We start from the raw sequence: 57,241 nt of genomic DNA on the forward strand, positions 1-57,241 counted from the left end.
AGCCGGTCCTGGCCGGGCGGTGCCATGTCTCGTCACGACGCACTGGCTTGATCACGAGCGAGTGGATATCACGTCCTGGTGGTCGATCAGCAGCCGTGCGCGCGCCTTCGGATCGCACCGCGCGAGGTAGAGGCGCTGACCCTCGACGTAACGGCGGTTGGCGGGGTGGTCCGGATCGGGCGGGCAGCCGTCGCGCACGGCCATGCGCGCGAAGGACACCGCGAACTCGACGTGCAGGAACACCGAGAAGTCCCAGCGCCCCACGAGTTCGTCGCGGTGCAGGAAAACGCCGTCCACCAGCAGCAACGCGGACGGCGGCGCGACCTCGACCGGCGCGTCCACGTACTCGTCGGTCGCCAGGTCGTGGCTCGCGCGCCGGAACGGCTTTCCGGCGGCGAACGGCTCCAGCAGGTACGAGACGAACCGCTCGTGGTCGAAGCTGTCCAGGAAGAAGCCTTCTGGCGAAGTCTTCCCGCGTGCCCAGCGGACCGCACGGGGGTGGTGGAAGTCGTCCACCGACGCCCGCACCACCTCACGGCCCCGCGACCGCAGCACTCGGGCCAGGTCGTCGCAGAACGTCGTCTTGCCCGCGCCGTCCACACCGTCGACCGCGACCAGGCCGCGGGCGGGGAGCAGATCGGCCACCTCGTCGAGCGTCATGACCCCGACGATGGCACAGGACCGGTTGACGTGGAGCCGTGAGAGCGCTTCCATGGAAGTCCGCTGCCGCACGATCGTGACAGAGAGGTCATCGTCGTGGCTCGAAAACTCACGCGCGCCCTGCTGGGACTGGCCCTGGTCCTCCCACTCGCCGGAGTCGCGCAGGCAGCGGTCCCACCCACCCCGACGGGCTGGTCCCTGGCCTGGTCGGACGACTTCAACGGCGCGAACAACAGCGCCCCGAACGGCAACAACTGGATCGTCGACACCGGCCACGGCTACCCAGGTGGCCCCGGCAACTGGGGCACCGGCGAGATCCAGCGCTACACCAACGACCGCGCCAACCTCGCCCTCGACGGCTCCGGCAACCTGCGGATCACGCCGTTGCGGTCCAGCTCGGGCGAGTGGACGTCGGGACGCATCGAGACCCGGCGCTCCAACTTCAAGGCACCGGCGGGCGGCGTCCTGCGCATCGAGGGCCGCATCCAGATGCCGAACATCACCGGCACGCCCGCGCTGGGCTACTGGCCCGCGTTCTGGGCGCTGGGCTCGCCGTACCGCGGCAACTACTGGAACTGGCCGAGCATCGGTGAGTTCGACGTGATGGAGAACGTCAACGGCGTCAACAGCGTCTGGGGCGTGCTGCACTGCGGCGTGAACCCCGGCGGCCCCTGCAACGAGACGAACGGCCTCGGCGCGTCGCGTGCCTGCCCCGGCAGCACGTGCCAGTCGGCGTTCCACACCTACCGCTTCGAGTGGGACCGCTCGGTCAGCCCGAACCAGCTGCGGTGGTACGTCGACGGCCAGCAGTTCCACACCGTGCGGCAGAACCAGATGGACGCCACCTCGTGGAACAACATGACGTCGCACCAGGGCTACTTCATCCTGCTGAACGTGGCGATGGGCGGCGCGTTCCCGAACGGCGTGGCGGGCCGGGCGACACCGACCGCGCAGACCACGCCGGGCCGGCCGATGCTCGTCGACTACGTGGCGGTGTGGACGAAACCGTAGATCCTGGGGCCAGCCCCACTGCTCCACCTCCCCGACGTCGCTACGGTGGAAGCACGGGGAGGTGGAGCCATGGGGGACGTGGCACGCCGGGACGTGTTGTCCTGGCTGGGGAAGGGCGCTCTCGGCGCGGTGGCGCTGGGAGCCGTGGGGCAGCCTGCGGAGGCGGCGGGCGGGGTGACCGTGCTGCGCGGGGCCACCCTGATCGACGGCACCGGCCGGGCACCGACGAGGGACTCGACCGTCGTGCTGGCCGGTGACCGGATCCTGGCCGCCGGTCACCACCGCGAGATCCCACGCGGCGTGCGGGTGATCGACCTCGCCGGGAAGTACGTGATCCCCGGCCTGTGGGACCTGCACACCCACGCGACGTTCTTCGAGAACACGGTCGCGCCGCTGCACGTCGTCCAGGGCGTCACGGGCATCCGCGAGATGTGGGGCCAGCCGGAGACGCACGAGACGCGTCGCCGCATCGAGTCCGGCGAGACGCTGGGCCCGCGGATGGTCGTCGCGAGCACGATCGTCGACGGTCCTGGCGCCATCTGGCCCGGTGCGGACGTCGTCAGCACCCCCGCCGAGGCGCGTGCCGCCGTGCGCAGGGCGAAGGACGCGCGAGCGGACTTCGTCAAGGTGTACTCGTTCCTGTCCCCGGAGTGCCACGCGGTCATCGCGGAGGAGGCGCGTCGGCTCAGGATCCCGTTCGCCGGCCACGTTCCGGCGCGGGTGCCCGTGCAGGACGCGTTGGCCCAGCACACCCACGAGCACCTCTACAACCTGTTCACGTCCACTTCGGACGACGCCGACTCGCTGTACGCCCGGCTCCGCGCCCTGCCCGGCGACCCGGCGGACCCGAACTGGTGGGGCCGTCACGCGGGCCGGATCGAACGGGAGGCCGTCGCGACGCACTCACCGGCACGGGCACGCGAGTTGTTCGCGGCCATGGTCCGCAACGGCACCTGGCAGTCGCCGACGCTGTTCGTCGAACGCAACATGTCCCGCTCGCCGGAGGACATCACGAACGACCCCACAGCGTTGGAACGCATGCGCTACATCCCCGTCGACCTGCGCGCGCAGTGGCAGGCGATCATGTCCGGCCGGCCGACCCGCACGCCCGAGGAGGTCGCGGAACTGCGGAAGTTCGGCGACGCCCGCATGCGCCTGCTCCAGCAGATGCACGCGGCGGGAGTCGGTGTCGTCGCGGGCACGGACGCGGGGTTCGCCTACGTGTTCCCCGGTTTCTCGCTCCACGACGAGCTGGCGTTGCTGGTGCGGGCGGGCCTCACACCGGACCAGGCACTGCGGTCGGCCACCAGCGAGGCCGCGCGCTGCCTCGGCCGGGAGCACGAGTCGGGCACGGTCACGCCGGGCAAGCAGGCAGATCTGGTCGTGCTGGACGCGGACCCGTTGCGGGACATCACGAACGTCAGCCGGATCCACGCCGTCGTCAGCCGGGGCCGCTACCTGGGCCCGGCCGAGAGGACCCGGATCCTGCACGAGATCGAGGCGGCGGCACAGGAGCCGGTCGACGCGCCGGTGACACCGCTGGGCTGCTGCGTGCACTGAGCTGTGGCCCCCGCCACGCCGTCCATCAGGATCGCGTCAAGGTCACCACCGCGAGTGTCAGGGACTCGTCCGGGACCTGGGCAGGAACGCCCGGCAGGCGTGTGCTGAACGCATGACACTCGCGGAGTTGTTGCCCAGCATCGGATGCTCCACCGAACCGGTGCTGGAACGGGGTCTCTGGCCGGACGGCACCCGGATCGCCGGCCAGGACCTGATCATCGGTGGAGTCCCCGCCACGGAGCTGGCCGCTCGCTTCGGCACCCCGTGCCAGGTCCTGGACGAGCAGACGGTCCGCACCAGGGCCAGGGCCTTCCGCGCCGCGCTGCCGGACGCGGAGGTGGTGTTCGCGGGCAAGTCGTTGCCCTGCCCCGAGGTCTACCGGTGGATGGCGCAGGAAGGGCTTTCACTGGACGTGTCGTCCGCAGGAGAGCTCGCACTCGCCAGGGCCGCGGGCTTCCCGGCACAGCGGATCGTCATGCACGGCAACGTGAAGACCGCCGAGGACCTGAAGGCCGCGCTGGAGCACGGGGTCTCCCGGATCGTCGTCGACTCGTTCGACGAGATCGCCCAGCTCGGCGCACTGGCCACGCGCGGCCAGGAGGTCATGATCCGCGTGACGCCCGGTGTCGACGCCCGCACGCACGCCAAGATCGCGACCGGCGTCGAGGACCAGAAGTTCGGCTTCTCGCTGGCGTCCGGTGCCGCGCTCGAAGCGGTTCTGCGCGTCGTCGAGCAGCCGTCGCTCAGGCTCGTCGGCCTGCACTGCCACATCGGCTCCCAGGTCAGGCACGTCGCGAGCTACGAGGAGGCCGTGCGGCGCATGGTCGGCCTGATCGCCTCGTGCGGCACCAGGATCTCCCAGCTCGACCTCGGCGGCGGCTTCCGCGCGCCCTACCTGGCGGGAGAGCAGGCCTTCGACCTCGCCGGGTTCGCGCACCGCGTCCTCGGCACCCTCAACTACGAGTGCGGCGTCCACCGCGTGCCGCCACCGCGTGTGCTGATCGAGCCCGGACGGTCGATCGTCGCGAACGCCGGCGTGACGCTGTACCGGGTGTGCGCGGTCAAGCACGGCCTGACGCGCACGTTCGTCGCCGTCGACGGCGGCATGAGCGACAACCCGCGCCCCGCCCTGTACGGCGCCCAGTACTCCGTCCGGTTGGTCGGGCGAGGCGGGAAACCGAAGCCGGTGACGGTCGTCGGCAGGCACTGCGAGGCAGGAGACGTGCTCGCCGAGGACGTGCTGCTGCCGCACGACGTGCACGCGGGAGACCTGCTCGCCGTGCCCGTGACGGGCGCCTACCACCACGCCCTGGCCTCGAACTACAACCAGGTGTGCCGCCCGCCGGTCGTCGCCGTGAACGACGGGGTGGCGCGGCCGATCGTGCGGCGCGAGACCGAGGAGGACCTGCTGCGCCGGTACGTTTGATCAAACACCTGCCGAGTCGAACGTATGTTCCTTAAAGTGGCGCGATGCACTCGTACGCCTACGTTGCCGACTCGCGGCTCGACGAGACGCGGCGCGCCCTGGGACTGCAGACCTCCGGCGGCAGGGCGCCGAACCCGCGCTTCTTCACCGGGTTCCTCGGCGACTCGCAGCAGGCCGCCACGGCGTTGCTCGCCATCGCCAAGATCGCGGGCACCCGCTACTTCCAGCCCACGAACGAACGCCTCCGCGACCCGGTCGTCACGTGCAACGGTGACCGGTTGCGCTTCGAGTCGTTCTCCGGCTGCTGCGGCGTCTACGCGCGCCTGGACGTGCTGGGTGACGCGCTCGACGGCGAGGTGCACGACCGCGGCACCACGAACGTCGACGTCAACGAACCGCTGCGCCGCGCGCTCGCCCGCGTCACGAAGGGCGACCCGCTGCACCTCACGGTCGGGCCCGACCAGGTCGAGGTCGGCACGCTCGACGGCGCGGTCGTGGAGAAGAAGGTGCCGCTGCCGCCGCGCTGGCTGCGCGGCTTCGCCGAGACCCAGGTCCTCACGTCGAGGTTCGGCCTGAAGGCCGAACTGTCTCCGATGGACGCGCAGCGGTTCCTCAAGACGCTGCCCAAGGGTCGCGCGGCCGTCTGGGCGGTGCCGTCCGGGAAGTCGTTGAGGCTCAGCGGAACGGCCTCCGCGAACGCCGTGTGCCTCGCCGGCCCGAACCGCCTCGAAACGCTCCTCCCGTTGCTGCGCTTCGCGAAGGCCGTCCGCCTGTACGGCCCGCCCGCCGACGGAAAACCGGTCGCGAGCGGCTGGGAGGTCGACCTCGGTTCGCAACGCCTGACGCTCGTCCTCTCACCCGAGGTGACGCGCGGCCTGTCCGGTGAGGGCGCCGTCCTCGACGGACTCGCGGCCGGGGACGCCGACACCGACGCCGAACTCGTCGGCGCGCTCCTCGACTTCGAACCGCGCGTGGACGTCGCGGACCTCGCCGACCGCTCCGGCCTCACCCCCGCCAGGGTCAGAGACGCCCTGGCACAGCTCGGAACCGCCGGACGGGTGGGCTACGACCTCGCCGAAGCGTCGTACTTCCACCGCGAACTGCCCTACGGCGGCATCGACGTCGAGGCCATGAACCCCCGGCTGCGCAACGCGAAGGCACTTGTCGCGCAGAACGCCGTGAGCTGGGACGGCGACACCGCTGTGGTCGGTTCCTATCGGGTCAACGGTGAGGCGTGCACCTGCCAGTGGTGGGCCGAGTACCGCGGTGGGCGCGGCAAGTGCAAGCACGTGCTGGCGGCGGACATGGTCAGGGGCAGGGCGTGAGCTTCGAGAAGATCCAGGCGCTGATCGAGGCCGACGAGTGCGGTCCGCTCGGGGAGGCGCTGAAGTCCCTCACGCCCGAGGAGCGCAAGGCGTGCGCGAAGGACCTGATCGCGTACGAGAAGGCGCACCGGGCCGGTGACGGGCGCTGGGAGAACGGGCCGATGCTCGCGATCGCGGGTGCCGGTCTGCTGCCCAGCTCGTCCGCGCTCGCGCCGTGGCTGATCCGCTACCGGGTCTCCGCGCACTACGACACCGACCGGATCGCGGTGCTGATCGACGTGCTGCGGCACCGGGACCTCCCGTGGATGCCCGACCTCGTCACGAGGCTCGCCGCCAAGATGCCGTCACGGGAGCGCTGGCGCCGCGACCTACTGCAGGTGGTGCTGGCGTTCTGCGGGGAGGACCCTCCCGACTCGGACGGGTTCCTGCTGCACTTCATGGACTTCGGCGGCCACACCAGGTGGAGGCCCGCCTTCGACGCGCTGATCCCGCGGATGCTCGGGGCTGTCGGTTCGGGGGCGATCCTCGCGAACAACCGGCACTGGAGGCTGTTCCTGCGCGACCGCGCCGAGCGGAAGGTGCTGTTCGACGCCTGCCTCTCCCGCCTCCAGCAGGGCGGTGCGGCGAAGGAGGTGGAGGGATTCCTCGCGCTGCACGAGGTCGTCCAGGTCACGGTGGACGAGGCGGTCGAGCACGCGCGGGACTACGTCGCGATGCTGCCGGACTCGCGGTCCGTGGTCGCGAATCTCGCGCAGCACCAGCTGCAGCGGTGCGACGACGCGGGAAGGCTCGACTTCGACCTGCTCTGCGACGCGAGCCGGTGGGTCTTCGGCCGCACCGAGAAGAAGCTCGTCCGCTCGCAGCTCACGTGGCTCGCCAAGCACGTCGGCGCACGGCCGGACGAGGTCGTGCTGACCGTCGCGGAGCTGTTCGGGCACGAGTCCGCCGACCTGCGCGGCCAGGCCGTCAAGCTGGTCGCCAAGCACCTCGGCGACGCGACCCGGTCCGAGATCCTGGCTTTGGCCGAGCAACTGCCGGGTGATCTCGCGGCACAGCTGGGCGGCACCACCACCGAGGAACAGGCCGTGGAACTGGCGGCGTTCGCGCCGGCTCCGTTCCCCGAGCCGATCGCCACCCTCGACGAGCTGACCGCCGAGCTGATGGGCGCGTTCGCCCGCAACTCCTACAACCTCGCACCGTCCACAACGGAACGGATCGTCGAGGCGCTCGTTCGGTTCGCCTGGGAGGAAAGAGAAGCGCTGCACAAGGCGATCCAGCCGCTCTACGACAAGCACGCGTGGTTCGGCTACCGCGAGGAACACCCCGACGACGACCACGACCCGCGGTCGGAGTTCATCAACGTGATCATCGCCGCGCGCCGCAAACCGAAGCCGCTCAAGCAGCAGGTGAGCACGGAGCTGGACTTCGCCCGCAACCGCAGGGCGGAACAGCCGCGGCCGGCCGACGACCTCGCGAAGCGGATGCACGAGATCGCGAAGGGGCTCGTGCACCTGCCGAAGCCGGCGCTGGTCTCCACACCCACCGAGATGTCCGGCCTGATCGCCCCCGCCGTCCTGCTCGAACGCCTGGCGCGCGCGGAGGCCGAGGGCTGGGAACCGTGGCAGCGCGACCTGATGCAGGCCGTCGCGCGCCTGCCCCGCGACACCGACGGCGCGTTGTTCTCGGCGCTCACGAGCAAGGCGGGCGGCAAGGTCCGCGAGTGGCTCGCGTCGAGGACCGATCCCGAGATCACCGTCACCGAGCGGACCTACACCTACGACTACAGCTGGCAGTCACCGCCGCCCACCGACACGGGCCTGTACGCCGTGGTCCTTCCCGGCTTGGAGGAGCCGGAACTGAGCATGCGCGGTCACGACGAGTGGGGTCTGATGATCGAGTGGTGGCCGTCCGCGCTGCCCGCTCACCGCGAGGTCGTCGCAGCTCACCTGATCCCGCACTTCCGCGCCCGCACGGCCTCGAAGGGCAGCGACGGGCCGCTCCTGCCGATGCTCGCCGAGGCCCACGGACCGGCGGGTCCGGCCCTGCACCTCGCCCTCGTCTACGGGCTCGGCGCCGAACTGACCGTCAACCGGGCCCACGCGGTCGACGCGATGCTGGTCCTCGCGGCCCGCTCGCAGCTCGACGGCCGGATGCTCGGCGATCTCCTGGGCCAGGTGCTCGACAGCGGTGACGTGGTGCTGAACCGGGTCCTGCCCGGTCTGCGCGACGCTGCCCGTTCCGGTGCGGCACAACAGATCTGGGACGCGCTGAGCACGGTGCTCCCGCGCCTGTGGACTCACAACAGGGCGTCCGACGTCGTGGAGCTCGCCGTGGAACTGGCCCAGTCGCTGAAACCGGGCGGTGAGGTCGGCGGACTCGCGGAAGTGGCCGCCCGCAAGGGCCCGAGCAAGACCGTGGTGCAGGCGAAGCGGCTCGCGAGCGCTCTCGGAGGCACGGCATGAGCTTCGACCGGATCCAGGCGCTGATCGAGTCCGACCAGGTGCTCGCACTCGGCGAGGTGCTGAAGAGCCTCACGCCCGAGGAGCGCAAGGAACGCGCGGCGGACCTGGTGCCGTACGAGAAGAAGCACCGGACCGGGGACGGGAGCTGGCGCCACCGCGAGACGTTGATGGTCGCGGGCGCCGGACTGCTGCCCAGCGCGTCGGCCCTCACGCCCTGGCTGGTCCGCTACGCGCTCTGGTCTCACCCGAAGAACCCGAAGAGCGGGACCGCGGTCGTGATCGACGTGCTCCGGCACCGCGAGCCCGCGTGGCTGCCCGATCTCGTCGCACGGCTGGCCGCGAGGATGCCGACCCGCGAACTCTCGCGGCACGACCTGCTGCGCGTGATCCTGGCGTTCTGCGGGGAGAACCCGCCCGACTCCGACGGGTTCGTGCTGCACTTCCTGGCGTTCGGCGACCACGAGCCGTGGCGTCCCGGCTTCGACGTGCTGTTCCCCCGGATGCTGGAGGTCCCCGGCTCGGGCTGGTACTTCGGGGACGCGCGGTCGACGCAGGCCGTCCTGTGCGCCCGGATGGACCGGCGGCAGCTCCTCGACGGCTGTCTCGCGCGCCTGCAGCAGGGCGGCTCGCCGGCGGACGTGAAGGGGTTCCTGGAACTGCACCGGGCCATCGGGGTCACGCCGGACGAGGTCGCCGAGCACGTGCGGGACTACGTGGCGATGCTGCCGGACTCGCGTTCCACGGTGGCCGCAGAGGCGCAGGACAGGCTGAAGTCGTTGGACGAGCGGGGAAAGCTCGACTTCGACCTGCTGTGCGACGCGAGCCGGTGGGTGTTCGGCCGCACCGAGAAGAAGCTCGTCCGCACCCAGCTGACGTGGCTCGGCAAGCACGCCAAGGCGCGTCCGGACGAGGTCGTGCTGACCGCGGCCGAGCTGTTCGCGCACGAGTCGGACGACCTGCGCGGCCAGGCGGTCGCATTGATCGCCAAGCACCAGGCGAAGATCAGCGACACCACCCGTGCCGACCTGCTGGCCTTGGCGGAAGGGCTGCCGTCCGACCTCGCCGCCCAACTCGGTGCCGACGCGGTCGCGGAGGACACCGCCGAGCTCGCCCCGTTCACGCCGCGCCCGTGGCCGGAACCGATCGCGACGCTCGACGAGCTGACGGGCGAGGTGCGCGGCCTGGTCGCCCGCACCACGTCCTTCGTCGACCCGGTCGGCGTGGAACGCATCGTCGAGGCCGTGGTCAGGTTCGCCTGGCAGGACCGCGAGGCGGTCGCGACCGCGTTCGAGCCGATCTACGACAAGCACTCGTGGATGAGACTCCGCTTCGACCTGGACGAGCCCGTCGACCACGCCAGGCCTGACTGCCGGGCGGAGTTCTTCGCGATCATCGCCGCCGTGGCCGTGCCCGCGGAGCCGAACGGCCAGGTGGAACGGCCGACGCGGCCGAGCACACCCGGCCAGTACCTCGCCGAGAGGCTGAGCGAGATCGCGAGGGGCCTGATCAGGTCACCCAGGCCGTTCCTGGTGTCCACGCCCACCGAGATGTCCGGCCTGCTCGACCCCGAGACGCTCCTCGAACGGCTCGCGAAGGCCGAGGCGGAGGAGTGGGAGCCGTGGCCGCAGGACCTCAGGCAGGCCTACCACCGGCTGCCCCGCGGTACCCGGCCCGAGGCCTTCGCGTCACTGCACGGCACCGCGGGAAAGTTGTTGCGGGAGTGGCTCACCGACCTCTCCGATCCGGTCGTCGAACTCGTCGAGCGCACCCGTTCCACGCGCTACGGCTACATCGCGCCTGCGAAGCTGGAGAAGCGGCTGTTCGTGACGCTCGACCCCGGCCTGCCCGAACCGGAACGGCACTGGAACGGGTACAACGAGTGGGAGGTCATGCTCCCGTCCTGGCCCGCCGTCCTGCCCGCGCAACGCGAGGTCGTCGCCGCACACCTGGTGCCGCACCTCGCGATCCGCCGCGAGTCGAAGGGCGACGACGGCGCGCTGCTCCCGGCCCTCGCGGAGGCGGACGGCCCGATCGGCACCGCCCTGCACCTAGCGCTCGCGTGCGGCCTCGGCGCCGAGGCGACGGTCGGCCGAGCCCACGCCGTCGACGCCCTGCTGATCCTCGCCTCGCGCGGCCAGCTCGACGGCACAGCACTGGGCGAGGTCGTCGGCGTGCTGCTGGAACGCGGCGAGCTGGCGCTGAACCGGGTCGTCCCGTGCCTGCGCGACGTTGCCCGGTCCGGTGCGGTGAGGCAGGTGTGGGACCTGGTGGCGACCGCGCTGCCGAAGACGTGGCCGCACAACAGGGTCGCGGACCTGGTGGAGCTGGCGGTCGAACTGGCCCAGCAGCTCTCGCCGGGCGGCACCGTCGAGGGACTGGCGGAAGTGGCCGCCCGCAAGGGAACGAGCAAGGCGGTGGTGCAGGCGAGGCGGCTCGTCAGCGCACTGGGCTGACGGACGCCGTTCCCGGCGCCCGAATCGCTGCGCTTCCGCTCAGCCGGCGAAGACCGGGTAGTGGTCGGACAGGTCGTTGTAGGTGTACTTGCGCCCCCACGACCAGATCGACCACTCCGGACTCTTCACCCGCCGCGTCTCGTTGCGCAGCAACGGACCCTGGACCGTCAGCACGTAGTCGAGCTGCTCGGACGCGTACTCCGGCCCGTACTGGTCCCGGCAGACGCTGTTGTCCGCGCAGTCCCACGAGAACGGGTGCCCGCCGATCTGAGGCGTCCGGGCGCCGAGCTCCGCCACCATCGCGGCGAACTCGGCGCTCGCCCCGATCACGTTCATGTCGCCCGCCACGTAGACGGGTTCGGAGGCGGGGATGTTCCGCGCGGCCAGGAACGCCCTGATCTCCGCGCGCTGCTTCGCCCGATAACCGCCGGGCGCGCTGGTGCACGTCGAGTCCTCGGCCTGCATGTGCGTGCCGATCACGTGCATGGGCCCGGACGGCGCCTCGATCCGCGCGTACGCGAAACCCTTGTTGGAGAACCAGTCCGCACCGCACCCGTCGCGGTAGACGTGCTGCACCCGCGTGGTGATCGGCCACCGGCTCAGCACCGCGACACCGCCGTCCTCGGGCGTAGAGTCGCTGTACCGCCCGCTCGTCACGTCCCACCCGGCCCTGCTGCGACCCAGCACCGGCGTCTGGTGCGGGTAGGTGTCGCGCAGGTTCGCGAGCAGCCGGTCGGAGGCGGTGTTGTCGAACGCCTCCTGCAGCACCACGACGTCCTGGCCGTTCAGCACACCGGTGCTGTCGATCAGGTCGGCGCGGGCGACCTGCCCCCAGTTCGGGTACAGGTTCCGCGACAGCATGAACACGTTGTAGGTGGCGATCCTCGGTGCGGCGGGGGCCGCGACCGCGACGGGCGCGGCCGAGACCGCCAGGGCTGCGACGGCGGCGAGCGTGATCAGACGCATGAGGCCCGATGCTGACGGACGTGAATGTCTTTCACAACCGTCTTACCGGTACCCGATGGTGTCGTATCGATTAAGAGTCAGCGCAGCCGGTCGAGGTCCGCGCCCGACTTGTCGACCAGCGCCCGCATCGCCTCGTACGCCGCTTCAGGATCACGCCGGCGGATCGCGTCCACCACCTCGCGGTGCGACGGCACCGGGTCGTCCTCGACGGTCCCGTGCACCAGCTTGTCCCGCTCCGCCAGCCCGATCGCGATGATCCGTTCGACCTGCGTCAGGAACGTGTTGTGCGTGGCGGCCATCAGCAGGCGGTGGAACTCCAGGTCCGCGCGGACGGTCGCGGCCAGGTCGCGCGCGGACGCCATGCGGTCCAGGGCGGCTGACAAGGCCTCGACGTCGGCGTCCGAGGCCCGTTCGGCGGCCAGGCGGGCGGCGGCGGGCTCGACGATCACGCGCATCTCGGTGAGCTCGCCGAACAGGCCCTGGTCGGAGCCCGCTTCGGTCTGCCAGCGCATCACGTCGGTGTCGAGGAGGTTCCACGACGACCGCGGCTGCACGAACGTGCCGCGCTTCTGGCGCGCGTCGATCATGCCCTTGGCCGACAACACCTTCAGGGCCTCGCGCAGGGCGGTCAGCGACACGTCGAGTTCCTCGCGCAGCGCCGGGAGGTCGAGCGTGTCGCCCTCGCCGATCTCGCCGGCCAGGATCCTGCCGGCCAGCGCCTCGACGGTCTGGCCGTGCACGCCCCGCAGCCGCTTCTCGTTCATGAGGTCAGAGCATACGGCACATCATAAATTATGAATTATTCTTGACTTGATCATGGTCAGCGCGCACTCTTCTCATCCATGGACAGGCGTCACTTCCTCCGCGTCACCGCCGCCGCGGGAGCCGGGTTGCTGGTCAGCGGCACCGCTTCCTGCGCCACCTCGGCGTCCTCCGGCCCGGTCACCCAGACCGCGGGCACGGCCACGATCCAGTCGAACCTGTCGGCGCCCGCGGCGAAGGCGGCGATCGACGCACTGGTGAAGGCGTTCAACGCCAGGTTGGGCGCGCAGGCTTCGGTCAACACCGTCGCTTCCGAGACCTTCCGGACCCAGCTGCCGAGCTACCTCACCTCGGCCAACCCTCCCGACCTCTTCACCTGGTACCCCGGCGCGTTGCTGAAGGGGTACGAGGAGAAGGGCCTGCTGCTCGACATCAGCGACGTCTGGCAGACGATGGGCGACTACCCGCAGTCGTTCAAGACGTTGAGCGGCAAGGTGTTCGTGCCGACCACGTACTACTGGTGGGGCTTCTTCTACCGCAGGTCCAACTTCGCCAAGTGGGGCGTCACCCCGCCGAAGACGTGGACCGAGTTCGTCGACCTGTGCAAGGTGTTGCAGGGCAAGGGGGTCGTCCCGCTCGGCATGGGCGCGGGATCGGACTCGCCGTGGACCGCGTCGAGCTGGTTCGACTACTTCAACATCCGCGTCAACGGCGCGCCGTTCCACCGGGAACTGCTGGCGGGCAAGCAGAAGTTCGACGACCCGAAGGTCAAGGCGATCTTCACGCCGTGGCGCGAGGTCCTGCCGTACACCGACCCGAACGGCACCGCGATCGGCTTCCAGGAGGCCACGACCGCGATGCTTCAGGGTCGCACGGGCATGCTGCTCACCGGCGCGTTCTTCGCGGACGCGGCACCGAAGGACGCGATCGACGACATCGACTTCTTCCGGTTCCCGATCATCGACCCGAACGTGCCGCTGGCGGAGGAGGGCCCGACCGACGGCTTCTTCGCGAGCGCCAAGTCACCGCACGTCAAGGAGCTCAAGGAGTTCCTGACCTACGCGGCGACGGCGGAGGGTCAGGAGGCCTACATCAAGGCCTCGTCCGGCACGGTCCTGCCGACGCACCCGAACGCCAAGGACTCCGGCACGCCACTGGTCACCAAGGGCCGCGCGCACCTCAAGGAGGCCGCGGAGATCACCCAGTTCTTCAACCGCGACTCCAGCGACGCGCTGCAACCCACGGCGGACGCCGCGCTGATCAAGTTCCTCCAGCAGCCCGACCAGCTGGACACGATCCTCGCGGACTGGCAGAAGGCCGCGCAGCAGGTGTGGTCGAGCTGACATGACCAGGAGCTCCACCAGGGTCCCTCCGATCCTGCTGCTGTTCGTGCTCGTCCCGTTGGTGGTGGAGGGGTTCTGGGTCTTCTGGCCAGCGCTGCAGGGGTTCTGGCTCGCGCTGACGAACTGGGACGGCGTCTCGCCGCCCCAGTTCGTCGGGCTCGACAACTACGCCAGGATGATCGACGACCCGGTCTTCCACACCGCCGTCACCAACACCGCGATCTGGCTCGTGCTCTTCGGCGGCCTGTCCGCGGTGGGCGGTCTCGGCCTTGCCGTGCTGCTGCAGAAGGAACGCCGCGGCGTCGGCGTCTACCGGGCCGCGTTGTTCGTGCCCGTCGTGTTCTCGCTGGTGGCCACCTCGCTGATCTGGCAGGTGCTCTACCAGCCAGGCGGGATCTTCGACAGCAGTCCGCTCGCCGACCCGGACACCGCGCTCTACGCGGTGCTGGTCCCGGCGCTGTGGCGGCAGGTCGGGTACGTCATGGTGCTGTACCTGGCCGGGCTCAAGGGAATCGACCCCGGACTGTACGAGGCGGCCACTTTGGACGGTGCCACGGCCTGGCAGAAGTTCAGGCACATCACCTGGCCGCAGCTCGGCTCGGTCAACTCGGTGGTGCTGTCGGTGATCGTGATCGACTCGCTGCGGTCGTTCGACGTCGTGTGGTCGATGACGCGCGGCGGCCCCTACCACTCGTCCGAGCTGCTCAGCACGTACATGTACTCGACCGCCTTCCAGTCCTTGAAACTCGGCTACGCGAGCGCGCTGGCCGTCGTCATCTTCGTGCTGGCGTTCGGCGTGATCGTGACCTACCTCGTCCGCGCGTTCCGGGAGAACTGATGTCCAACCGCGTCTTCCACGCCGTCGCGGGCACGATCTCCGTGCTGTGGCTGCTGCCGATCGTGGCCGTGCTGGTCACGGCGGTCCGCAGCTTCGACGACATCGCCGCCAACGGCCTCGCGTCGCTCCCGCGGTCGTTCACCCTCGCCGGGTTCGCCGACGCGTGGACGAACGGCGGCTCGGGCGCGATGTGGAACAGCGTCGTCGTCACGGTCCCGACGGTGTTCCTGTCGCTGGCCCTGAGCTCGGCGGCGGCGTACGCGTTGAGCCGGTTCGCGATCCCGGGCCGGCGCACGATCATCCTGCTGATGCTCGCGGGCAACCTGCTGCCGCCGCAGATCCTGCTGGTGCCGGTGTCGAAGCTGACCGAGCTGCTCGGCATCTACGACACGCTGTTCGCGCTGATCGTCGTGCAGGTCGGCTTCGGACTGGGCTTCTACACGTTCGTGCTGCAGGGTTTCATGCGCGCGATGCCGAACGAGGTGCAGGAGGCGGCGACCATCGACGGCGCCGGACCCGTGCAGATCTTCTGGCGGATCGTGCTGCCGATGACCAGGCCGGCGCTGGCGGCTCTCGCGGCGCTGGCGTTCACCTGGATCTTCAACGACCTGCTGTGGGCGATCACCGTGCTGCGGTCCTCCGCCGTCATGCCGGTGACCCCGGCGCTGCTGGCGTTGCAGGGCCAGTACGTCTCGAACTGGAACGTGATCGCGGCCGGCTCGGTGATCGCGGCGATCCCGACCGTGGCCGTGTTCCTGCGGTTCCAGCGGCACTTCATCTCCGGACTCGCGGTGGGAGCGGTGAAATGAACCAGTGGACGCTTCGGATGGCGACCACGTCGTACACGGTGGCCATCGAGCCGGGTGGCCGGTGGGCCGAACTCGTGGCCTGGGGCCCGCACGGCGTCGAACAAGGCCCGTCGGCATACGCGAACCTCGGCGACATCCACTTCATCACCGAGGCCGACGCGGCGCCCGTCGAGTACGCGCCCCGCGGCGAGCGCCCGTTCACCGGCGCCGACCTGGAGGTGGACGGCGACTCGTGGTTCACCTTCGAGAGCGCCTCCGAGGCCGGCGGCGTGCTCCGGCTGGCGTTCGTCGACGAGGTCGCCGGCCTGCGCACCGTCCTCTGCTACCGGCCAGAACCCGGCGTCGACGTGCTCGCGCGCTGGGTTGAGGTCACCAACCAACGAGACGAGACGGTCCGTCTCGTTAGAGTCGGATCGGCGGGTGTGTGCCTGCCCGTGCGGCAGCCACGGCTGTCGTTCCTGCACGGTGAGTGGTCCCGCGAGTTCCAACTGGACCACGTGACCCTGCCCGCGGGCGGGTTCCGCATCGGCAGCTCCTACGGCGTTCCTGGGCACAACTACGCGCCCTGGCTGTCCGTGGACGACACGTGGGGCGTGTCGCTGGCGTGGTCCGGTTCGTGGGAGATCACGGCCGAGGTCGAGCCATCGGGGCTCACGCGCGTCCGTGCCGGGATGCTCGGCCCGGTCGAGATCGCGCCGGGGGAGACGTTCACGACGCCCGAACTCGCGCTCGCGTACTCGACCGACGACCTCGCCCGCGTCTGGCACGCCTACGACCGGTCGCGCTCCCGGCCGGCCCGCAAGCCCGTGCTCTACAACTCCTGGGAGGCGACCGGGTTCGAGGTCGACCTGCCGAAACAGCTCGAACTTGCCCGCATCGTCGCAGACCTGGGCGTGGAGCTGTTCGTGGTGGACGACGGCTGGTTCACCGGCCGCCACGACGACACCGGCGGCCTCGGCGACTGGTACCCGGAGTCGCCGGACTTCGGCGCGTTCGTCGAGGACGTGCGGGGGATGGGCCTGGAGTTCGGTCTGTGGGTCGAACCGGAGTCCGTCAGCCCGAAGTCGCGGCTCTACGCCGACCACCCGGAGTGGGTGTACCGGATCGAGGGCCGCGAGCCCACGCTGATCCGCAACCAGTTGCTGCTCAACCTCGGTCTGCCCGAGGTCTACGAGTTCGTTGTCTCCACTTTGGACAGGCTGCTGACGGACTACCGAATCGGTTACCTGAAGTGGGACATGAACCGTCCGGCCACCGAACGCGCCGGCGAGCTGGACGACGCCCACGTCCGCAACTACTGGCGCGTGCTCGACCACCTGCGGGAGAAGCACCCGCACGTCCTGGTCGAGGGTTGTGCGGGTGGCGGCGGTCGCACGGACCTCGCCACGACCGCGCGCACGGACGTGGTGTGGCCCAGCGACAACACGGCTCCGCTCGACCGGCTGAAGATCCAGCACGGCTTCCTGCACATGCACGCGCCGCACCTGATGTCGTCGTGGGTCACGGACGCACCGGGCTTCTTCGACGCGCGCCCGCGTTCGCTGAAGTTCCGCTTCGTGCTGGCGATGGCCGGCGTGCTCGGCATCGGCGCGGACGTGCGGCACTGGTCGGCCGAGGAACGCTCCGAAGCGGCTGCGCTGATCGCCCGGTACAAGGAGATCCGTGACGTCGTCCACGGCGGCGACGCGCACCTGCTGAACGACGCGATCCAGTACAACGGCGAAGATTGGGTCGTCGTGCTGGCCTGGAACACCGGTTCGCTGACCGGCGTGCCGATGGTGCCCGGCCGGTCGTCCCGGGTGAGGCTGAGGGGCCTGACCGCGCAGTCCTATGTGGACGACAACGGCCGGGTCTACTCGGCGGCGCACCTGACTCACGTCGGGCTGCCGTTCTGCTGGACCGCTGCGAACGACGCCGACGTGGTCGTGCTCAGGAGCGAATGAGAGCCCTGATCTCCTCGATCGGCGTGCGGGAGAGGGCCGACCCGACCCCGCACGCCACCGCGCCGGCCTCCAGCCACGCCGGAACGTCGGCCGGAGCGACGCCACCGGTGGGCACCAGGGGTGCGTACGGCAGCACGGCGAGCACGTCCTTCACCCACTGAGGCGTGGGCGCGGGGAACACCTTCACCGCGTCCGCTCCCGCTTCCAACGCCTGCACGACCTCGGACACGCTTCCGGTGCCGGGCAGGACCGCCGCCCCGTACCGGTGCCCGGCCCGGATCACCGACTCCTGGAGGTTGGGCGCCACCAGGAACTGCGCGCCGGCCCGCACCGCGGCGACGGCGGAAGCCTCGTCCAGCACGGATCCCGCGCCGATCGTGGCGGCGGGGTAGTGCGCGCGCAGGTGCCGGATCGCTTCCAGCGCACCGGGGTTCGTCAGCGGCAGTTCGAGGGACGTGACGCCCGCGTCCAGCAGTGGAACGGCGGCCTGGACGGCGGAGTCGGCGGACGCGGTGCGCACGATCGCGATGATGCCCTGCCGCACGACTGCCTGGGTGATCTCGTAGCGGTAGCTCACGGCCGTCAGCTTACTACACATAAATTAGGAATTATTCTTGACACTGCTGATGGGCAGGAGGGAGGCTCACGGGCATGTCGGTTCGCAGAGTCGCGTTGGCCATCGCCTTGATGTCTTTGGTGGCGACACCCGCTCACGCAGGTGACGACCAGGGAGCGCCCACCTACTACGACAGCGGTGTTGCCAAGACCCCGTACATGGGCTGGAACACGTATTACGGTCTCGGCGCGCCGAGCGAGAAGGAGATCCGGGGCATCGCCGACTTCCTGGTGAGCAGCGGGATGCGCGACGCCGGGTACCGGCTCCTGTGGATCGACGGCGGCTGGACCGCGCCGACCCCGCGGGACGCGAAGGGCGACCTCCAGGAGGACCCGGAGAAGTTCCCCGGAGGCATCAGGAAGCTCGTCTCCGACCTGCACGCCAAGGGCTTCAAGGCCGGCATCTACACCGACGCCGGACCGTCCGACGGCAAGAACTGCGCGGCCGGCAGCGGCGGCGGGTTCTACGAGAAGGACACGAAGCGGTTCGCGGACTGGAAGTTCGACGCCGTGAAGGTCGACTTCCTGTGCGGCATCGCGGCGAACCTCAAGCCCGCGCAGGCGTACGCGGACTTCAGCAAGGCGTTGAAGAAGGCCGGACGGCCGATGATCCTCAACATCTGCAACCCGGTCACCAGCGAGTGGGGCGTCCCGCACACGCCCGACCAGACCGCCGACATCTCCTACACGTTCGGCCCGCTGCACGGCGACTCGTGGCGCACCACCACGGACATCGCGTTCGGCACGCCGTACGAGGGCATCTGGCGCGACGTGCTGCGCAACATGGACCGCAACGCCGCGCACCCCGAGTCGAACGGCCCCGGCCACTACAACGACCCGGACTACCTGATCCCGATGCGCAGGACGCAGCAGGGCACCTACGAGCTCAACGAGGAGGAGTCGACCTCGCAGTTCGTGATGTGGGCGCAGATGTCCTCACCGCTGATCATCGGCTCGGACCCGCGCACCTTGCCGCCGTCGATGGTCGGCACGCTCAAGAACCCGGAGATCCTCGCGGTCAACCAGGACCCGCTGGCGGTCCAGGGCGTCCGGGTCGCCACGACCGGCGACACCGACGTGTACAGCAAGGTGTTGTCCCGCAAGGGCGAGCGCTCGGTCGTGCTGCTCAACCGCCGGGACGTGCCCGCCGAGATGACCGTGGACTTCGCCGCAGCAGGCCTGAAGGGCACCGTCGCCGTGCGCGACCTGCGTGCTCGCGCCGACCGGGGCAGCGCCACGGACAGGTACACCGTGACGGTTCCTCCGCACGGCACCGCGATGCTCAAGCTGCGCGGCACGGACCTCGTTCCCGGTGAGGCGGTCGGTTCCGACGCCACGGCGTCGCCCGCGATCGCACGGGTCGGCGACGAGGCGCTGGTGTTCAGCCGAGGCACGGGCGGCGAGCTCAAGGTGTTGAAGAACGGCAAGTGGTCGGGCCTCGGCAAGGCGATCCAGGGCCAGCCCGCCGTCCGCACCGTCGGCACGGACGTCGAGGTGACGGTGCGCGGCAACGACAACCGCGCCTGGCAGCGGACACTCCACAACGGACGATGGGGCTCGTGGAAGTCGCTGGGCGGCAAGCTCACCGACGCGCCTTCAGTCTCCGCAGACGGCACGATCGTCGCCCGTGGTGAGGACGGCAAGGTCTGGCGCTACCAGGGCACGTGGGCCCCGCTCGGTGCGCCCGGTGACGCCCCGATCTACGGCAGGCCCAGCGTCGCCGGCGGTCAGGTGGCCGTCCGCACCGCCGCCGACGCCGTGTGGGTGCGGCCGATCGCGGGCGGCGAGTGGACGTCACTCGGAGGCGTGATCTCCGGCAGCCCGACCCTGGTCGAGCACCAGGACCGCATCTACCTGTTCGCACGCGCGAGCGACTACACGCTCTGGCAGATCAACTCCTCCGCCGGCGTCTGGGGCGGCTGGTTCAACCGGCCCGAGTTCCCGAGCAACTCGCTCGTCGGCGCCGTCGGTGCTACTGCTGGTCCGGACGGCTCCGCGTGGACCGTCGTGCGCGGACCGGACAACAGGGTCTACCGGCAGAAGCTCTAGGAGAACGTGCATGAAGTGCGCGGTGGTGTCGGGTGCGGGTGCCGGAATCGGTGCCGCTACGGCGAAACACCTGACGGACAACGGGTACCGGGTCGTCGGCGTCGACCTGCGCGGTGACGTGGCCGTGCGAGGAGATGTCAGCGATCCCGAGACCTGGCGGCGGGCGCTCGACCTGTGCGACGGCCGCGTGGACGCGTTGGTGAGCAACGCTTTCACGGTCGCGGTCAAGCCGTTGGACGAGACCACACCGGACGAGTGGGAACGCCAGCTCGCGGTCAACCTCGGCGGCGCGTTCCACGGCCTGCGGGCCTGCCTGCCGTCGTTGCGCGAACGCCGCGGCTCGGTCGTGCTCGTCTCGTCCGTGCACGCGCACTTCGGCATCCCCGGCCACGGCGCCTACGCGGCCTCGAAGGGCGGGCTGGTGGCGCTGACCCGCCAGCTCGCCGTCGAGTACGCACCCGACGTGCGGGTCAACGCCGTGCTGCCCGGTCCCGTGCTGACGGCGGCGTGGGACCGGGTCTCGGCCGAGGACCGCGAACGCAGTGCCCGAGCCACCCCGGCCGGACGCCTCGGCGACCCGGCCGAGGTGGCCTCGGTGATCGGTTTCCTCCTGTCTCCGGCGGCGTCGTTCGTGACGGGCGCGGAGCTTCTGGTCGACGGCGGCTGGTCCGCGGCGAAGGACTCCTCATGAAGGTGACGGCGGTCGAGACGTTCCTGGTCGAGCCCCGCTGGCTGTTCCTCAAGGTGAGCACCGACGAGGGGGTGAGCGGCTGGGGCGAGCCGGTCGTGGAGGGCAGGGCCGAGACGGTCCGCGCGGCCGTCCACGAGCTGTCCGAACTGGTCGTCGGCCAGGACCCGCTGCGCGTCGAGGACCTGTGGCAGGTCCTGCGGCGCGGCGGTTTCTACCGCGGCGGCCCGGTGTTGTCGTCGGCGCTCTCGGGCTACGACCACGCTTTCTGGGACATAGCGGGCAAAGCGCGTGGTCTGCCGGTCCACGAACTGCTCGGAGGTCCCGTGCGCGACAGGGTGCGCGCGTACTCGTGGGTGGGCGGCGACCGGCCGGACGGCGTGTTCGAGGCCGTGTCGCGGCAGGTCGAGGCGGGTTTCAGCGCCGTGAAGATGAACGCCACGGCGGAGATGCGCCCGATCGCGTCCCCCGCCGACGCCGACGCGGTGCTCGTCCGCGCTCGCGAGGCCCGTGAAGCCCTTGGCCCCCAAGGAGATCTGGCGATCGACTTCCACGGCCGCGTCTCGCCCGCGATGGCGCGCAGGCTCGTGCGGATGCTGGAGGAGGTGCAGCCGATGTTCGTCGAGGAACCGGTGCTGCCCGAGCTTCCCGCCGAGGTGCTGGCGTCCGTCGTGCAGGCGTCGACCGTGCCGATCGCGACGGGGGAGCGGCTGTTCTCGCGCTGGGAGTTCAAACCGGTGCTGGACGCCGGTGTCGCGGTCGTGCAGCCCGACCCGTCGCACGCGGGCGGCATCTCGGAGCTGCGCCGGATCGGGTCGCTGGCCGAGGTGTACGGGGCGTCGATCGCGCCGCACTGTCCACTCGGGCCGATCTCGCTGGCGGCCTCGCTGCAGGTCGCCTTCACCACGCCGAACTTCCTGATCCAGGAGCAGAGCGCGGGCATGCACTACAACGGCGCCGACCCGACGTACCTGGTGGACATGGCCCCGGTGCGGGTCGTGGACGGCTGGATCGCGCGCCCGACCGGCCCTGGCCTGGGCGTCGAGGTGGACGAGGCGGCCGTGCGTCGTGCGGACGAGACGGGTCACGCGTGGCGTTCGCCGATCTGGCGGCACGACGACGGGTCGTTCGCCGAGTGGTGACAGGGCCTGACAGCGGCTGTCAGCGACGTGTGCGGGGTGTGCCAGCGGGCCGGGTGAACCTGGTCGAGCCGTCAGGGAGGCGGCACGATCTCCAGGGGAGCACTTCATGCACGTCACGATCATCGGTGCCGGACTCGGCGGTCTCACGCTCGCCCGCGTGCTGCACGTCCACGGCATCCCGTCCACCGTCCACGAGGCGGAGGAGTCGCCGACGGCGCGGTCGCAGGGCGGCATGCTCGACATCCACGACTACAACGGGCAGATCGCCGTCGAGGCCGCGGGCCTGATGGACGAGTTCCGCGCGCTCGTCCTGCCCGGACGCGAGGCCCTGCGCGTGCTCGACTCCGGCGGAAAGGTCCTGTTCGAGAAGGAGGACGACGGCACCGGCGGGCGTCCCGAGGTGCAGCGCGCCGACCTGCGGCAGATGCTGATCGACTCGCTCCCGGCCGGCACCGTCCGCTGGGGCGCCAAGGTGACCGCCGTCGAAGGGAAGACCGTCACGTTCGCGGACGGCAGCACCGTGGTCGCCGACGTGCTCGTCGGTGCCGACGGCGCGTGGTCGAAGGTTCGCCAGGCGCTCACCGACGTCACGCCGGAGTACGCCGGCATGTCATTCGTCGAGACCTACCTCCACGACGCCGACACCCGGCACCCCGAGGTGGCGAAGGCGGTCGGTGGCGGCTCGATGTTCGCCCCCGGCCAGGGCAAGGGGATTCACGCGCACCGGGAGGCCGGCGGCGTCCTGCACGCCTACGTCGAGTTCACCCGGCCGCTGGAGTGGTTCGGCGACCTCGGGCACATCACGGCCGAGTTCGAGGGCTGGGCGCCCGAGCTCACCGCCCTGATCACCGAGTCCGACACGGAACCGGTGTTCCGCCCGCACTACGCCCTGCCGACCGGGCACCGCTGGGAACGGGTGCCGGGCGTGACGCTGGTCGGAGACGCCGCGCACCTCATGCCGCCCAACGGCGAGGGCGCCAACCTCGCCATGCTGGACGGCGCCGAACTCGGCATCGCACTGGCCACCAAGGACGTGGAGACCGCGCTGGCCGAGTACGAGGAGGCGATGTTCGTGCGCGCCGTCCACACCGCCGAGGACTCCGAGCAGATGGTGCAGAGCCTGTTCGGCGACGAGCCGCCGCAGAAGTTCCTCGACCTGCTCATCGACGCCTAGCCACCAGGAACAGGACCGCCATGACGGCCACACCGGCCCACATGGCGGTCCGCCATCCCTCCACGAAGGACCCACCGGAGTCGACGGACGCCGCCGCCATCGCGCCGAGCAACGCGATGCCCAGCGCCGTGCCGAACTCCCGCGTCACGTCGTTCAGCGCGGACGCCACACCCTGCTGCGGCACGGAACGGGTGATCGCCTCGGTGGCGGGCGGCATCGACAACCCCGTGCCCACACCCATCACGATCATGCCGGGCAGCACGTCGAGGTACCCGCCGTCCACGAACACCGCCATGAGCGCCAACCCCAAGCCGCCCAACGCGACACCCACCGACATCGTGACGCGCGCCCCGACCCGTTCGGCCAGCCGCGGCGCGAGCCCGGACGCGACCATCATCAGCCCGGCCATCGGCAGCAGCGCCACCGTCGACACCAGCCCCGACCAGCCGAGCACGGTCTGGAAGTACGGGTACAGCAGGATCGACACGCCCGCCTGCACCCCGAACACCACCAGCAGCACCAGGGACCCGGTCGCCAGCGGCCGCGCCCGGAACAACCGGACGTCCAGCAACGGCACGGGATGCCGCAGCTCCCACACCACGAACGCGGCCGCCGCACCGGCCCCGACGAGCAGGCTGAGCACGTCGCCCTCGTGCAGGAAGTAGATCAACCCGGCCACCGCGACCACCGACGTCAGCGCCCCGCCCACGTCGAACGGCCGCACGTCCCGCGAGTCCGACACGTCCCTCGACGCCATCACGAGCGCCACGACCACGAGCACCACGGGCAGCACGAACAGGAACCGCCAGTCGGCGACGTCGACGAGCAGGGCCGACAGGAACATCCCCAGCAGCCCACCGCCGCCCGCGACGCCGGTCCACACCCCGATCGCCCGCCCGCGTTCCTCCTCCGGGAACGTCGAGGTGATCACCGCGAGCGTGACGGGCATGATCGTGGCCGCCCCGGCTCCGGCGACCACGCGCGAAGCGAGCAGCACCTCCGCCGACGACGCCAGCGCGGCGACCACGTTCGCCACCCCGAACACGCCCAGCCCGGCGATCAACGCCGGCTTGCGCCCCCACCGGTCGCTGGCCGCGCCGAGCGGCAGCAGCAACGCCGCCAGCGTCAGCACGTACACGTTGATGATCCACAGGACGGTGCCCTGCGCCGCGCCGAACTCGGCGGCGAGGTGCGGCTGGGCGACGTTCAGCCCGGTCACCGAAGAGATCACGGCCATCAGCGCCACGCACACCGCGACCAGCGTTTTCGTTCGAGTCATGGCCGCGAAGCTAGGTGTCGTTTGTCCCAGAGGCATACGATCGTGCTCATGACGCAAGAAGACGGTGATCTGGACGGCCTGGTGCGCAAGCGGATCCGCGCGTTGCGGGTGGCGCAGGGCTGGTCGCTCGACGAGCTCGCGACCCGCGCCAAGCTCAGCCCGTCGTCGCTCAGCCGCATCGAGAACGGTCAGCGACGCCTCGCGCTCGACCAGCTCGTGACCCTGGCGCGCGCCCTCGACACGTCGCTCGACCAGCTGGTCGAGACCGACACCGACGACGTGATCGTCAGCCCGATGCTCGACGGCGCGCACGGCACGATGCGCTGGCCCATCAAGGCGGAGCCCGGCATGACCGTGATGCGCCAGCGGATGACGAACCCGCCGCCCGACAACCCGGCGTCGTTGCGCGCGCACTCCGGCCGCGAGTGGCTGGTCGTGCTGTCGGGCACGGCGGTGCTGCTGCTGGGCAACCGCCGGTTCCGCGTCGAGACGAACCAGGCCGCCGAGTTCCCGACGATGCTGCCGCACGCGATCGGCACCGCCGGCGGGCCGTGCGAGATCCTCGGGATCTTCGACCGGGAGGCGCGGCGCGGCCACAACGCCGACCGGAAGGCCTGATCTTGCGCGGGTGGCACCAAGGGAGCCGACCGTCTTGCCGAATGCGCAAGCGGCCGTGCGGTTGGGGCACGGCCGACCTACCTTGGGGGCATGAGCGACCACGGACACGGACATGGCCACGGCCACGGCCACGGGCACGGGCACGGTGACAGCGAGGACCAGGCCGAGATCCTCGACCTCGACGCAGAGCTTCTCGCCTCCCACACCGCCGACATCATCGACCGGCTGCCCACCACCGGCCCACGCCAGATCGTCGACCTGGGAGCCGGCACGGGCGCGGGAACGTTCGCCCTGCTCGAACGCTTCCCCGAAGCCCACGTCACCGCCGTCGACTCCTCGGTCGACCACCTCCAGCGACTCCGCACGAAGGCGGGCGAACGGGGCTTGGCCGACCGCGTCCACACCGTGCTGGCCGACCTCGACACCGACTGGCCCGACGTCGGCACCCCGGACCTGATCTGGGCGTCGGCCTCACTGCACCACCTGACCGACCCCGGCCACACGCTCCGCCAGTTGCACAAGACGCTCGCCCCCGGCGGCCTGCTCGCCGTTGTCGAACTGGCGGGCATGCCGACGTTCTTCCCCGAGCAGGCCCCCGACGGCCACGACGAACGCCTGCCTCACCGCGGCGCCGACTGGGGACCGAAGCTGACCGAGGCCGGGTTCACCGTCGAGGACGAACGCACGATCACCGTCCACATCGAACGGTCGCCCGCCGTGGAACGCTACGCGCACATCGTTCTGCGCAGGCAGGTCGGCCCCGAGGCCGCCGAGGCCGCGCTGCGCCGCGACGACCTCGCGCTGCGCACCGAGCGCACCGTCTGGGCGGCGCGGAAATGACCTACGAGCAGTGGCGTGACGCCAGGCTGGCCGAGGTCACCGACAAGGTGAAGGTCGTCGCCAAGGGAATGGTGTCCGGACCCGTGCGCCTGCCGGGCGTGCCGGGGGAGTGGAGCGTCAACGAGGCGGGCGCGCTGACCCACGAGTCGCGAGAAGTCGTTGGCACCGTTGAACTCCCCGACGGGCGCACGGCCCTCGCGGGAGGCGCTGACGGCTTCTACGGCGTGGTCGTCACCGACCCCGGGGCACTGGAACGTTCAGGCCTGCAAGGGATCCACACCTACCCCTACGACCCGGAGTGGGTCTTCGAGGGCGAGTTCCGCGCCGCGCAGGACGATCGCCGCCTCCAGGTGGAACACTTGACGTCGCCCCGCACGACCCAGGCCGTGACCGCACCGGTCGACCTGGTGGTCACGATCAACGGCACCGAGCACGTGCTGGCGGTCGTCGAAACCATGCCGGGCCAACGACTTGTCATCTTCACCGACGAGACCAACGGCACCGAGACCCCCGCCATCGGCCGCTGGCTCGTCCTGCCGCTCCAGGACCCCGGAACGAGGCTGACCGTCGACTTCAACCAGGCGTCCTTGTCGCACCACCACCTGGCGCCGGCCGTCTTCACGTGCCCGCTGTCCCCACCCGGCAACCACCTCCCGATGCGAGTAGAAGCAGGAGAACGCGCTCTCATGTACGACCTCAAGGCCAAGGCGCACACCTACCTCCGCCACCTGGAGAACCGGGAGTGGTCCGAGGCGCGGGCCATGTGCTCGGCCGAAGCCACCGTCTGGCACAACGACGGCAAGGGCGACTCGACCATCGGCGAGAACATCGCCGGCATGGAAGCGCAGATCGAGCCCATCGCGTCGATGCGCTACGAGATCACCCGGCAGTTCGAGCAGCCCGGCGAGGTCCTGCAGCAGCACGTCGTGAACGTGGCGACCAAGGACGGCGCCCTGTTCAAGGTCGACGCCGCCGTGTACTTCCGGTTCGAGAACGGCCTGATCACCCGGATCGAGGAGTACGCGAGCCTGCCGGGCCAGGGGTAGAACTGGATCTGTGGAGAAGATCGAGGTCTGGCGCGGGGAGTTCGGCCCTCTGCCCGGCGTGCGGGACGGCGACGCGCTCGCCTACGAGTTCCAGCTGCCCGACCGGTTCGAACCGTGGCCCGGCGGCGCCCTGCTGGAACGGGTGTTCGTGCTGCTGGACCTCGGCGTGAGCATGTCGATGCCGGTCTGGCGGCGCAGGGGACGCATCGACCGGTCCGCCGAGGGACCGACGAGCTGGTACGTCGACCTGGTGACCGTCGAGCAGCGGCCGGGCGCCGTGACGGTCCACGACCTGTACGCCGACGTGCTGGTGCCGCTCGACGGACGGCACCAGCGGATGCTCGACCTCGACGAGTACGCCGACGCGATCGAGTCCGGCGCACTGTCCGTTGTGGACGCGGTCGACGGACTGCGGCGCTGGCAACGGTTCCTCGACCGGCACCTGCACGCCGACCGGCATCCGCCGGCGGAGTGGACGGACTTCCCGCCACGGCGCCTGGAAGCGCTGGCCGCGCTGCCTGCGCCGCTCGGCCCGGTGGTCACGGCGCCTTAGAAGCCTCGACCAGAGCAGCGCGCAACCGGCGGAGCGCGTCCGCCCGAGCCCCGGTCAACGACGGCTCGTCCACCGAAGCGGCCCTGATCGGCACCGGACGCGGCGAGCGCGCGCACTCGGCCGTGATCGCGTCGAGCAGCGCGGGTCCCCACGACCCGCCGACCACGACGACCTCGGGATCGGCCAGCGTCACCAGCCCCGTGACGACGCCGCCGATCGCCCGCGCGAGCACGACGGGATCCGCGGCGAGCAGCCGTGCCACGTCGATCGCCGTGGTCCCCTCACGCCGCAACCCGAGCTCGCCGAACACCTCGATGAACGGCGTCGCGCCCGACGGCCCGGCAGTGATCAGGTGCGAGATCTCGCCGGCCAGCCCCGAGTGCCCGCGCCTCACCTCACCGTCGGACACGATCGCGCAACCCAGGCCCTCGCCCAGGAACAGGTACGCGAAGTCCGCGACACCCAGTGCGGCGTGCTCGGCCTGCGCCGCCCAGTTCACGTCGTTGTCCACCACGACCGGCCCGCGCAGCAACGGCCCCAGCACCGCGACCGGATCGAGTTCTCCCACCAGGAACGGCGAGTCCGGCAGCTGCACGAGCCTGCCGGTGCGCCGGTCCACCGGATCGGCCGCGCTCACCGCGCAGAGCCGGACGTTGTGCGCCGCAACGGTTTCCGCCGCGACCGCCGGCAACACGGCGGCCACCTCGGCCGGTCCGGCGATCGGGCGGTGGGTGCGGCCGACGACGTCCCCGTGGGCGTCGACGCACTCGGCCGTCACGCCGTCCGGCGCGATCGTCACGACCAGCGCGACGCCGATGTCCTCTGCGAGGCCGTAGAACGACCCGACCCTGCCCTTGCCACGCCCGCCCGGCGTTCGTTCGCCGGTGTCCGCGACCAGGCCCAGGTCCACGAGTCGGCGGACGCTCTCGCTCACGGTCGGCTTCGACAGCCCCGTCTCGATCGCCAGCTCGGCGCGGGTCAGCTTGCGCGCGGTCATCAACGAGCGCAGCACGTGCTCGTCCGAGATCGAGCGCAGCAACTCCTGGGACGGCCTGGTCACGCACCGGATTCTAGTTAGGGGCCTTGCCTACAACCGTGCGACACGCTTATGGTTCTAAGTTAGGAGGTCTTACTGGAAGGAGTGCACGTGCTGCCGAACTGGGACACAACGCCCGCCGACCTGCCGAAAGCCGTCCGCGAGATCAAGAAGGCGATCCGCGCGAACATCGAGGCGTCCGGCCGCAGCGTCGAGGAGGTCTTCGCCGTCGTCGAACGGCAGATCCAGCGCGAGGTCGACGACGTCAAGGCCGGTCAGGGCTGGCCGGTGATCGACTACGCCGACATCGAGGCCGGCACCGCGCCACGCGACCTGGTCCGCCGCCGCGGCTGCGTGGTCGTGCGCGGACACTTCCCCCGCGAACAGGCCCTGGCCTGGGACAAGTCCATCGTGGACTACGTCGAGAGCAACAACTTCTTCGAGAACTACCGCGGCCCCGGCGACGACTTCTTCGGCAGCGTCGGCTCCAAGCCCGAGATCTACCCGATCTACTGGTCGCCCGCGCAGGTCGAAGCCAGGCGTCACGAACGCATGGCCACCGTCCAACAGTTCCTCAACGGTCTGTGGCACCACGACGGCTGGTTCGACCCGGCCAGGGACGTCGGCTACCCGGACCGCATCCGCCGCCGCCCGCCCGGCACCGACTCGGGTGGCCTCGGCACCCACCTCGACCCCGGCACGCTCGACCTGTGGATGACGGCCGAGTACCAGCAGGCGTTCCGGCACCTGTTCAACGGCACGCCCGAGCAGTACGACCCGTGGGACGCCGTCCACCGCACGACCGGCCCGCAGTACCCCGGCACCACGATGTGCTCGGTCTTCCGCACCTTCCAGGGCTGGACCGCCCTCTCCGACATGGCCCACGACCAGGGCGTGCTGCACACGATCCCGATCCCCGGCGCCATGGCGTACCTGATGCTGCGCCCACTGCTCGACGACGTCCCCGACGACGACATGTGCGGCGTCACCGTCAACCAGGTCTTCCCAGTCTCCCGTAAGTACCACTCACTGTTGCTAGAGGCTCTAACGGGAATTCCAGACGTTCACGCCGGTGACTCGGTCTGGTGGCACTGCGACATGATCCACAGCGTCGCGCCCGTCGAGGACCAGCAGGGGTGGGGCAACGTCATGTACATCCCGGCCGCTCCCTGGTGCGCGCGCAACGAGCGCTACGCCGAGGAGATCCAACGCGCGCACGCGTCTGGGTCGAGTCCGAGCGATTTCCCGGAAGAGCACTACGAACGCGCCTGGCCGAACCGCGGCTAGGCGCCACATTCGCCGTTCTGGCGGGTGACAGCGTTGCACCACCGCGAGTTCTCCTGCCGCAGGCCGGTGATCATGATTCCTGGGTGCTCCAGCCGAAGGGTGAGCACCGTGCCCTTCGGCTTCCCGGGGTCGTTGGTGCTGGTCACGGTGGCTTTCAGAGCCTTCGGTCCGTCGACCTCGAACTTCAGGTCGGCCGCGTAGAACTCGGGAAGCCCTGCGGACTGCACCTGGTACGACACCCGTCCTGTTCGCGACGCCCGGATCTCCAGTCCGCCCGCGTGCTGGCTCCACGTGCCGACGAACGCGGGGTCCAGCGGCGGAGGTTCGGTGCCGGTGAGACGCACGACGACGGACCGGTTGGCGTCGGGACCCTCCGGCACGCGGTCGGTGGGCAGCTTCAGGGGCGTGTAGAACGTGAGCACGCTGCCCATGACGCGCAACATGTCCACGACAGCATCCTCGGGGAGCCCGCTGGTCTGCGCGATCGAGGTGGCGGCGGCCCGTGCTCTCGCCTCGTCGGCGAGCGGCTCGGCGCACTCCCGCAGCGCTCCGAGTCCCGCCGCGGACTCCCGCGCGTCCACGACCTTCTTGCAACGGTGCACGAAGACCGCGAGTGCGGCCTGGCCACGCAGATCCTCGACGCCGAGCAACACGGCGACCATGTGGGTGAGGTGCGCGGCGACGGTGAAGCGGGGGACCACCGCGCTGCTGCCGGACTGGGAGGGTCGCGGCCACCGCAGGGTTAACTCCTGCCCTCCGAACAGCAGGACGTGTTCCGCACCGAGGAACCGGCGCAACGGATCCGCCTGGTCTTTGACGGACGGCTCGACACCCTTGGGAACGGCCACGTCCACCGGGAACGTCCGGTTGTTGCGGACCGTCAGCACCGCCTGCTCGCCCTCGGCGCCGACGCAGGCGGTGACGAGATCGTCCTTGGGCTCGGTGAGCTGAGCCCAGTCGGGCTTCGGCCCGCACCGCGGCGGCTCGTGCTTGCCGGCGAACCGGCGGGGCACCCAGGAGGCCGATGCGGTCAGCCAGCCGGCGAGATGGGTCGACAACTCCGTCCGCCGCGCGACGAGCGGCTTTCCGGGCTCGCCGACCTCGATCGGGTACCACCCGGCGGCGGGGTCGTGTCGCAGCAATACCGGCAGACCGCCCTCCGGCCCGCCCTGACCGTCGAACGTCAGCGCCGCCGGCTTGCGCAACGGCGCGTCGACGGTGATCTCGACAGGCTCGCCCGCGCCGACGAACCCGGGTCGCTCCAGAAGCGCCACCGGCGAGGGTCGCACCGACAGCGTTGCGTCGGTGCCCACCGCGCCCTCCGGCACGGTGACGGCGAGATGCGAGTTCGCCGTCACCGTCGCGCTCTGGGCGGGTGAGACGCGCGCGGCCAACGCCTCGCGGTGAGCCGTTCCCGGCACTGCGACCGTGCAGCCGGCGACCAGTAGCAGAGCGAGCCCGAACAACGCTCTCATCGCTGCGCCTCCCGCCGATGCCGACTTGCAGGAGACGTTTCGCGCCAGGACCAGAAATCGTTACGAGGTAACAACCGGACAGCCGAAAACGAACAGCACATCGGCGCCGCGAAAAGCCGTGTCCATTTTTGTGTCCGAAAAGGGAAAGGTCGTCGATGAACCTCGGCTCGGTCCGCCTGTTCGCTCTTGTCGCGGTGTTCGTCTCCGGCTGCGGCACGGCGGCCACTCCGGATTCACCCGTCCCGGCAGCACCGCCGGCCGTCGTGCAGCGCGACCTGCTCACCCTGCTTCCCGACGACGCCGCGTTCCCCGCCTACCTCGCGCCGGACTCCCGTCCTCAGCTCCTCCGTCTCGACGACGCCGCCAAGAGTTCGGTCTGGAACGGATTCGGCACCCTGATCCCCGCGGGTGAGTACGAACCCGCTGGCTGCACGCCAGTCCGCACACCGGACATGGCGCCGTACGCGGGCAGCTCGTTCGCGTGGAAAGCCAATTCCTTCGGTTCGACGTCGAGGACGTCGAAGCCGTCCGAGGTCGTGCTCATCGGCACGACGATCGCACGCGGCGAGGTCGACGAGGCGGCGGTGCGCGCGCTGACCACCGAGTGCGGCATCGTTCGCAGCGGTGGCGACGAGTACGCGCGTTACACGATCATGCCGGATCCGAAGGTGAGCTCCGCACAGGTGCTGGCGATCAAATCGGAAGTCGGCTTGAAGGGCGGCATCTTCCGGTTCACCTACGTCGCCGAGGTCGGTGAGTACGTCGTGACCACATATGCGATCTGCACCGCGAGCACGACGTGTGAGAAGGAAATGTCGCCCGTTTTTCAGAACGCCGTGGCAAAAGCCGAGTCCGCCTGAGCTGGAAACAGCACCCGGAACACCGCGCCCTCTCCCGGCGCGGTGTCCACCTCGATCCGCCACCCGTGCGCTGCGACCAGCGCCGCCACGATCGCGAGCCCCAGCCCGGTCCCACCAGGCCCCCGAGCCGGATCCACCCGGTAGAACCGCTCGAACACCCGAGCGGCCTGCTCGGACGTCATCCCAGGCCCGTGATCAACGACCTCGACGACCCCGGACGTCAGCCGTACCTCCACCGGCGACCCCGCGGGCGTGTGCACCAGCGCGTTCGACAGCAGGTTCGTCAGGACCTGCCGTACCCGCGCCTCGTCCGCCTCCACCAGCACCGGCCCGGCCGGCAGCTCCAACGAGACGAGACGGTCCGTCTCGTTGAGGCGGGCGTCCACCACCGCGTCGGTCACCACCACGACGAGGTCCACGCACGACAACGCCAGTGGCTGCTCCGAGTCGAGGCGCGCGAGCTGCAACAGGTCGTCGACGAGCACGCCCATCCGCGCGGCGTGGTCCTCGACCCGCTTCAACACCTCCGAGGCGTCCGAAGCCGCGCCCTGCCGGTAAAGCTCGGCGTAGCCCCGGATCGACGTCAACGGCGTCCGCAGCTCGTGCGACGCGTCCGCCACGAACTGCCGCATCCGGCTCTCCGACCGCACGCGCGCCGCGAACGAGGCCTCGATCTGGCCGAGCATCGTGTTCAACGCCGACGCCAGCCGACCGACCTCCGAACCGGGCCGCCGCACCGGCACGCGTCGGGAGAGATCACCGGCGGCGATCTCCCCGGCGACCTGCTCGACCTCCTCCAGAGCCCGGGTCGAGGCTCTGACCAGCGCGTATCCGGCCATCCCGACGAGGATCAACGCGCCGAGACTGATCAGCAGGAACGCGAGCCGCAGGTCGTCGACCGCCCGGTCCACCTCCGACTGGTCGAGCGCCGCGATCAGCTCCGAACCGTCCAGCGAACGCATCACCACCCGCGACGACCCCACGGTCACATGCTCACCGGGAGTCATCGAACCGAACGGGGGCAGCCCGTCCAGAGGCGTCCCCGCGACGACTCCGTCGGCGTTGCGCAGGACCATGTTGTCCCGCAACGGAAGCGAGCGGGGCAGCGAGACCGCGCGGTCCAGGCGGGCGTCGAGTTGGTGCAGGAGGTAGTTCTCCATCACCTGCGAGCCGATCAGCCACGTGCCGAACAGGCCCGCCGCCACCAGGGCCACGAGCACGACCACCAGCCGCACGCGCAACGTCATGGGCGGATCATGTACCCGATGCCGCGGACCGTGTGGATCAGCTGGGGGTCGGCCACTTTGCGCCGCAGGTACGAGATGTACGACTCGACCACGCCGACGTCACCGTCGAAGTCGTGCGACCACACCTGGTCCAGGATCTGCGCCTTCGACAGCACCCGCCCGCTGTTGCGCATCAGGAAGTGCAGCAGCCGGAACTCCGTCGGCGACAGCTCCACGACCCGCGCGCCGCGCCGCACGACGTGGCTCTCGACGTCCAGCGAGAGGTCACCGCACGTCAGCTGCTCGGAGCCGCCGGGACGGGTGCGGCGCAGCACGGCCGTCACCCGCGCGATGACCTCCTCCAGACTGAACGGCTTGGTGATGTACCCGTCGCCGCCGATCGTGAGGCCCGTGATGCGGTCGTCCGCGCCGTCCCGCGCGGTCAGGTACAGCACGGGCACCCGCACGCCGGACGACCGCAGCCGCCGCACCACCTCGAACCCGTCGCGGTCGGGCAGCATCACGTCGAGCAGCACGAGATCCGGCGCACCAGTACGAGCCGCGTCAAGAGCCTCCGTGCCGGTCGCCGCGCTCGTCACCGCGAACCCGGCGAACCGCAGGCTCGCGCACAGCAGCTCGCGGATGCTGGGCTCGTCCTCGACGACGAGCAGTCGTCCCCTCACCCGGTGGCCGGCCGCTGGGTGATCGTCTGCCCGGTCACGCTGCCGTCGGACCCGGCCTGCCCCTGCACCACGACCTGTTGTCCTGCCTTGAGATCGGTGAGCTTGCCCTCGGAACTGATCTCCACCTTCGTGCTGTCCGAAGTGGACACCTTCACGACCTGGCCGTTCTGCGTCTTCACGTAGACGGTCGTGCCGTCGACGTGGTCGATCGTGCCGATGGTGCCCCGGCCGAACTGCCCGCCATTAGGCCGCTGAGCGCCCGACGGGGGAGTGCCCCCGCCGGGGAACTGGCGTCCGGCGGCGTTCTGGCGGGTAGGCGTTTCGCTGGCACCGAAGGACTTCTGCACGAACACCCCGCCGACGAACGCCACGATGGCGAGCACCGCGACACCGAGGATGACGGTGGTCCTGCCGACGCCGGTCTTGCGCTCCTTCAGCTCGGCCGAGATGTCGTTCTCGAGCGGCTGGTCGAGTGGATTGGACACGTCCAAAGACTCCTTATTCGTGCCGGAGGGCTTCGATGGGACGGAGCTTCGCGGCGCGCGAGGCCGGGTAGCTGCCGAAGAACAGGCCGATCAACGCCGACACCGCGAACGCGAGCAGCACCGACGACGGCACGAGCACGGGCTGGATGCCCGCGATGGTGAACTGGCTGCCGATCATCCCCGCCGCCACGCCCAGGGCGCCTCCGAACAGGCTCAGCAGCGTCGCCTCGATCAGGAACTGCCCGAGGATCGAGGATCGAGGCGCGCCAACGGCTTTGCGGATGCCGATCTCCCGGATCCGCTCGGTGACGGTGACCAGCATGATGTTCGTGATGCCGATCCCGCCCACCAGCAACGAGATCGCCGCGACCGACGCCAGCAGCACCGTGAACGTCTCCGTCGTCGCGGTGCGGGCGGTCAGCAGCTGGTCCTGGCTCAGGATGCGGTAGTCAGGTGTCGTGGTGACCTTGTGGCGCCCGTTGAGGATCGTCGTCACCTGCGCCTGCGCGTTCGGCAACGCGTCCGCGGAACGGGCCTGCACGACGATCTGGGTCAGGCTGCCGTAGCCGGTCAGCGCGTTCTGCGTCGTCGTCAACGGCGCGACCGCCATGTCGTCGGCGTCCTGCAACCCGCTGGACCCCTTGGCCGCCAGCACCCCGACCACCGTGAACGGGATGTTGTTGACCAGCATGGACTTCCCGACCGGAACGGTGCCGGGGAAGAGTTCCGTCGCCACGGTCGCGCCGATCACGACGACCTTGCGCGCCTGCTGAACGTCGTTGTCGGAGAACAGGTTCCCCTGCGCCACGGCGCTGTTCGTCGTGTCGAAGTAGCGCGGGTCCGAGCCGATGAACTGGCCGATGTCGTGCGTGGTGTCGCCGTAACCGGCGGTCGCCTGCGCCGAGACCACCGGCGACGCGTACTTGACGTCGGGGGAGTCCGCGCTCACCAGCGCGGCCGCGTCCGCCGTGGTCAGCGGCTTGGCCGTGGTGCCGGGCTGGGCGCGCTGCGGGCTGATCGTCAGGATGTTCGTGCCGAGCCCGGCGATGCTCTGCTGCACCGCGCTCGACGCGCCGTTGCCGACCGCGATCAGCAGGATCACCGACGCGACACCGATCAGGATGCCCAGCGTCGTGAGCCCCGACCGCATCTTGTTCGCCGTCAGGCCCCGCACGGCGAAGGCGGCGATCTCGAAGATCCTCACACCAGCACCCCCGCGACTCTGCCGTCGACGACGCGGACGGTCCGCATGGCGTGCGCGGCGACCTCGTCCTCGTGCGTGATCAGCACGACCGTGCGGCCGCTGGCGTTGAGGCGGTCGAGGATCCCCAGCACCTCACGGCTGGAGTCCGTGTCGAGGTTGCCGGTCGGCTCGTCGGCCAGCACGATCGCGGGCGACGTGACCAGGGCCCGTGCGATGGCGACGCGTTGCTGCTGACCGCCCGACAGCTCGTTGGGCCGGTGGTGCGTGCGGTCCTTGAGGCCGACGAGGTCGAGCGCCGCCAGCGCCCGTTCCCTGCGTTGGGCACGCCGAACTCCCGCGTACACCAGCGGGAGCTCGACGTTCGCGAGTGCCGTGGTTCGCGGCACCAGGTTGAAGGACTGGAAGACGAAACCGATCTTCCTGTTGCGCAGCAACGAGAGCTGCTCCTCGTCGAAGTCGCCCGTGTCGATCCCGTCGAGCAGGTACTTGCCGCCCGACGGCACGTCGAGGCACCCGAGGATGTTGAGCAGCGTCGACTTGCCGGAGCCGGACGCGCCCATGATCGCGATGTACTCGCCCTTCTGGACGGTCAGGTCGAGGCCCCGCAACGCGTGCACGGCCGTGTCACCGCTGCCGTAGGTCTTGCGGAGGTCGCGGACCTCGATGACCGGGCTCATCGACCGGTCCCGGTGAAGCCGCCGCCGTTGCGGTTGCCGCCGCCGGTACCGGGGAACTGGCCGCCCTGCTGCTGCTGACCGGTGCGGTTCTGGTTGGTCGACGTCGTCACCTGCGGGAGCACGACCTCCTCGCCCGCGGACAACCCGGACTTGATCTCCACGTACTGGTCCCCGCGCACGCCGACCTCGACGGTCTTGCGCGTCTCGGCGCCGTTCTCCAGCACCTGCACCGAACTCTCGCCGTTGACCGTCTGCACGGCCGCGGCGGGCACCGCGAGCACCCCGGTGGCTCCGGCGACCGTGATCTCGACGCTCGCCGACTGACCGGGCCGCAAGCCCTCCGGCGGCGAGGTCAGGGTGAGCGTGACGCCGTACTGGACGACGTTGTTCGCCGTCGTGGGCGTGAGGTCGACCTGCGTGACCTTGGCCTGGATCGGCTGCGACTGCATCGCGTTGACCGTGACGGTCGCGGCCTGGTCGTCCTTGAGCTTGCTGACGTCGGACTCCGAGACGTTCGCGTGCAGCACCAGGTTCTTCAGGTCCGTGACGACGACGAACCCGGACGTCGTCGTGGTGGTGGAGGTCGTGGTGCTGGAAGTGCTGTTCGAGCTGCCGACCTTCTGGCCGACGGACCCGGTGACCGACGTGATCGTCCCGTCGCCCGGCGCGGTGAGCGTGGTGGAGGCGAGCGTGTCCTTCGCCTGCTGGAGCGCGAGCTGCGCCTGCCGGTACGCCGTGAGCAACGCCGTCGTGCCCGTTCCCTTGTCCAGCGCGGCGTTCAGGTTGCCCTGCGCGATGTCGACCTGCAGCTGCGCCTGCGTGGGATCGAGCTTCGCGAGCTGCTGGCCCTTGGTGACGACGTCACCGACCTTGACGTTGATCTCGGTGACCGTGCCGCTCGCCCCGAACGACGCGGCGGCGCTGAACGAGCTCTGCACCGTCCCCGAGGCCGTCACCACCTCGCTCACGTCCCTGTTCGCGGCGGCGGCCGTGCGGGCCGCGGTGGGCTGGGCACTGCCGGAGGAACCGAAGAACACCAGGTAGCCGGCCACACCGGCGCCGAGGAGCACCACCACCAGCAGTCCGTTGATCACCAAGGATCTGCGACGTCGAGTCATGGCAGGGGATGCTCGTCCGCCAAGCTGTGGCGGGGCTGCGAGTTTCCTGGGAGCGAGCTGAAGATCAACCCGTCCGTTTTCACCCGAATGAGCCCCTTGTTGCTCTTCGAGCAAGCCCTACGGTCGAGGAATGGCCACCAGCACTCCATCCACTGTGTACAGCAGGGATCTCGGCGAAGAACTCCGCAAAGTACGCGAATCCTCCACCGACTTCACGGGCGCCGCCTTCGCCCTGCGCCTGGGCTGGGACCCGAGCAAGGTCTCCACCCTGGAACGCGGCAAGTACTGCCCCAGCGAGATCGACCTGGTCCAGTACCTCTCGATGTGCGGCAAGGACATCGACTACTTCGAGGATTTCAAGCGCCGCTTCCGGAACGCGTTCGAGGAGTACATCGTCCAGGTGCCGGACAACCTCCGCACGATCGCGATAGCCGAGTCGACCGCTTGGAAGATCATGCGGTACGACGCGCAGACGATCACCGGCCTCGTGCAGACGCCGGAGTACGCCGACGGCGTGTACCGGGTGGCCGGCCTGGTGACCGAGGAGCGCATCCCGACACTCGTTCAGCTTCGGATGGAGCGGCAGGCGATCCTGCGGCGGCATGATCGGCCGACCTGCCTGTTCTACATCCACGAGCACGCACTCCAGACGCAGATCGGCGACGCCCAGATCATGGAGGACCAGTACCTCCGGCTGCTGTTCAACGTGCACATGATCCGGATCATCCCGGCAGATACCCCGGTGATCGCCTCCAGTTGCGCCCTGTGGGAGTACGAGAAGGCGATGTCGGTGGCGTTCATCGAGACCGATCTCGCCAACGTGTTCGTGCAGGACCCCGGCGCCATCGTGCGCACTCGACTGCTGTTCGACCGTTTGGCTGAGGTCGCTTTGGATGAGGAACAATCGCGGAGCAAGCTGGCGGAGTACGTCGGCGGACCGCGAGAGGACCTCAATGGCGCAGGAACGCGTTTGGCGTAAGAGCAGCTACAGCGGTGGGGCGGAGGACGGTGACTGCGTCGAGGTGTCGATCGGCGCCGACGCCCTCGTCCGGGACTCGAAGAACCCGGCCGCAGGTGTCCTGACCTTCAGTTTCGCCGCCTGGGAAAAATTCCTCGAATCCCGTTGAACCGTCCTGGGCCGCCCCACGTGTGGTGGCCATGGATGAGAAGACGGTGCTGGTGGGCAGGATTGCCCCGACGGTGAAGCTGCCCAAGCAGGGCAGCCGGGTCGTGCCGCTGCGCCAGGCCGCCCCGCTGCGGGTGGACGTGGCCGGCGGTGGCCCGGTCGGTCTGGCGTTCGCCTGCACCGTGAAGTCGCTGCTGGGCGACGGAGTCTCGATCCGCGTGCACGACCGCCGCTGGACGCGCCAGGGCAACCGCGTCGTGTGGAAGGGCCAGGCCGAGGGCAACAACCGCCGCGAGCAGGTCGTGACGCTGCAGAGCAACGTCTGGGCATCGCTCCCGCTCGCCGTGCAGCAGCGCCTCTTCGCGCCCGGCAAGTTCTCGGAGATGTGGCCGCTCGGCCCGGACTCCCCGGCGTCCAAGGGCAGGCCGCGCAACATCAAGATCCGCTGGATCGAGGACTGCCTGCTCGACATGGCGCAGGACGTCTACGGCATCGAGGTCGTCCCGGACGCCTACACGCCGCCGGCCAAGTTCGACGGCCTGCACGTCCTCGCCATCGCCGACGGCGCCCGTTCCGCCACCCGCGAGGCGTTCTCCGCGCAGTTCGGCACCCCGAGCCGCGAACTGTTCTCAGTGGACGGTTCCCCGCTGGACGAGCGCGTCCTGGGCATCCGCGTCACCGCGAAGTCGCCCGACGAGCACACCGTCCCGCTCACCGTGGCGCAGAACAGGTTCCTGTTCAACTCGCTCGGCGGCGGCTTCATCAACATGCGCCTCACCGCCGAGGAGGCGTCCGAGATCGTCGCGCTCGGCGAGAGCGGCCCGATCTCGTGCATCGGCAAGTTCGGCTGCACGATGCGCCCCTCCGGCAACGGCCGCTTCGTCTGCGACCGCCACCGCTCGGTCTTCAAGCCGTCCGTCGACAAGCTCTCGTACCTGTGGCCCCGGATCCTCGACGGCCTGCGCTTCTTCGGCGTCGGTGTCGCGGACGTCGTCGGCATCAACTCGTTCACGCTCGGCATGCAGCAGATGTCGAAGTTCACCGCACAACTCGCCCCCTCGACCTTCGGCTTCCTGCTCGGCGACGCCGCGAACTCCCTGCACTTCTGGCCGGGCCGAGGCCTCAACACGGGCCTCAAGAGCGCGCTCTCCCTGGCCGTCAACCTCCAGAAGCGCTGGCGCGGCAACGCCTTCCGCGCCGCCGACTTCGCGCAGCACGAGGGCATCATGCAGCAGCTCCAGTACCGCGAGAAGTCCCGCGCCTGGACCACCATGCTCATGCCCGACTCCGAGGGCACCCCGCGGGGCATCGAGGACCGCATCCGCGAGGGCCTGCAGGGCCCGGCCGACCGCGCCGCCCTCGTCAAGGCGCTGTACGAGCGCGTGCTCGACATCAAGAAGCGCATGGGCGACCGGATGGGGCCGCTGGCGACCGACGAGTGGTACTACGGCCGCGTCAACGCCATGGACACCCGGACGTTGAAGGTCATGGTGGAGTCCGGGGCGTGGATCACGCGGGAGATCGGCGGCGAGGAGGTCGAGGTCCCCTCGGCCGTGCCGGCCGTCGCACCGGCCGAACCCGTTCGGAGTGGTCTTTCCCTGGTTTCGTAACCGATTCATCGCCTTTCCGGGCAATTCCGGACCGGCAGGAAAGAATGTGCGCGGCGGGAGTTCGTCAGTTACTTTGTGACCTCGTCGTGATCTCCTGCAGGGGCAGAGTTGATGAATCTTGCCTGGGTCCTGGTGTTTCTCGCTGCCGCTGTGCCGGTGCTCGCCGGTGTCCTGTGGCGCCGCAGGAAGGTGGCGCCACAAGACGAGACCTGGCGGGATTCCGACCGGTCGGCCATCGAGGTCCCGGCGGAGGACGACTTTCCGACGCTGGAGTTCCCGCCGGTGGTGGTGGACGAGCCGAGTGAACACCAGCGGCCGTCGTGGCAGGGGCAGTCGGGCTACGACCAGGGACATTACGAGCGGAGCAGAACCTTCACGGAGGTCCGCGCGGAGAGTGTCAGGCCGACCGAGGTGTCCGGTCACCGATCGGGTTCGGTGACCGCCGGCACAGGTCCGGTGGCTTCAGGCGATCCCGGACCCGTGTTGGGCGCGATGAACGGCCGGATCCGCATCTATCCCGCCGATCCGCAACCGATGGCCACGACCTCAGGTCAGCGCCCGATCGAGGCGAAAGCGGAATGGCCGTCGAGGCTCGTGCCGTTCGGCGACTTTCGCGACCCGCTTCCGCGCGACGGTCTGTTCGTGCGCCGCAACAACGCGTACGGAACGAAGGCGACCACCGATATCGCGGACCTGGTCGACCAGGGCGTGCTGATCGACCAGACCCAGATCCGGTTCGACGATTTCGTGGCCTCGGACCTTTCCGGAATTCCCACGCCGCCATCGGGTGAGGCCGTCGAGGTCAGCCACGGCGTCCGGGCGGTCGAGAAGGAGTTCCGCGCGAAACCGTCCACGACCCACCTGGTCGAGGTCGCGCTGCGGGCCGGTGACGTTGAGCGGGAACCACGACAGCGGCCGGAGAGCCTGCCGGTGAACTTCGTGTTCGTCATCGACACGAGCTCCTCGATGGAAGGGGCGAAGCTCCACACGGTGAGAACGGCGATCCGCGAGCTGTACGCGCGGCTGCGTGACTCCGACATCCTCGGCATCGTCACGTTCGACACGCAGGTCCGCACGGTGCTGAAAGCGACGCCGAAGTCGGACGTTCCGGCCGTCCTGCTCGACGATGTCGTGGCAGGACTGGAGGCGCGGGGTGCCACCGACATCAACATGGGCGTGCTCTTCGGCATCGACGAGATCGCCAGGCACTCCGGCGGCCGGTCGGACCTCGTCAACTGCCTGTACCTGTTCTCCGACGGCGACCCGACCTCCGGTGAACGCGACTGGATCACCATCCGCCGCACGGTCGCCGACCGCGTGCGCGGCGACATCACCCTGTCCTGCTTCGGCTTCGGTGCGGACGCCCGCATGCGCGAGCTCGAAGCACTGGCGGGTGTCACCGGTGGCTTCTGCACGCTGGTGACCGGTCTCGACGACGTGCGCCTGCACCTCACCGAGGACCTGGCCCGGCGCGAGCACCTGGCCGCGATCAACGTCCAGCTCCAGCTCCGGCTGGACGCGGCGGTGACCGGCTGGCACCTCTACGGGCACGACCTGGTCACCGACCCGTCCGCCAGGGCCCGCGTCGAACAGGACGTGGCGACGGCGAAGCACCGCGCGAGGGACGACCACGGCGTCGAGTCGCTCCCGGACATCGTCACCGCCGACGAGGGCATCCGGATCTTCGCGCCGGACCTGGCGTCCGGCGAGACGTACTGGGTGGTTCTGGAGGTGGAGGCGCCGGCGGGGTGGAAGAGCTTCGGTCACGCCGCTGTCCAGTACGTCGACGTCGTGGCCAGGGCGAACCGCCGCCACGACGTCGAGCTGACCGCGGGGACCATCGCGCCCGAGACCGTGTTCGCGCACGCCGTGGGGCTGCGGACCAGCGAGATCGTGTTCTACGCGCTCGAAGACCTCTACCAGGACGACCGGGAGGCGGCCCGCGCCAGGCTGTCGCGGCACGTCGAGACGTTGCGGGCGGCCCACGCCCTGAGTCCGTCGCCGCAGTTCCACTCCGACCAGGTGACGCTGCGCAAGCTGGCCAGCCTGGTGCACAACCTCGGCCTGGTCCGGGCGTGGACGGACAGCGGCGGAGGCGGGTCGGGCACGATCTTCGCCCTGAACAGGCTCGGGCAGAGCAGGTCGGGCTTCGCGCGCGGCAGGTTCGCTCAGCCCTAGTCCTCGTCCACCTCGCGCCGGGAGAGCCGCACCTCCTCGATGTCGAGCTTGCGCTGCACGGTCCGCAGCACGATGTCGTCGATCGCCTGCTCGTCGCGCAGCCGCACGACGGTCGCCCGCTTGTGCGCGATGAGCTCCAGCCGCAACGCCGCGTACTCGACCTCCGACTGCGCGACCTCCTCGTCACCGGCTTCCTTCGCGCGCACGACCTGGAGGTGGTGTTCGTACTCGGCGAGCACCCGCTTGTAGACGACGTCCGACACGCCCACCTTGTCCGCCAGCCGCGGCAACGCCTCGTAGGCCTCCTCGGACGCCGTCGACTGGGCCAGCCGGAGCTCGTCGTCCAACGCGGTGTCCTCGGGCAGGCGCGAGAAGCGGATGATCGACGGGAGCATGATCGCCTGCACGATCAGCGTCAGCACCACGACGCCGGACGTGATCAGGATGATCTCGTCGCGGAACGGGAACGGCCCGCCGTCCGCCACCGTCACGGGCACGGCCAGCGCGGCGGCCAGGGACACGGCGCCGCGGAAACCGGCGGCCGACGAGACGAGTCGCTGACGGGCGCCGACGCGGCGAAGGCGTTGCTGCGGGCGGCGGTCCAGAGCGCGGATCACGTAAGGCGTTGTGTAGCTCCAGAGGAGCCGGGTGCCGACCACCGTCAGCGACACGAGTCCGATTGCGCCGAGCGTGGCGAGGGCTTCGGAACCGTTCAACGACCGCACCGCGCTGTGGGCCTGGAGTCCGATCAGGACGAACAGGGCGCCGTTCAGCACGAAGGTCGCGATGCCCCAGAACGCGTAGCTGACCTGGCGGGTGTCGGCGCGCACGATGCGCGGGCCCACCTGGGCCAGCACCAGGCCGCACGTCACCACGGCGATCACGCCCGAGCCGTGCACGGTCTCGGCCAGCAGGAACGCCGCGAACGGGGTCAGGATGCTGACGACGCTCTCGTGCAACGGGCTGTCGAGGCGCTTGCGGACCTGCACGGCGAGCCAGGCGATCACCAGGCCCGCCACCGCGCCGCCTGCGTAGGACAACAACAGCTGCAGGCCCACGCGGCCGGTGCTGAACTGCTGCTCGCCGACGGTGATGGACACCGCGATCGCGTAGATCACGAGCGCCGTGCCGTCGTTGATCAACGACTCGGCGCGCAGGATCGTGGTGGTGCGGCGCGGCATCCCGCGCGCGATGGCGGACACGGCGGTCGCGTCGGTGGGCGCGAGGGCCGCGCCGAGCACCCACGCCGGGCCCCAGTCGAGGCCCAGGGCGTGGGCCACGGACGCCACCGCCGCGGCTGTCGCCAGTACGAGCAGCGTGCTGAGCAGCACGATCGGGCGCAGGTTGCTGCGGATCTCCCGCAACGAGGTGTTGAGGCTCTCCCAGTACAGCAGTGCCGGCAGGAAGATCAGCAGCATCGCCTCCGGCGGCAGGCTGACCTCTTCCAAGGCGGGCACGAAGCCGAGCACCGCGCCGCACACGACCAGCAGGACCGGGGCGGCGACGCGGAGCCGTCCGGACACGACGCTGCTCGCGAGGATGCACACACCCAGCACCACTACGAGTTCGAGACCGAGCATGCGCTAGAAGATAGGCCGATCAGGCGCTGAGCGCGTCATCCAGCTCGGCCAGCAGCCTGCCCTTGGGGCGCGCTCCCACGATCTGGCGGATCGGCACGCCGTCGCGGAACAGCAGCATCGTGGGCAGCGACATCACCTGGTGGTCGCGGGCTGTGGCGGTGTTCTCGTCGGCGTTGATCTTGACGACGGTCAGGTCGTCGCGTTCGCGGTCGATCTCCTCCAGCACGGGCGTGAGCATGTGGCACGGCCCGCACCACTGCGCCCAGAACTCGACGAGGACGGTGCCGGTCCGGGTGTTCTCCGCGAACGTGGCGTCGGTCAACTGGTGCACTGGATCTCCTCGGGTACGACGCACGGGTCTTGGAAGGCGAGTCTGGCCAGCAGGAACTCCCGGACGGTGCCGAGCCGTTCCAGGCAGGCGTCCACCTCGGCGAGCCTGCGCCGGTAGACCTCCCGCGAGTCCGCGCACGAGTCGCCGGACTCGTGACCGGCACGCAGGCAGGCGACGAACGGCCGGGTGTCCTGCAACGAGAGCCCGACCGCCTGCAACGACTGGATCTCGCGCACCAGCCGCAGGTCGTGCTCGTCGTACTCGCGGTAGCCGTTGGACGTGCGCTGTGCTTCGAGGAGCCCTTCGGACTCGTAGAACCGCAGCGCACGGGTGGTGGTGCCGGCTCGCTTGGCCAGTTCGCCGATCCTCATGCCGCGAACGCTAAACCTTCACGTGCACGTCAACGCAAGCATCGGAAATATTCCCGTTCTGGCCGGGATTCCCACCCAGTGGCCGCCCCAGCGCGAGGCCCTCGCCCGCGCCCAGAATGCGGGTAAACGACGAGAGGGGGACCGGTGGGCTCACGGCTGCACCTGGCCGCCGCGCTGCACGCGCCCGGCGAAGAGGCTTTCACCGCAAGGCATTGGGCCGGACTCGTGCGGGAGGCGGAGCACGGCACGCTCGACTTCGTCACGTTCGGCGACTCGCTCGGCGGGCAGCCGGGACTGGACGCGGTGCTCACCGCCGCGCGCATCGCCCCGCTGACCACGCACGTCGGCCTGGTGCCGACGGCGGTCGTGACGCACACCGAGCCGTTCCACCTGTCGAAGGCGATCGCCACGCTCGACTACGTGAGCAAGGGACGGGCGGGCGTGCAGCTGGCCGTGGCGCCGGACCCTGCCGACGCGAAGCACTTCGGACGGCGTGAGGTCGGGCCGGAGCCCGAGCTGTGGGAGGAGGCCGCGGACTACGCCGAGGTCCTGCGCCGGCTGTGGGACAGCTGGGAGGACGACGCCGAGATCCGCGACGAGGCCACCGGGCGGTTCGTCGACCGCGAGAAGCTGCACTACATCGACTTCGAGGGCCGGTGGTTCAAGGTGCGCGGGCCGTCGATCACGCCACGCCCTCCGCAGGGCCACCCGCTGATCGCCGCCACGGAACCATTGGGGGACATCGTGTTCTCCGACGAAGTCTCGGCGACCGACAGGCTCGTCTTCCGAGACGTGGACGCGTCCACGCCGGTCGAGCAGCTGGTCGCCTGGCACGAGGAGGGCTTCGCCGGGTTCCGGCTGCACGGCGACCTCGAACAGATCACCCGTGTGCTCGTGCCGGAACTGCGCGGCCGCGGCCTGTTCCGCACCGAGTACGAGCACACGACGTTGCGCGGCCACCTCGGCCTCGCCCGCCCCGTCAACCAGTACGCCTGAAGGAGCGCGAGATGACCAAGCAGATCCACCTCGCCGCGCACTTCCCCGGCGTGAACAACACGACCGTGTGGAGCGACCCGCAGGCGGGCAGCCACATCGAGTTCGACTCGTTCGTCCACTTGGCACGGACGGCCGAACGGGCGAAGTTCGACTTCTTCTTCCTCGCGGAGGGACTGCGGCTGCGCGAGCAGGGCGGCCGCATCTACGACCTCGACGTCGTCGGCAGGCCCGACACCTTCACCGTGCTCGCCGCGCTGGCCGCCGTCACCGAACGGCTCGGGCTCGCCGGCACGATCAACTCGACGTTCAACGAACCGTACGAGGTGGCGCGGCAGTTCGCCTCGCTCGACCACCTGTCGGACGGGCGCGCGGCCTGGAACGTCGTGACCTCCTGGGACGCGTTCACCGGCGAGAACTTCCGGCGCGGTGGCTTCCTGGCGAACGAGGACCGCTACACCCGCGCGGAGTCGTTCCTGCGCACGGCGTGGAAGCTGTTCGACACCGCTGTGGGGCCGTTCGAGCACCAGGACCAGCACTTCGACATCAGCGGCACGTTCGGCGTCCCGCGTTCGCCGCAGGGCCGTCCGGTGATCCTCCAGGCCGGTGACTCCGACGAGGGCAGGGAGTTCGCCGCCGCGACGGCCGACGCGATCTTCTCACGGCACGGCACGCTGGAGGCCGGGCAGAAGTTCTACAGCGACGTCAAGGGAAGGCTCGCCAAGTACGGCCGCACGCCCGACCAGCTCGTGGTGCTGCCCGCGGCCACGTTCGTCCTCGGCGACACCGACGCGGACGCCCAGGAGAAGGCCGCTGTGGTGCGGCGTCAGCAGGTCAGCGGCGCGACCGCGATCCGGTTCCTGGAACAGGTCTGGAACCGCGACCTGAGCGCCTACGACCCGGACGGTCCGCTGCCCGAGGTCGAACCGCTGACCGGGGAGAACACCATCGCCAAGGGACGCGCGAGCGTGCGCATGTTCAAGGACCCGGCGGCGACGGTGAAGGAGTGGCGGGAGAAGGCCGGCGCGAAGAACCTGTCCATCCGCGACCTCGTGATCGACGTCAGCGCCCGGCAGAACTTCATCGGGTCGGCGGACAGCATCGCCACGCAGATCAACGACCTGGTGCAGCAGGACGCGGCCGACGGGTTCATCCTCGTGCCGCACGTGACGCCGGGCGGGCTCGACGAGTTCGCGGACGGGGTCGTGCCGTTGCTGCAGGAACGCGGCGTCTTCCGGACCGAGTACTCAGGTCCGACGTTGAGGGATCATCTCGGTATCCGATAGTTGTTCAGCACGTGGACGTCCTTGCCCGGCCGGTTCTCCGGTATTTAACGTGAGCGTCGTTGAGTGAGTGCTCTCCTCAAGAGCGCAGGGAAGGGAGGACAGGATGAACGTCACCGCCTCGTTGGTCCTGTCCTCCCGCTGTCGCACCAGCTGTACGAGCTGACACCTCCTCCCGCTCGTCTCACGTTCCCCGCCGCAGCAAGGACTCGCCATGACCTCTGGCACGCTCACGCCTGTGTCCACTAAGGACGATGATCTCTCCGCTTTACCGGTCGTGCCCGCCCGTCACCCGTGGCGCTGGGTCGGTGTGGCGTTCGTGCTGGTGCTCGCCGCGCAGTTCGTGCACGGCCTGGTCACGAACCCGGCCTGGGACTGGCCGACGTTCGCGCGGTACTTCACCGCCCAGTCGATCCTCACCGCCGTCGGCACGACGATCTTCCTGACGGTCTTCGGCACGGTCCTGGGCTTCGCGCTCGGCATCGTGGTCGCCGTCCTGCGGATGTCGAAGAGCCCGTTCCTCAGCGCGGTCGGCTGGACCTACATCTGGGCGTTCCGGTCGATCCCGCTGATCGTGCAGCTGCTGTTCTGGTTCAACATCTCCTATCTGTACCAACGGCTTTCGCTCGGCATCCCGTTCGGGCCGGAGTTCGTGAGCTTCGAGACGATCTCGCTGATCAGCCCGATGGGCGCCGCCGTGCTCGGCCTCGCGCTGCACCAGGCGGCCTACGCGGCGGAGATCGTCCGGTCCGGCGTGATCTCCGTCGACCGCGGGCAGCTGGAGGCGGCCGCCGCGCTCGGCATCCCGAGGTTCCGCCAGTTCCGCAGGATCGTTCTGCCGCAGGCGATGCGCTCGATCCTGCCCAATGCCGCGAACGAGGTGATCAGCCTCTTCAAGGGCACGTCGGTCGTCTCGGTGATGGCGATCGGCGAGCTGTTCTACCAGGTGCAGGTCATCTACGGCCGCAACGCGCGCGTCGTCGCGCTGCTGATGGTCGCGACCATCTGGTACATCATCCTGACCACTCTGCTCTCGATCGGCCAGCACTACGTCGAGCGCTACTTCGCGCGAGGAGACCGCCGGTGATCGAGGTCCTGAACGTGCACAAGAGCTTCGGCTCGCTGGAAGTGCTGCGCGGGGTGTCGCTGAACGTCGCCGCGGGCGAGGTCGTGGTGGTGCTAGGACCGTCCGGCTCGGGCAAGTCGACGTTGCTGCGCACGATCAACCACCTGGAGAAGGTCAACCGCGGCTACATCACCATCGACGGCGACCTGATCGGCTACCGGCGGCGCGGGGGCAAGCTCCACGAGCTCAAGGAACGCGAGATCCTCAAGCAGCGCAAGGACATCGGGTTCGTCTTCCAGAACTTCAACCTGTTCCCTCACCTGACCGCGTTGGAGAACATCGCGGAGGTCGCGGAGCTGTCGGATGCGCGGCACTTCCTGGAACGGGTCGGGCTGGAGGACAAGGCGTCCTCGTACCCGCGCCAGCTCTCCGGCGGCCAGCAGCAACGCGTCGCGATCGCGCGAGCCCTCGCCACGCGCCCGAAGGTCGTGCTGTTCGACGAACCGACGTCGGCGCTCGACCCCGAACTGGTCGGCGAGGTGCTGGACGTGCTCCGCGACCTCGCCCGGTCCGGCACCACGATGGTCGTCGTCACGCACGAGATCGGCTTCGCCCGCGAGGTGGCCGACCGGATCGTGTTCATGGACGAGGGCGTGATCGTCGAGGAGGGCACGCCGGACCAGTTGCTCGACCACCCCGTCCACGAGCGCACCCGCGCTTTCCTGTCCAAGGTCCTGTAGAAGGAGTTCGTTGTGCGCAAAGTACTTCTCGCCGTGCTGGCGTTCGGTCTGGCCGCCTGTGGCACCGCCGGTGGTGAGGAGCCCACCGAGGTCGCCGGCCTCAGTGTGAACCTCGGTCCCGACCAGAAGCGCGTCACCGCCACCAAGGACGACAAGATCGCCGCGAAGGTGCCGGAGAAGTTCAGAACCAAGGGGGAGCTGACGATCGGCGGATCCGCCGGCACAGCACCGCCACTGCGGTTCTACGCCACCGACGACAAGACCGTGATCGGCGTCGAGACCGACGTCGCCACGCTCGTCGCCGACGTGCTCGGCCTCAAGCCCAAACTAGAGGTCTCGTCGTGGGAGAACCTGTTCGTGGGCCTCGACAGCGGCGCCTACGACCTCGGCCTGTCCAACATCACCGTGACCGAGGCGCGCAAGGAGAAGTACGACTTCGCCACCTACCGCCTGGACACGCTGGCGTTCGAGGCGAAGAAGGGCGGCACCTGGAAGGTCAAGGAGCCCAAGGACGTGGCGGGCAAGGTGATCGCCGTGACGTCGGGCACCAACCAGGAGAAGATCCTTGTCGACTGGAGCACCAAGAACGTCGCCGAGGGCTTGAAGGCCACGGACATCAAGTACTTCCAGAACTCGTCGGACTACTACCTGGCGCTGCAGTCCGGCCGCATCGACGCCTACCTCGGCCCGAACCCGACCTCGGCCTACCACGCGGCGACGTCGGGGCAGACCGAGGTGATCGGCAACTTCTCCGGCGGTGCCACCGTCCAGGGCAAGATCGCCGTCACCACGAAGAAGGACAGCGGTCTCGTGGGCCCCGTCCAGGAGGCGCTGAACCAGCTGATCGCCAACGGCAAGTACGCCGAGGTCCTGAAGCGCTGGGGGTTGTCCGACGAGGCCGTGCCGACGTCGGAGATCAACCCGCAGGGTCTGCCGAAGAGCTGAGGGGTGTGACATGAGGTTCAGCATCACCATCGACACCGAGGACGAGGACACCGCGCTGCGGCTGCTCGGCGCGCTGCGGGACGTGGGTCTGATGCCCGAGGCGCAGGCGGCGGTCGAGGAGGTGGACGTCCTGATCCTGCCCGACACCCGCCAGGTGCTGCTGCACGAGTCACCGGTCGAGCTGACGCGGCTGGAGTTCGAGCTGCTGCTGCACCTGTGCGAGCACACCGACCGCGTGCACCGCCGTCGCGAGCTGCTGGCCGCGGTGTGGGGCGTGAACGACGACTACAGCGGCGCCCGCACGGTCGACGTGCACGTCCGCCGGGTGCGGCAGAAGCTCGGCGACTCGGCCGACGTGATCCAGACCGTGCGCGGCGTCGGCTACCTGGTCGCGTCGAGCGCCCGGTTCCGAGTGGAGCGATCACCGAACGTGGTGCGGCTGGCGGACCGGCGAGCCGGATGACCGACGAGGTCCACTGGACCCGCCCGGACGCTCCCGAGGTCGCCGAGATGATGGCCGAACTGCTCCACGAGTACGTGAGCAGGTACGGCCCGGCGGCCAGGGAGCGGATGGAACGGTTTCCCGACGACTCGCTGACGCCTCCGGACGGGCGGCTCATGGTGTTGCTGCGCGACGGGATCGCCGTGGCCGGCGGGGCGTTCCGGCGGTACGACTCCTCGACCGCGGAGCTGAAGCGGATCTGGACGCACTCGTCCCACCGCCGCCAGGGCCTGGCCCGCCGGGTGCTGGAGGTGCTGGAAGGCGAGGCGTTCCGGCTCGGCTACCAGCGCCTCTACCTGACGACCGGCCCGCGCCAGCCCGAGGCGCGCGGCCTGTACCTGGCGGCGGGCTACACGCCGTTGTTCGACCTGACGGCCCTGCCCGCGGGGCCGCTGCCGTTCGAGAAAGGAGTTGCTCCGGTCCGCCACGCGGTGTTGCATGCGTAGCTGACCTCGGGGGAGTTGATCGATGCTCGACGGCGTGATCGCCACGGACGTGGACCTGGTGCGCGACCTGATCCGCACGCAGTTCCCGCGCTGGCACGGACTACCTGTCCGCGAAGTCGCGCACGGCGGCACCAGCAACGCCCTCTACCGCCTGGGCGACTCGCTCGCGGTGCGCCTGCCGCGCCGCGAGTGGGCACGCGACGAGGCGGCCAAACTAGCCGCTGTCGTGCCGTTGGTGGCGTCCGTGCCGTTCGCGGTGCCGGAACCCCTGGCGCTGGGCTCACCGGGTGAGCACTACCCCTACCAGTGGTCGGTCGTGCGGTGGCTCGACGGCTCGATGGCCGCTGTCGAGGAGGTCGCCGAGGACACGCCACTCCGGCTGGCCTCGCTGATCCGCGCGTTGCACTCGGTCGACGTCACCGGCTGGGAGTGGACCAGGGGTCGTGGCCGGCCGGATGCCGTTGCGGACGACACCGCCGTGCGCAAGTGCATCGGCCAGATCGGCGGCAGCGCGCGGCTGGTCGCGCTGTGGGAGGAGTCGCTGGCGGCACCCCGGTGGGACCAGCCCGGCCGGTGGCTGCACGCCGACCTGCACGAAGGCAACCTGCTGTTCACCGGCGGCGAGCTGACCGGCGTGATCGACTGGGGGAGTGCGGGCGTCGGCGATCCGGCCGCCGACCTCATGACCGCCTGGCTCTACCTCGACTCACGCGGGCGCAAGGTGTTCCAGCGCGAGCTCAGCGAGTTCGACGACGCCGCCTGGCTGCGTGCGCAGGGGTGGGCGCTGCACCTCGCCGTGCTCGCGCTGCCGTACTACCGCGAGACCAACCCGTTCCTGGCGGGGATCGCGAGTCGTACGCTCGACGGGCTGTGTCCGGAGTGGGACGACTGACGCGGATCAGTCCCTTGTGGACGTTCTGGTCGGATCCCGGTTCCCGCGCCGGCGGGGACTCGCCGTGCGGGAGGTGCGGCACCCTCGCACGGGTGCCCGCCTTGCCGAGGTCCCTCCAGGCGTTGCAGGGCGTCGATGCCGCCGGACCACCTACCGGGGCCGCCACGACATCGCTGTGAGCGACCTGGGCGTCCGGAAGGCCGCCCCGAGGCTCACGGCGACAGCCTCCCGTCCGTCGCCGAGATCGCCCGACACGCCCTCGCCAGGTGCTCGCGGAACGCACCTGAAGTCCACTGTGGACGGGTTTGACCCTGCCAAGCGCTCGGTTGGTCTGAATCGACCCGATCACCGGGAAGTGTCCGGCGATCTTGGTGAACGGGCGGTGTCTGCCCGGGCGGACAGGCCGTCCCGGCCATAGCACGTCGCGCTAGCCGCGAACCGGAGTAAGGCACCCCGCCATCCGGGTCCATTCGTCAGGTTACGTATGTGAGAAAGTTTCACCACCCTCTCGACGCCGCCTCCGGTTTGTGCGTACGGTGAGCGCGTCGTAACCGTACCGGCCAGTAGGAACCCTAGCTGAATTCCTTTCTCCCCACCCCTGCAGGGTGAGGAAGTGAGCGCAGTGAAGATGCTGTCGGATCGCGAACGGGTGCTGTGTCTGAGTCCGTTCAGCACCCCCAACCCCGCCCTCGTGGTGGCGGCCGAACGAGCCGGTGGGCTCGGTGTGCTCGACCTCGGGCCGAGCGCCGCCGCCGACCTCGCCCGCGTCGCCGCGCGGCACCCGCGTGCGTTCGGGGTGAGACTGCACGGACCGTTGACGGTGCCTCTGCCTGAGGCCGTCGACACCGTCGTGGTGGATCTCGCCCGGTATCGGCCTGACCTCGCTGAGCTGGGTGAACGTCGCGTGCTGGCCGTGGTCACCTCGGTGGCCGAGGCCGCTGCGGCGATCGAGTTCGGGGCCGCCGGGTTGATCGCGAAGGGTGCTGAGTCGGGCGGCCGAGTGGGTGGTTCGCCCGCGTTCGTGTTGCTCCAGCAGGTGCTCGCGCTGACCGATCTGCCGGTCTGGGTGGCCGGCTCGATCGGGCCGGACACGGCTGCCGCCGCGATTGCCGGTGGTGCTCGCGGTGTGGTGCTGGAGGGCCAGCTCGCGCTCGTCGCGGAGGCTCGAAAACATATTTCCGGCGAATTTGTCAACGCGGTCGAGTTGATGGACGGCGCCGACACCGTCGTGAACGACGGGTTACGCGTGCATGTTCGTCAAAACGCGCTCGAAATTGGTCAAGAAGGTTCCTTGGCTGATTCTTACCGTACCTCGTTTGGAACCGTCGGCGGCGTCGTGGCCGCGATTGCGCGGGGCATTCGGGACAATCTCACCCTGGCGGGTGAGCACCGGTCGATCCGGCCGGCGGGACCGTTCTGCGACCGCGTTCCCGGCCTGCGCTACCCGATCGCGCAGGGGCCGATGACGCGCGTCAGCGACCAACCGGCGTTCGCCGCGGCCGTGGCCGAGGGGGGCGCGCTGCCGTTCCTCGCGCTCGCGCTGATGGAGGGCGCGGCCGTTCGCGACCTGCTGGAGGAGACCGCCGGGAAGCTCGGCGAACGGCCGTGGGGTGTCGGTCTGCTCGGCTTCGCGCCCGCGGAGTTGCGGGCGCGGCAGATGGAGGCCGTGCTGGCCGTCCGGCCCAGGTACGCGATCGTCGCCGGTGGCACGCCCGCGCAGGCCCGTGAGCTGGAGGACGCCGGCATCGAGGCGTTCCTGCACGTGCCGTCGCCCGCGCTGCTGCGCCGGTTCCTCGACGAGGGCGCGCGCAAGTTCGTCTTCGAGGGCTCGGAGTGCGGCGGGCACACCGGTCCCCGGACCAGCTTCACGTTGTGGCAGCAGCAGATCGACGTGCTGCGCGGACGGGAGAAGGACGTCGTCGCGCTGTTCGCGGGCGGCATCCACGACGCCCGTTCGGCCGCGATGATCTCCGCGATGACCGCGCCGATCGCGGCACGGGGTGCGTCCGTCGGCGTTCTGGTCGGCACGGCGTACCTGTTCACCGAGGAAGCCGTGACGCACGGCGCGATCCAGCCGGTGTTCCAGCAGGTCGCGGTGGAGTGCGAGGACACGGCGCTGCTGGAGACCTCGCCGGGACACGCCGTCCGGTGCGCGCAGACGTCCTATGTGGACACCTTCGAACAGGCCCGCGCGGAGCTGTCCGGCCTGACGAAGCAGCAGAGCTGGGAGCAGCTCGAACAGCTCAACCTGGGACGCCTGCGGCTCGCCAGCCGTGGCCTCGTGCGCGACGAGGGCGTGCTCAAAGAGGTCGGTGAGGACGAGCAGCGCCGCGAGGGCATGTTCATGATCGGCCAGGTCGCGACGCTGCGGTCCGAGCGCACCACGATCGCCGCGCTGCACGAGGACATCGTGTCCGGTGTGCTGCCGGCGAGCAGCGTGGACGCCGTCGAGTCCGCACCGCTGGACGTCGCCATCGTCGGCATGGCCGCGATCATGCCCGGCGCTCGTGATGTTGCCGAGTTCTGGGCGAACGTCCTGGCGGGCACCGACTCCATCACCGAGATCCCGCCGGACCGCTGGTCGCCGGAACGCTACGGCAGCCCGTTCCGCTGGGGCGGCTTCCTCCCGCGCACGGCGTTCGACCCGCTGGCGTACGGCATCCCGCCCGCCTCGCTGACCTCGATCGAACCCGCTCAGCTGCTGGCACTGGAGGTGTCGGCGAACGCGCTGGCCGACGCCGGGTACGCCACGCGGGTGTTCGACCGCGAGCGCACGTCGGTGATCTTCGGCGCCGAGGCCGGCGCCGACCTCGCGAACGCCTACACCGTCCGCACCGCGTTGCCCGCACTGGGAATCCGCGGCCTGGACGACCACCTGCCGGCGCTGACCGAGGACTCGTTCCCCGGCGTGCTCGGCAACGTGATCGCCGGACGCGTCGCGAACCGGCTGGACCTCGGCGGCGCGAACTACACGGTCGACGCCGCCTGCGCGTCCAGCCTCGCCGCGCTCGACGTGGCGTGCAAGGAGCTCGTCGGCGGCACCAGCGACATGGTCCTGTGCGGCGCGGTCGACCTGCACAACAGCGCGCACGACTACCAGATGTTCGCCTCGGTGAAAGCCCTGTCGGCCCAGGGCCGTTGCGCCACGTTCGACTCGGCGGCGGACGGCATCGCGCTCGGTGAGGGCGTCGCGGCGGTCGTGCTGAAGCGGCTCGCCGACGCCGAACGCGACGGCGACCGGATCTACGCGGTGATCAAGGGCATCGGCGCGTCGAGCGACGGCCGGTCGAGGGGCCTGACCGCACCCCGCCCGGAAGGCCAGCAACGAGCACTGCGCCGCGCCTACGCGTCGGCCGGACTGCCGGTCACCGACGTCGGCCTGGTCGAGGCGCACGGCACCGGAACCGTGGTGGGGGACCGGACCGAGCTCGCGTCGCTGACCGAGATGTTCTCCGGCGTCGAACCCGGCACGTGCACGATCGGCTCGGTCAAGTCGCAGATCGGCCACACCAAGTGCGCGGCAGGACTCGCAGGCCTGATCAAGGCGTCGCTGGCCGTCCACACCGGACTGCGGCCCGGCACGTTGCACGTCAAGCAGCCCAACGCCTTCTGGGACGGCGGCACGAGTCCCTTCTCGTTCGGCCACCGCACGTGGGCGAACGGGAACCGGGTCGCGGGCGTGAGCGCGTTCGGGTTCGGCGGCACGAACTTCCACACCGTGATCACGGGCTACACCGGCGCCGACGAACCCCGCCACGGCCTGACCGCGTGGCCCGCCGAGCTGTTCCTGATCCGCGGCGACGACCAGGCCGCCGCGCAACGGGAAGCCGCACGTCTGCGCGGGCTGGTCGACGAGCGGACGCCGTTGCGCTCGCTGGCCGCGGCCTGTGGTGAGGGCGTGGTGCAGGCGGCGTTCGTGGTGAGCGATCACTCCGGGCTCCGAGCTGCGTTGGAGGACGTCGAGGCCTGGCGCGCGTCGGACGTGGTGTCGCTGCGGGCGGGGGAACGGCCGCAGGTCGCGTTCCTGTACCCCGGCCAGGGCAGCCAGCGGCCGGGCATGCTGCTCGACCTCGTCACGGCCTTCCCGCGACTGCAGGACTTCCTCGACGCGCGCTACGAACGCGTGATGTACCCGCCGGCCGCGCTGACCGCCGACGACGTGGCGCGCCAGCGGGCGGAGATCACCGACACCCGCAACGCCCAGCCGACGCTCGGCATCGCGGGCCTGATGGTGACCTCGCTGCTCGATTCCGTTGGCGTGCGGCCGGATCTGGCCGGTGGGCACAGCTACGGCGAACTGGTCGCGTTGTCGGCGGCCGGCGCCTTCGGGCCCTCCGAACTGCTGGAGCTCAGCGCCGCCCGTGCCGCCGCGATGCTGGAGGCGGTCGGCGAGGACCCCGGCACGATGGCCGCGGTGACGGCCTCCGTGTCCGAGGTCGAGGCGCTGCTGCCGTCCGACGTGGTGGTGGCGAACCACAACGCGCCTGATCAGGTCGTGATCTCCGGTGCCACCGCGGCCGTACACCGCGCGGTCGAGGTGCTGCGGGACGCCGGGCTGACCGTGAAGAACATCCCGGTGGCCGCCGCGTTCCACAGCCCGCTGATGGCCGGTGCCCGCTCGCGGTTCGCCTCGCGACTCGCGGACGTTGCGTTGGGAGAGCTGCGGTTCCCCGTGTGGTCGAACGTGTCCGCGGCTCCGCACCTCGACGTGGCCGAAGGGCTTTCCGCGCAACTCGCGGGCCGGGTGCGGTTCGTGGAGCAGATCGAGTCGATGTACGCGGCGGGCGCGCGGATCTTCGTCGAGGCGGGTCCCGGCGGCGTGCTGACGTCGCTCGTGGGCAAGACCCTCGGCGACCGGCCGCACCAGGCGCTGCGCTGCGACGACCACGTGACGTTCCTGCGCACCTTGGCAACGCTCGCGGTCGCCGGTGTCGAGGTGGACACCGCGCCGCTGTTCGAGGACAGGGCCGAACCCGCCACGACCGTCCCGAAACGGCCGGGCTGGTATGTCGATGGAGGTCTCGTGCGGGACGCGAACGGCGACGCACTGCCCGGCGGGCTCCGGCCCGCGACGGAGTTCCCGACGCTGCGGGTGGGCTCGGGGCTCGGACGTGACGAGATCATCGAGAAGTTCCTGGACGGGATGCGGGACGCGGTGAGCGCTCAGCGGGACGTGCTGCTGAGCTACCTCGGCACCGCGCCCGCCGCGCCCCTTCCGCAGGTGATCGACCAGCCCGTCGTCGTGGCGGAGCCGGTGGCCGTGGTCAAGGTGCAGGAGGACGTGGGCGCGGTCGTGCTGCGGACGATCAGCACCCGCACGGGTTATCCGGTGGAGATGCTCCAACCGGGGCTGGACCTGGAAGCGGACCTGTCGATCGACTCGATCAAGCGCACCGAGATCGTTGGCGAGCTGGTGGCCGAGCTGGGTGCCGCCGGGTCGGTGGACGAGCTGGCGCAGCTCAAGACGATCGAGGGGATTGTCGGCTGGTTCGGTTCCGCACCGGTGGCCGCGCCGGTGGGCAAGGACGTGCGGGCTGTCGTGTTGCAGACGATCAGCACCCGCAC

The 57,241-nt window shown here is 70.0% G+C and carries 50 protein-coding genes (2 of these 50 cut by a window edge); 33 read left to right on the plus strand and 17 right to left on the minus strand.

The window, feature by feature from the left end; translation table 11 throughout:
- Both ACFWN2_RS09900 and ACFWN2_RS09905 read right to left on the minus strand, forming a co-directional pair.
- Positions 1–55: the beginning of a hypothetical protein gene (locus tag ACFWN2_RS09900; protein WP_382426304.1), read on the minus strand. The gene continues 1,418 nt to the left of window position 1, outside the view; only the first 55 of its 1,473 coding nucleotides appear in the window; the start codon lies at positions 53–55; the stop codon falls past the left edge of the window.
- Positions 52–660 carry a uridine kinase gene (locus ACFWN2_RS09905; RefSeq protein ID WP_382426305.1) on the minus strand — a complete coding sequence of 203 codons (609 nt, stop codon included), beginning with the start codon at positions 658–660 and terminating at the stop codon, positions 52–54. Before ACFWN2_RS09905 ends, ACFWN2_RS09900 begins: the two co-directional genes overlap by 4 nt.
- Positions 661–756: 96 nt before the next feature.
- Here ACFWN2_RS09905 and ACFWN2_RS09910 point away from each other — a divergent pair, with 96 nt between their 5' ends.
- From ACFWN2_RS09910 to ACFWN2_RS09935, 6 genes are all read left to right on the plus strand, one after another.
- Entirely contained in the window at positions 757–1,671 is a 915-nt protein-coding gene (locus ACFWN2_RS09910; protein ID WP_382426306.1) for a glycoside hydrolase family 16 protein, read from the plus strand.
- Between the two features lie 69 nt (positions 1,672–1,740).
- Complete coding sequence (locus ACFWN2_RS09915) at positions 1,741–3,231, plus strand: amidohydrolase family protein (protein WP_382426308.1); 1,491 nt, start codon at positions 1,741–1,743, stop codon at positions 3,229–3,231.
- A 112-nt stretch (positions 3,232–3,343) separates the two neighbouring features.
- Positions 3,344–4,657, plus strand: a complete 1,314-nt coding sequence (gene lysA, locus ACFWN2_RS09920; protein WP_382426309.1) for a diaminopimelate decarboxylase — start codon at positions 3,344–3,346, stop codon at positions 4,655–4,657.
- Positions 4,658–4,701: 44 nt separating this feature from the next.
- Positions 4,702–5,982, plus strand: a complete 1,281-nt coding sequence (locus ACFWN2_RS09925; protein WP_382426310.1) for an SWIM zinc finger family protein — start codon at positions 4,702–4,704, stop codon at positions 5,980–5,982.
- A complete protein-coding gene (locus ACFWN2_RS09930; protein ID WP_382426312.1) occupies positions 5,979–8,444 on the plus strand; it encodes a DUF6493 family protein in 2,466 nt (821 codons plus the stop codon). The genes ACFWN2_RS09925 and ACFWN2_RS09930 overlap by 4 nt, the downstream gene beginning before the upstream one ends.
- Complete coding sequence (locus tag ACFWN2_RS09935) at positions 8,441–10,897, plus strand: DUF6493 family protein (RefSeq protein WP_382426313.1); 2,457 nt, start codon at positions 8,441–8,443, stop codon at positions 10,895–10,897. The genes ACFWN2_RS09930 and ACFWN2_RS09935 overlap by 4 nt, the downstream gene beginning before the upstream one ends.
- Before the next feature lie 39 nt (positions 10,898–10,936).
- On the opposite strand, the gene sph is transcribed toward ACFWN2_RS09935, so the two are convergent.
- Positions 10,937–11,863 carry a sphingomyelin phosphodiesterase gene (sph, locus tag ACFWN2_RS09940; RefSeq protein ID WP_382426314.1) on the minus strand — a complete coding sequence of 309 codons (927 nt, stop codon included), beginning with the start codon at positions 11,861–11,863 and terminating at the stop codon, positions 10,937–10,939.
- A 77-nt stretch (positions 11,864–11,940) separates the two neighbouring features.
- A complete protein-coding gene (locus ACFWN2_RS09945; protein ID WP_382426316.1) occupies positions 11,941–12,627 on the minus strand; it encodes a FadR/GntR family transcriptional regulator in 687 nt (228 codons plus the stop codon).
- A gap of 78 nt (positions 12,628–12,705) precedes the next feature.
- Between ACFWN2_RS09945 and ACFWN2_RS09950 the strand changes: the two genes are divergently transcribed.
- The 4 genes from ACFWN2_RS09950 to ACFWN2_RS09965 are packed head-to-tail and all read left to right on the plus strand — an operon-like array spanning position 12,706 to position 17,558.
- Positions 12,706–13,968 (plus strand): ABC transporter substrate-binding protein, encoded by a 1,263-nt coding sequence (locus ACFWN2_RS09950; protein ID WP_382426317.1) that lies wholly within the window; start codon positions 12,706–12,708, stop codon positions 13,966–13,968.
- A gap of 1 nt (position 13,969) precedes the next feature.
- Positions 13,970–14,806 (plus strand): carbohydrate ABC transporter permease, encoded by an 837-nt coding sequence (locus tag ACFWN2_RS09955; protein WP_382426318.1) that lies wholly within the window; start codon positions 13,970–13,972, stop codon positions 14,804–14,806.
- The gene (locus ACFWN2_RS09960) at positions 14,806–15,615 is read left to right on the plus strand and encodes a carbohydrate ABC transporter permease (protein ID WP_382426319.1); all 810 of its coding nucleotides are present in this window, start codon (positions 14,806–14,808) and stop codon (positions 15,613–15,615) included. The genes ACFWN2_RS09955 and ACFWN2_RS09960 overlap by 1 nt, the downstream gene beginning before the upstream one ends.
- Positions 15,612–17,558 (plus strand): alpha-galactosidase, encoded by a 1,947-nt coding sequence (locus ACFWN2_RS09965; protein WP_382426321.1) that lies wholly within the window; start codon positions 15,612–15,614, stop codon positions 17,556–17,558. Before ACFWN2_RS09960 ends, ACFWN2_RS09965 begins: the two co-directional genes overlap by 4 nt.
- On the opposite strand, the gene ACFWN2_RS09970 is transcribed toward ACFWN2_RS09965, so the two are convergent.
- Entirely contained in the window at positions 17,545–18,135 is a 591-nt protein-coding gene (locus ACFWN2_RS09970; RefSeq protein WP_382426322.1) for a bifunctional 4-hydroxy-2-oxoglutarate aldolase/2-dehydro-3-deoxy-phosphogluconate aldolase, read from the minus strand. The two genes, ACFWN2_RS09965 and ACFWN2_RS09970, sit on opposite strands and share 14 nt — an antisense overlap.
- 74 nt (positions 18,136–18,209) lie before the next feature.
- Between ACFWN2_RS09970 and ACFWN2_RS09975 the strand changes: the two genes are divergently transcribed.
- From ACFWN2_RS09975 to ACFWN2_RS09990, 4 genes are all read left to right on the plus strand, one after another.
- Positions 18,210–20,222, plus strand: a complete 2,013-nt coding sequence (locus ACFWN2_RS09975) for a hypothetical protein (protein ID WP_382426324.1) — start codon at positions 18,210–18,212, stop codon at positions 20,220–20,222.
- Positions 20,223–20,232: 10 nt separating this feature from the next.
- Complete coding sequence (locus tag ACFWN2_RS09980; RefSeq protein WP_382426326.1) at positions 20,233–20,913, plus strand: SDR family NAD(P)-dependent oxidoreductase; 681 nt, start codon at positions 20,233–20,235, stop codon at positions 20,911–20,913.
- Entirely contained in the window at positions 20,910–22,052 is a 1,143-nt protein-coding gene (gene dgoD, locus ACFWN2_RS09985; protein WP_382426327.1) for a galactonate dehydratase, read from the plus strand. The genes ACFWN2_RS09980 and dgoD overlap by 4 nt, the downstream gene beginning before the upstream one ends.
- A 106-nt stretch (positions 22,053–22,158) precedes the next feature.
- Positions 22,159–23,226: an FAD-dependent oxidoreductase gene (locus tag ACFWN2_RS09990; RefSeq protein ID WP_382426329.1), complete on the plus strand. Its 1,068-nt coding sequence runs from the start codon at positions 22,159–22,161 to the stop codon at positions 23,224–23,226.
- On the opposite strand, the gene ACFWN2_RS09995 is transcribed toward ACFWN2_RS09990, so the two are convergent.
- Positions 23,213–24,505, minus strand: coding sequence for an MFS transporter (locus tag ACFWN2_RS09995; protein WP_382426331.1), 1,293 nt, complete (start codon positions 24,503–24,505; stop codon positions 23,213–23,215). The genes ACFWN2_RS09990 and ACFWN2_RS09995 overlap by 14 nt on opposite strands.
- Before the next feature lie 48 nt (positions 24,506–24,553).
- Here ACFWN2_RS09995 and ACFWN2_RS10000 point away from each other — a divergent pair, with 48 nt between their 5' ends.
- The 4 genes from ACFWN2_RS10000 to ACFWN2_RS10015 all read left to right on the plus strand — a co-directional run bounded on the left by ACFWN2_RS10000 (position 24,554) and on the right by ACFWN2_RS10015 (position 27,562).
- A complete protein-coding gene (locus tag ACFWN2_RS10000; protein ID WP_382426333.1) occupies positions 24,554–25,123 on the plus strand; it encodes a helix-turn-helix domain-containing protein in 570 nt (189 codons plus the stop codon).
- 90 nt (positions 25,124–25,213) lie between these two features.
- On the plus strand, positions 25,214–25,963 hold the full coding sequence (locus tag ACFWN2_RS10005) for a class I SAM-dependent methyltransferase (RefSeq protein WP_382426335.1): 750 nt from the start codon (positions 25,214–25,216) through the stop codon (positions 25,961–25,963).
- The gene (locus tag ACFWN2_RS10010) at positions 25,960–27,009 is read left to right on the plus strand and encodes a DUF1684 domain-containing protein (RefSeq protein ID WP_382426337.1); all 1,050 of its coding nucleotides are present in this window, start codon (positions 25,960–25,962) and stop codon (positions 27,007–27,009) included. Before ACFWN2_RS10005 ends, ACFWN2_RS10010 begins: the two co-directional genes overlap by 4 nt.
- 10 nt (positions 27,010–27,019) lie before the next feature.
- Positions 27,020–27,562, plus strand: a complete 543-nt coding sequence (locus tag ACFWN2_RS10015; protein WP_382426338.1) for a DUF402 domain-containing protein — start codon at positions 27,020–27,022, stop codon at positions 27,560–27,562.
- Here the strand turns inward: ACFWN2_RS10015 and ACFWN2_RS10020 are convergent.
- The gene (locus ACFWN2_RS10020) at positions 27,549–28,622 is read right to left on the minus strand and encodes an ROK family protein (protein WP_382426339.1); all 1,074 of its coding nucleotides are present in this window, start codon (positions 28,620–28,622) and stop codon (positions 27,549–27,551) included. The two genes, ACFWN2_RS10015 and ACFWN2_RS10020, sit on opposite strands and share 14 nt — an antisense overlap.
- Positions 28,623–28,709: 87 nt before the next feature.
- On the opposite strand from ACFWN2_RS10020, the gene ACFWN2_RS10025 reads away from it, so the two are divergent.
- Positions 28,710–29,885 (plus strand): YbiU family protein, encoded by a 1,176-nt coding sequence (locus tag ACFWN2_RS10025; protein WP_382426341.1) that lies wholly within the window; start codon positions 28,710–28,712, stop codon positions 29,883–29,885.
- Here ACFWN2_RS10025 and ACFWN2_RS10030 read toward each other — a convergent pair.
- Complete coding sequence (locus ACFWN2_RS10030) at positions 29,882–31,360, minus strand: hypothetical protein (RefSeq protein ID WP_382426343.1); 1,479 nt, start codon at positions 31,358–31,360, stop codon at positions 29,882–29,884. The two genes, ACFWN2_RS10025 and ACFWN2_RS10030, sit on opposite strands and share 4 nt — an antisense overlap.
- 155 nt (positions 31,361–31,515) lie before the next feature.
- Between ACFWN2_RS10030 and ACFWN2_RS10035 the strand changes: the two genes are divergently transcribed.
- Positions 31,516–32,220, plus strand: coding sequence for a hypothetical protein (locus ACFWN2_RS10035; RefSeq protein ID WP_382426345.1), 705 nt, complete (start codon positions 31,516–31,518; stop codon positions 32,218–32,220).
- On the opposite strand, the gene ACFWN2_RS10040 is transcribed toward ACFWN2_RS10035, so the two are convergent.
- Genes ACFWN2_RS10040 through ACFWN2_RS10065 form a run of 6 tightly spaced genes read right to left on the minus strand, consistent with a single transcriptional unit; the run spans position 32,187 to position 37,613 of the window.
- Positions 32,187–33,467 (minus strand): sensor histidine kinase, encoded by a 1,281-nt coding sequence (locus ACFWN2_RS10040; RefSeq protein ID WP_382426346.1) that lies wholly within the window; start codon positions 33,465–33,467, stop codon positions 32,187–32,189. The genes ACFWN2_RS10035 and ACFWN2_RS10040 overlap by 34 nt on opposite strands.
- Complete coding sequence (locus tag ACFWN2_RS10045; RefSeq protein WP_382426348.1) at positions 33,464–34,129, minus strand: response regulator transcription factor; 666 nt, start codon at positions 34,127–34,129, stop codon at positions 33,464–33,466. The genes ACFWN2_RS10040 and ACFWN2_RS10045 overlap by 4 nt, the downstream gene beginning before the upstream one ends.
- Positions 34,126–34,614 carry a hypothetical protein gene (locus tag ACFWN2_RS10050; RefSeq protein ID WP_382426349.1) on the minus strand — a complete coding sequence of 163 codons (489 nt, stop codon included), beginning with the start codon at positions 34,612–34,614 and terminating at the stop codon, positions 34,126–34,128. The genes ACFWN2_RS10045 and ACFWN2_RS10050 overlap by 4 nt, the downstream gene beginning before the upstream one ends.
- Positions 34,615–34,627: 13 nt before the next feature.
- Positions 34,628–35,818 (minus strand): ABC transporter permease, encoded by a 1,191-nt coding sequence (locus tag ACFWN2_RS10055; protein WP_382426350.1) that lies wholly within the window; start codon positions 35,816–35,818, stop codon positions 34,628–34,630.
- Positions 35,815–36,495: an ABC transporter ATP-binding protein gene (locus ACFWN2_RS10060; protein WP_382426352.1), complete on the minus strand. Its 681-nt coding sequence runs from the start codon at positions 36,493–36,495 to the stop codon at positions 35,815–35,817. The genes ACFWN2_RS10055 and ACFWN2_RS10060 overlap by 4 nt, the downstream gene beginning before the upstream one ends.
- On the minus strand, positions 36,492–37,613 hold the full coding sequence (locus tag ACFWN2_RS10065; protein ID WP_382426354.1) for an efflux RND transporter periplasmic adaptor subunit: 1,122 nt from the start codon (positions 37,611–37,613) through the stop codon (positions 36,492–36,494). The genes ACFWN2_RS10060 and ACFWN2_RS10065 overlap by 4 nt, the downstream gene beginning before the upstream one ends.
- 130 nt (positions 37,614–37,743) lie before the next feature.
- Here ACFWN2_RS10065 and ACFWN2_RS10070 point away from each other — a divergent pair, with 130 nt between their 5' ends.
- The 4 genes from ACFWN2_RS10070 (at position 37,744) to ACFWN2_RS10085 (ending at position 42,527) form a co-directional block, all read left to right on the plus strand.
- On the plus strand, positions 37,744–38,592 hold the full coding sequence (locus ACFWN2_RS10070; RefSeq protein ID WP_382426356.1) for a helix-turn-helix domain-containing protein: 849 nt from the start codon (positions 37,744–37,746) through the stop codon (positions 38,590–38,592).
- A complete protein-coding gene (locus ACFWN2_RS10075; protein ID WP_382426358.1) occupies positions 38,567–38,740 on the plus strand; it encodes a DUF397 domain-containing protein in 174 nt (57 codons plus the stop codon). The genes ACFWN2_RS10070 and ACFWN2_RS10075 overlap by 26 nt, the downstream gene beginning before the upstream one ends.
- A 31-nt stretch (positions 38,741–38,771) precedes the next feature.
- The gene (locus ACFWN2_RS10080) at positions 38,772–40,349 is read left to right on the plus strand and encodes a hypothetical protein (protein WP_382426359.1); all 1,578 of its coding nucleotides are present in this window, start codon (positions 38,772–38,774) and stop codon (positions 40,347–40,349) included.
- 111 nt (positions 40,350–40,460) lie between these two features.
- Positions 40,461–42,527, plus strand: a complete 2,067-nt coding sequence (locus ACFWN2_RS10085) for a VWA domain-containing protein (RefSeq protein ID WP_382426361.1) — start codon at positions 40,461–40,463, stop codon at positions 42,525–42,527.
- Here ACFWN2_RS10085 and ACFWN2_RS10090 read toward each other — a convergent pair.
- From ACFWN2_RS10090 to ACFWN2_RS10100, 3 genes are read right to left on the minus strand one after another with little or no spacing between them, the layout of a single operon-like run.
- Positions 42,524–44,107, minus strand: coding sequence for a Na+/H+ antiporter (locus tag ACFWN2_RS10090; protein WP_382426362.1), 1,584 nt, complete (start codon positions 44,105–44,107; stop codon positions 42,524–42,526). The genes ACFWN2_RS10085 and ACFWN2_RS10090 overlap by 4 nt on opposite strands.
- Before the next feature lie 19 nt (positions 44,108–44,126).
- The gene (trxA, locus tag ACFWN2_RS10095) at positions 44,127–44,438 is read right to left on the minus strand and encodes a thioredoxin (RefSeq protein WP_382426363.1); all 312 of its coding nucleotides are present in this window, start codon (positions 44,436–44,438) and stop codon (positions 44,127–44,129) included.
- Positions 44,426–44,809: a MerR family transcriptional regulator gene (locus ACFWN2_RS10100; protein WP_382426365.1), complete on the minus strand. Its 384-nt coding sequence runs from the start codon at positions 44,807–44,809 to the stop codon at positions 44,426–44,428. The genes trxA and ACFWN2_RS10100 overlap by 13 nt, the downstream gene beginning before the upstream one ends.
- 144 nt (positions 44,810–44,953) lie before the next feature.
- Between ACFWN2_RS10100 and ACFWN2_RS10105 the strand changes: the two genes are divergently transcribed.
- From ACFWN2_RS10105 to ACFWN2_RS10145, 9 genes are all read left to right on the plus strand, one after another.
- Positions 44,954–45,805 carry an LLM class flavin-dependent oxidoreductase gene (locus ACFWN2_RS10105; protein ID WP_382426367.1) on the plus strand — a complete coding sequence of 284 codons (852 nt, stop codon included), beginning with the start codon at positions 44,954–44,956 and terminating at the stop codon, positions 45,803–45,805.
- Positions 45,806–45,816: 11 nt separating this feature from the next.
- A complete protein-coding gene (locus ACFWN2_RS10110; RefSeq protein ID WP_382426368.1) occupies positions 45,817–47,088 on the plus strand; it encodes an LLM class flavin-dependent oxidoreductase in 1,272 nt (423 codons plus the stop codon).
- A gap of 211 nt (positions 47,089–47,299) precedes the next feature.
- A complete protein-coding gene (locus ACFWN2_RS10115) occupies positions 47,300–48,172 on the plus strand; it encodes an amino acid ABC transporter permease (RefSeq protein WP_382426369.1) in 873 nt (290 codons plus the stop codon).
- A complete protein-coding gene (locus ACFWN2_RS10120; RefSeq protein WP_382426371.1) occupies positions 48,169–48,891 on the plus strand; it encodes an amino acid ABC transporter ATP-binding protein in 723 nt (240 codons plus the stop codon). The genes ACFWN2_RS10115 and ACFWN2_RS10120 overlap by 4 nt, the downstream gene beginning before the upstream one ends.
- Before the next feature lie 12 nt (positions 48,892–48,903).
- On the plus strand, positions 48,904–49,836 hold the full coding sequence (locus tag ACFWN2_RS10125) for an ABC transporter substrate-binding protein (protein ID WP_382426373.1): 933 nt from the start codon (positions 48,904–48,906) through the stop codon (positions 49,834–49,836).
- A 10-nt stretch (positions 49,837–49,846) separates the two neighbouring features.
- On the plus strand, positions 49,847–50,299 hold the full coding sequence (locus ACFWN2_RS10130) for a winged helix-turn-helix domain-containing protein (RefSeq protein WP_382426374.1): 453 nt from the start codon (positions 49,847–49,849) through the stop codon (positions 50,297–50,299).
- The gene (locus ACFWN2_RS10135) at positions 50,296–50,784 is read left to right on the plus strand and encodes a GNAT family N-acetyltransferase (protein WP_382426376.1); all 489 of its coding nucleotides are present in this window, start codon (positions 50,296–50,298) and stop codon (positions 50,782–50,784) included. The genes ACFWN2_RS10130 and ACFWN2_RS10135 overlap by 4 nt, the downstream gene beginning before the upstream one ends.
- A 22-nt stretch (positions 50,785–50,806) precedes the next feature.
- The gene (locus ACFWN2_RS10140) at positions 50,807–51,676 is read left to right on the plus strand and encodes an aminoglycoside phosphotransferase family protein (RefSeq protein WP_382426378.1); all 870 of its coding nucleotides are present in this window, start codon (positions 50,807–50,809) and stop codon (positions 51,674–51,676) included.
- 613 nt (positions 51,677–52,289) lie between these two features.
- Positions 52,290–57,241, plus strand: the 5' portion of a protein-coding gene (locus tag ACFWN2_RS10145; RefSeq protein ID WP_382426380.1) for an SDR family oxidoreductase. It continues 1,552 nt past the right edge of the window; the window shows 4,952 of its 6,504 coding nt (coding positions 1–4,952); it begins with the start codon at positions 52,290–52,292; its stop codon lies beyond the right edge, outside the window.

This window comes from Lentzea sp. NPDC058436, from assembly GCF_042721515.1.
GTDB lineage: Bacteria > Actinomycetota > Actinomycetes > Mycobacteriales > Pseudonocardiaceae > Lentzea.

Coding starts and splice junctions, on each gene's coding strand:
- ACFWN2_RS09905 (WP_382426305.1), bottom strand. CDS start 660: ATGACGCTCGACGAGGTGGCCGATCTGCTCCCCGCCCGCGGCCTGGTC.
- ACFWN2_RS09915 (WP_382426308.1), top strand. CDS start 1,741: ATGGGGGACGTGGCACGCCGGGACGTGTTGTCCTGGCTGGGGAAGGGC.
- lysA (WP_382426309.1), top strand. CDS start 3,344: ATGACACTCGCGGAGTTGTTGCCCAGCATCGGATGCTCCACCGAACCG.
- ACFWN2_RS09925 (WP_382426310.1), top strand. CDS start 4,702: ATGCACTCGTACGCCTACGTTGCCGACTCGCGGCTCGACGAGACGCGG.
- ACFWN2_RS09935 (WP_382426313.1), top strand. CDS start 8,441: ATGAGCTTCGACCGGATCCAGGCGCTGATCGAGTCCGACCAGGTGCTC.
- sph (WP_382426314.1), bottom strand. CDS start 11,863: ATGCGTCTGATCACGCTCGCCGCCGTCGCAGCCCTGGCGGTCTCGGCC.
- ACFWN2_RS09945 (WP_382426316.1), bottom strand. CDS start 12,627: ATGAACGAGAAGCGGCTGCGGGGCGTGCACGGCCAGACCGTCGAGGCG.
- ACFWN2_RS09950 (WP_382426317.1), top strand. CDS start 12,706: ATGGACAGGCGTCACTTCCTCCGCGTCACCGCCGCCGCGGGAGCCGGG.
- ACFWN2_RS09955 (WP_382426318.1), top strand. CDS start 13,970: ATGACCAGGAGCTCCACCAGGGTCCCTCCGATCCTGCTGCTGTTCGTG.
- ACFWN2_RS09960 (WP_382426319.1), top strand. CDS start 14,806: ATGTCCAACCGCGTCTTCCACGCCGTCGCGGGCACGATCTCCGTGCTG.
- ACFWN2_RS09965 (WP_382426321.1), top strand. CDS start 15,612: ATGAACCAGTGGACGCTTCGGATGGCGACCACGTCGTACACGGTGGCC.
- ACFWN2_RS09975 (WP_382426324.1), top strand. CDS start 18,210: ATGTCGGTTCGCAGAGTCGCGTTGGCCATCGCCTTGATGTCTTTGGTG.
- ACFWN2_RS09980 (WP_382426326.1), top strand. CDS start 20,233: ATGAAGTGCGCGGTGGTGTCGGGTGCGGGTGCCGGAATCGGTGCCGCT.
- dgoD (WP_382426327.1), top strand. CDS start 20,910: ATGAAGGTGACGGCGGTCGAGACGTTCCTGGTCGAGCCCCGCTGGCTG.
- ACFWN2_RS09990 (WP_382426329.1), top strand. CDS start 22,159: ATGCACGTCACGATCATCGGTGCCGGACTCGGCGGTCTCACGCTCGCC.
- ACFWN2_RS09995 (WP_382426331.1), bottom strand. CDS start 24,505: ATGACTCGAACGAAAACGCTGGTCGCGGTGTGCGTGGCGCTGATGGCC.
- ACFWN2_RS10000 (WP_382426333.1), top strand. CDS start 24,554: ATGACGCAAGAAGACGGTGATCTGGACGGCCTGGTGCGCAAGCGGATC.
- ACFWN2_RS10005 (WP_382426335.1), top strand. CDS start 25,214: ATGAGCGACCACGGACACGGACATGGCCACGGCCACGGCCACGGGCAC.
- ACFWN2_RS10010 (WP_382426337.1), top strand. CDS start 25,960: ATGACCTACGAGCAGTGGCGTGACGCCAGGCTGGCCGAGGTCACCGAC.
- ACFWN2_RS10030 (WP_382426343.1), bottom strand. CDS start 31,360: ATGAGAGCGTTGTTCGGGCTCGCTCTGCTACTGGTCGCCGGCTGCACG.
- ACFWN2_RS10035 (WP_382426345.1), top strand. CDS start 31,516: ATGAACCTCGGCTCGGTCCGCCTGTTCGCTCTTGTCGCGGTGTTCGTC.
- ACFWN2_RS10040 (WP_382426346.1), bottom strand. CDS start 33,467: ATGACGTTGCGCGTGCGGCTGGTGGTCGTGCTCGTGGCCCTGGTGGCG.
- ACFWN2_RS10060 (WP_382426352.1), bottom strand. CDS start 36,495: ATGAGCCCGGTCATCGAGGTCCGCGACCTCCGCAAGACCTACGGCAGC.
- ACFWN2_RS10065 (WP_382426354.1), bottom strand. CDS start 37,613: ATGACTCGACGTCGCAGATCCTTGGTGATCAACGGACTGCTGGTGGTG.
- ACFWN2_RS10070 (WP_382426356.1), top strand. CDS start 37,744: ATGGCCACCAGCACTCCATCCACTGTGTACAGCAGGGATCTCGGCGAA.
- ACFWN2_RS10075 (WP_382426358.1), top strand. CDS start 38,567: ATGGCGCAGGAACGCGTTTGGCGTAAGAGCAGCTACAGCGGTGGGGCG.
- ACFWN2_RS10080 (WP_382426359.1), top strand. CDS start 38,772: ATGGATGAGAAGACGGTGCTGGTGGGCAGGATTGCCCCGACGGTGAAG.
- ACFWN2_RS10085 (WP_382426361.1), top strand. CDS start 40,461: ATGAATCTTGCCTGGGTCCTGGTGTTTCTCGCTGCCGCTGTGCCGGTG.
- ACFWN2_RS10090 (WP_382426362.1), bottom strand. CDS start 44,107: ATGCTCGGTCTCGAACTCGTAGTGGTGCTGGGTGTGTGCATCCTCGCG.
- ACFWN2_RS10100 (WP_382426365.1), bottom strand. CDS start 44,809: ATGAGGATCGGCGAACTGGCCAAGCGAGCCGGCACCACCACCCGTGCG.
- ACFWN2_RS10110 (WP_382426368.1), top strand. CDS start 45,817: ATGACCAAGCAGATCCACCTCGCCGCGCACTTCCCCGGCGTGAACAAC.
- ACFWN2_RS10115 (WP_382426369.1), top strand. CDS start 47,300: ATGACCTCTGGCACGCTCACGCCTGTGTCCACTAAGGACGATGATCTC.
- ACFWN2_RS10130 (WP_382426374.1), top strand. CDS start 49,847: ATGAGGTTCAGCATCACCATCGACACCGAGGACGAGGACACCGCGCTG.
- ACFWN2_RS10135 (WP_382426376.1), top strand. CDS start 50,296: ATGACCGACGAGGTCCACTGGACCCGCCCGGACGCTCCCGAGGTCGCC.
- ACFWN2_RS10140 (WP_382426378.1), top strand. CDS start 50,807: ATGCTCGACGGCGTGATCGCCACGGACGTGGACCTGGTGCGCGACCTG.